Genomic DNA, 56237 nt, shown 5'->3' with positions numbered 1-56237 from the left:
CCACAAGGATCGCACTGGGAAGCACGTTTCCAGCAAAGCTGTTCTGTTTCCCTGATGGGTTGGTCAACGCCATAGTACGGATCAACGCAGGGATGGCCGCTTTCACCAACTGCTCTGCATCCGGCGTATCCTTCAGGTTTTTCATCAAAATATCCGTATCCAGAGAGGCATAGATGTAGTAGCATGCGGAGTTGTAATCGGTATCCCCGATCATGGCGGACCCTTTTTCCTCTATCACCTCCCCGGAGAGCAGATCATCCATGGCGGTGAAATAGTCGGATTCTATGTTCATCTTATTGGTAGAGATAGCATGGGCCACCTGCATGGCGGCTTCCACATCCCGGAACGCATTGGAAGTCACCATTCTCCCAAAGAGTGCCATGTCCAGTGTGACAGGGCGGCTCTCCGCTCCCTTTACCGCCTCCTGCAGATCCTTTGCCTTCAATGCCTTGACCTCTTTCAGGGATGGACAATCCTTGAGCTTTTCATAAATAGCTTCCGCCACCGCCTGGATATCTTCCGGCGCATAGAACACAATCTGTGCGGTGTAGCTGCCATCCTTATTCTCTGCGCCGTCTTTGTTGCCAAATCCACTGATTTTGGGGAATACAGTGTCAATATACTCTTGACTGACTCCCATCTCCGCCAGCTTCTCTGCCACCAGTTGGGGCAGCTTACGGGTTCGAATGCCCAGATGTTCCGCTCCGATGGTCTGAGAGAACAGCGGCGAACGCCTCCAGCTCCGCTTCAAGCACTGGCTGGACACACGGCCCCGGGTCGTTCCGCCAAACATACAGGACTTTGGAGCGCCAGACTCATCCCGGTTCAGATTGACTGGGGGATAGTTCTTGAGCATATGGATTTCGTATAACATGGATCATTCTCCTTTCAATTCTTCTTGCTGCTCTTCAGGCTTAATATAAAGGGCGCGAGCCCACTTCCGCTGCACGCTCTGTTTTTCACCGTTCCAATAGAATAGATCTTCCAATAGCCACTGACAGTCCACTGCATATCCTTTTGATCTCACAAACCGGATCAGTCTGGACAGCTTTTTGAGCATAAATCCATCCTCGTCCCACTGGATATCCAGAAGCATTTCCAATCGGTGGCCGGTGCTCTCGGACATCTCTTTATTCCGACCAAGTTGATAGAAGATCTGCTCCAAAGGCTGGCGGCGTTTCTCATCTGTATCCCAGAGACAGTACAGACAAGCTGCCGCAAATGCTCGCTCCTCCTGCCACTGCGGTATGGAGAAAGGCAGGCACTGAAAGAAAACACGCATGGCCTGTCCATCCGCCTGACTCAGCATGGTCCCAGCTTCCCGCTTCAGAGACGCACGCTCTCCTCTCGGCAAGGTATCTAGCCGCTGGAAGAAACTGCTCCAATCCACTTCCTTCATATCTTCATCCCCTTCTTGATTGCCGCGATTTCTTTTCCAAGCACTTTTTGCTGATAATCCATAACCTGGAGCATAGCTCTTCCACACAGGGTCAGCTGTTCCAAGGTCCAATCTACACATTCCGCTGCTGTCCTGCATTGCCAGCTGATGGCCGCTGTCAGATTGGCAGCATAATCAAATCCAGGCTGTGCCAACGCATCAAACTGGCTCCACAGTATCTGCTCGCAAACCGCGTAGTACCTCTGTCTGGCCTGAACACGGCTCTCCTCCGGGATCTCCTCCAGAGTCAGCGCTTTATAAAGCGCCCGGCCCAACCGCTCCGCTTGCGCGACAAACTCGGTAATAAAGCGCAACGCGTTCTCATTCCCCAGTAACTTTTTGGGAATTTGAAGGTCGTGCCTCTGTGCCCTCATATAGTTTGCCTGATTGGTCTGAACTCCGTAAATCACAAGAGACATCGGACGATCCGAGGTATCCAATTTTTCATACTGCGCTATGATCTGGGGAGCACGCTTTCCTTTCGTGTCAATCAGATCCGTTAGGTTGCGCCAGATCGCTTCATCCGCAGATGGCTTCCAGTTAAATCGTCCCTTTGCATTGTATCGGTATGTAACATGCGGGTCTGTCCAAGAATCTGTCACTTCAAAGTTCATTCCTTGGCTGAAATATACGTTTTCAACGTATTCACCAGACTCATCTGAAATTAGATGGATCCGCCTTGCTGGGAAAAACATACCAAACAGCCATGATGTCCTCGCCACTTTTTGTTTGGATACCACTTCATCCGGATTACGCCACAAGACCGGAGGCCGATCAAGGGGCAGATCAATTCGATCCACCTCGATCATACCAAACACTAAAGTCTGAAACAGGTTCTTTCCCCGGATCAGTGTAAACCATGGCGGAGCGCCGTTCATATTAGAGGGATACCCCTGCGCCCCTGCGGTACAAAAAATCTGCGCAGCCAACATCATCCGCAGCGCTTTGCCGGGCGTGTAAGTGATCTTCTCCCGCTTGTGATCGAAATGGATGTGGTTGTTCCCATTTGGGATAGAGTAATCCAATGTGGAGACCGGTTTTGGATCTCGATCCCAATCTGCACGATATCGGGTCTGTAAAAATGGCCGCTCTGAATCGAAGAGGTCAAAGCTCACCCCCTCCTGTTCACACTGGCGCACATAGCGCTGGATAGTATCCCAATCAAATTGCCCCTCATCCAATAACTCCTCCAATACTTCCTCATCCTCTGGTCGAAGCATGTCCATGAGAAACACGATCAGAAAGCGGTAAACACTGTACTCTACCATAGGAGATGGATCCTGAATTTCGCTGAGCAGGTGGGCCCTCTCCAGCGTTTCCAGCAGGCTAAGCTCTTTCATGCTTCCGTCCAGCTCTTTTACTGGGATCCACGGCTGCGTTAAAATTTGAAATGACGCCTTCACACACCTCACCCCTTCTCAAAAAATATACCCAACTCTTTGTCTGCAACGATTTGGGTTCCATCAGCTTGAGTATACCGCATATTTCCATTTTCATCTACTGTGGCAGTATAAATTTCGATCCCCTCCAGCAGTCTTCTGCCGAAGATCACGCCTTCCGTTCCGTGCCGCAGAAGTTTTGCCCGAACAGAGACACTGGCCTTCAGGATCTCACGCGCCTCTTCTCTGGTCACATCTGATAGACACAGTCGGTCTCCACAATGCTGACTTTTGCTGCGTAAAGATCCAAACCGCTCCGGCGGCAAAAGTACAATACGTACGGTCGGTTCACCCAAGCGCGTCTTGGCCGAGAGGTAGCTGCTGCTTTCCAGATCGTCAAATTGAATCCGTTCAGCTTCTTTGATCGGGGTGTATCCCTTTTCAGGGGCATTGATCAGATAACCTCCGCCGGCCGCCGCTTTAACCTGATCTTCCATTAGGTGATCTATCCAGAGATCCAATTCCTCCGGTGGAGCCGCTTCTGGGCTGTAGCCTTGCTCCACCAATGTGGGCAGATCCTCTGGAATCTGTATTTCACTGCGTTCTTCCAACAGATGAATACTCTGCTTCAGAAGACACTCTGGGTAAATATAGCCGTCCGCCTCAAATTTTCCTGTCTCATCAGGAATCAGCACATAGAACCGTGGGGCAGCAAGATGAGGCGGCCGGGGCGTATCTTCATGGCGAAACTCCCGTCCAAGGCGCTGGAGCAGAAGGTCAATTGGCGCGATCGAAGTCATCATAACGTCAAAATCCACATCCAGAGACTGCTCCACCACCTGAGTGGCCACTAGAATAGCCTTCTGCGGGCGAGCTGCCTTTTCTTTTCCAAAGAGACGGATACAGCGCTGTTCGATTTGATCCCGCTGGCCAATCGGAAAACGCGCATGGAATAAAAGCAATTCTCCATCAAATTCTTTGGTTTTGAGCGCTTGGTAGGTCTCCTGGGCTTGCTGGACGGTATTGAGCAAAATACAGAGGCATCCACCGTCTTTCACCAGTCCCATCGCCTTCTCGGCAATCTGTTCCGCATGATGCAGCACCGGGCAAAGCTCGACGGATACTGTCTGTCGTTTTTCCGTCCGGCTGACCGGCCGCACGATTACATTCCCTGACTCTGTTACAGCAGTAATCGAAGGATAGCATGGCTGGATTGGATGATCGGTATAGGCAGACAACATTTGCGCCTTTTTCTCCGGCGGAAGAGTGGCAGACAACAGGACCACAGGGATCTCCAGGGCTTTACACCATTCTAGCAGCCGATGGAGGATCTCACTCATATAGACATCGTAGGAGTGGAGCTCATCGATCACCAAAGTTTTCTCTGCCAATCCCAGCAGCCGCAAAACGCCGTATTTCACCAGCAAGACAGACATCATTGCCTGATCCACCGTGCCAACCGCATAGGAACTCAATAACCCTCGACGCACTGGAAGAAGCCAGCTCGAGGCATAGCGCTCCTCCTCTGTCTCGAATTTAGGCCAGGATTGGGTATTGTCTCCGTCAACCAGCCAGGCCATACTGTGAAGGAGACGGACTGAGTCTGGAAACTGATGCAGCTTTAATAAAGTCCGCATACGTCCAACCATCTGATTGGAGGTAGCTGCTGTAGGCAAACCAACATAGAAACCACTTTTCCCCCACTGTTTGGCCATTCGAATCCCTGCATAGATTCCGGCCTCCGTTTTTCCCTCCCCCATAGGTGCCTCCAACAGTACCACAGAAATGCGCTCCTGTGCCTGTTGAAAAAGGGCCTCAGTTTCTGATTGCAAGCCCCGCATTACATCTCTTGGAATATTGGGCCACACATCATGAAATTCATTTCCAAAGTCTGCGGCCTGCGATGTCAGTCCGCTCAGCATCAAAAATTTTTCCGCAAGACATTTTGCGTGCTCCTCCCCATCCGGCTGATTGATCCAGAGTTCTGCTTGGGCAAAATAGTTACTGGATGCAATCCAGTCCGACAGGATCACAATTCCAAGCAGCAGCGCACCTACACTTCCTCTGTTTTCTTTCCCAAGAGGGGGTAAAAATAATTCCTCAGAGCGTAAAAATCGAAGCCGCATCCAGTGCTCGAATTCTTCCTGAAGATGATTCCAAAAGAGATCTTGCCGGTCCCCTTCCGTTCCGCTTTTCCCTTGGTGATGCACTTCTAGAATATCCGCATAGAATTTAGCTGCGCTTTGATTCGAGGCTTCCTTCCAGAGGCGTTCCCGCAGACAACGCCAGGTAGTTTTCTCATGACGGATCTGGTTTAAAGCAGGAAAGTCTGGTTTTACACCCTCTTTATCCATACTTTCCTTCATAGGCAACCAGCGATATTGAAATTGCCCTTCTATCTTACCCACATCATGAAGGGATACAAGGTATCCAATCCAGTCTGTAAATTTCTCTGGAGTGCACGATAATAACGCCAACAATTTATTTCGTACGCCTGGGACAATCATCTTATGAACGATGACTTGTGCGACAATCCCAGAAATGAAGGAATGGGTCAGAATGGATTGAAAAGGTTCTGTCTTCGCCCATATCTGTTGTAAACCAATGCTCATAGGAATACCTCCTCTCACTTATATTGAAATCATTTTACATTCAAATCTGTCCAATAAATGAGACTCAGGAAAATTTTTTATTTCTGTGATTTTGAGTATAACATTATTTGAACGCTGTTTGTACAATAAAGATTACTGCCTCTAAGAAAGTTGCCCTTACACCATTGCAGCAGAGCAGAAAGCCCGCCTCACCTATGACAATATCCTGCGTCTCAGTGATGACCCGGATGTGAACAACGTGATCCGCTTCCTGCGGGAGCGGGAGATCGTCCACTTCCAGCGCTTCGGCGAGTGTCTGCGGCTGTGCAAGGAAAAGATGAACAGCAAGAATGTCTATCTCACCAACCCCGCATTCGACAAACAGATGACGCCCCAGCCCCGGAATGCCTGAGTGTCCCGGAGTCTGCTATCAAAAAGTGCAAAAAAGCCTGCGGTCTGATGGACCGCAGGCTTTTTTGTGGGTTCAGACCCGGATCAGCTCATAGGTCCGGCTGCCCAGGCCGATCTTTTCCCCATGGGCCAAGCAGCTCTCCCACTCGCACTCCGGCGTCACATTCCGGAAGTGGTCGTGGAGATCATGGAAGCCTTCCTCATGCATCCGGTCATCCAGAAGGCTGCCTGGGATGGGCTGCTGCCGCAAACAGGCATCCACGCACGCCTGGTCCAGGGCCACCGGGTCAAACGAAGCGAACATCCCCACATCAGGCAGGATGGCCATATCGTTGTCCCCATGGCAGTCGCAGTAGGGAGATACATCGATCACCAGGCTGATGTGGAACTGGGGCCGTCCATCCACCACCGCCTTGGCGTATTCGGCCATCTTCCGGTTCAGCTGCTCACAGGCACAGTCGTTGGGGTTAAAAATGGCATCAAAGTTACACACCGCGATGCACCGCCCGCAGCCCACGCACTTTTCCTGGTCAATAAATGCCTTACCCCCATCGTAGGAGATAGCGTCCTGCCCGCACTGCTTGATGCACTGGCGGCAGCCTGCGCAGCGCTTCTGCTTCACCACCGGCTTTCCGCCGGAGTGCTGCTCCATCTTGCCCCGGCGGCTCCCGCACCCCATGCCAATATTTTTCAGCGCACCGCCGAACCCGGTCTGCTCATGGCCCTTGAAGTGGCTCAGGCTGATGAACACATCTGCGTCCATGATGGCGCGGCCGATCTTAGCCTTCTCCACATACTCGCCCCCCGCCACCGGGACCTCTACGTCATCATTGCCCCGCAGGCCGTCTCCAATGATGACCTGACAGCCGGTGGAGAAGGGGGAAAACCCGTTCTCATAGGCGCTCTCAATGTGCTCCAGGGCATTTTTCCGCCTCCCCGGGTAGAGGGTGTTGCAGTCCGTCAGAAAGGGAACGCCGCCCAGCTCCTTCACCACATCCGCCACCGCCTTGGCGTAGTTAGGCCGCAGATAAGTCAGGTTCCCGGGTTCTCCGAAGTGGAGCTTGATGGCCACCAGCTTTTTTTCCATGTCGATCTCACCGATCCCAGCGCTGCGGATCAGCCGCTGAAGCTTGGTGAGCTGGCTTGTCCCCACAGGGGCCCGGAGGTCCGTAAAGTAAACTTTCGATTTGTTCATAGATCTCACATCTCCTCACATGCATCGATTGCATCGATCAAAACTCAGTTGGACGGCATCTGTTGTTTGGCGCGTCTGATCTCCAGTATCCCGGGGATGATATTGGCAAACGAGCCCGCCAGGATCAGCAGGATACCCGCCAGCATATTGCCCGGGATCTCCTCCCCGTGGACCATCCAGGCCAGTATGGGCGAGAGCGCCGGCTTGAAGAAATACACCAGCGAGACCACGCTGGCCGGCTGGTATTCCATAGCCAGGAAGTAGGCGCAGAAGCCCACGCCGGCCACGCCGGCCGAGACATAGAGCACATAGGGCAGGTTCTGGAGGGTATAGCCCTCCAGAATGGGGATCTGGGCAAAGGAGGGCAGACCGATGGACTGGAAGAATCCCGCCACGGCGGGGATATGGGTGATCAGGATAAAGCAGAAAATGATGACGCTCCCGAAGAGGAAGCTGAAGCAGGTGACCACCGCGCCCCCGTACTCCGCACACTTTCGTTTGCCCATCACCCCGTAGATGGAGAACAGCACAGTGGAGCACAGGGCCAGTCCTACGCCCACCATGTTCAGCTTGATATGCAGGGGGTTGATAATGGCCAGGGTCCCCAGGATCTCCAGACTCAGGGCTGCCAGATGGCGCCTCTTGATGGGCTCCTTCAGGATCATGAAGGCAAAAAAGGTAACAAAGACTGGGTTGCAGCTGAACAGGACCGCCACCACGGAGGACTCGGTAAAGTTGATGGACATCTGATAGATCGGCATGCAGATGGCAATGCCGATCAGGCCCAGCAGGGCGAAATAGGCCACGCTTTTCCGGTCCAGGCGCTTGCTTCGCTTCTTTAGGGTGTAGACAGCCACCGGGGCCAGAAAAACGAAGCCGATGGAAAAGCGGGCCAGCGTCAGCTGGACCGGATTGACCTCCCCCGCGATGAGTTTCAGCACCACCTCCATGGAACTGAACGCGATAGTTGCAATCAGGATAAAAAAATATCCTTTTTTCATGTTAAGTGTCTCCCCTTACAGGCTCATGTAAGTTTGTTTTTTGATTATAGCACAGCAGGCCCTGAAAAGGAACCAAAACTCAGAGCAGACACCGAAACGGCTGGACCAGGAGCGATGTGATGGGATAAAGTGCATGCTTCCAGTCTCCGTTATCCCAGGGGGTCACCCCTTCCTTCTCCACATAGGTCTCCAGTCCGGACACCAGCAGAGAATCCTCCTCCATTTCCGCTAGGTAATGTTCCAAGACCGCATTAAATTCCTCCCCATGGATCACGAACATCACTTCCGTATCCACATAGGTGCTGCGCATATCCAGATTGTAGGAGCCTACCGCCGCGAGGTCCTGGTCAATGAGCAGGGACTTTCCGTGGGAGGAGTAATCCCCGTACCACTCCCATACCTGAGCACCGGTATCCAGCACCCGAGCCTTATTGCGGTAATAGTCGGAAGAGGCCATAAAATTGTCCCCTACTCCCATGGAGTTGATCTGAACGGAGAAGGGCACCCCGCGCCCAGCCACCCGTGAAAGTCCGTCATACATCGACTGATCACATACTGCGTAGGGTGTTTGGAGGTAGACTCTCTCCTCAGCACCCTCCATCAGCTGCTGCAGCTGCCACCATACCAGAGGTTCTTTTGCCAAAATATTGATCGGGTTATGGATAAAAGTCACAGCTTTTAATGGGACCGTGGCCTCTATGTAATCTGTATTCTCTTTGCTCAAAAGCTCCGGATGAGCCTCCCTCCATGCGCTGTGCCGCATATGGAGGGCTTCTGTCTCCAGAAGTACGCTCTTTCGATAGAAAAATGGTGCGGACTCCAGCCAGGTTTTGCTGTGGCTGTCAGACCAAACCATCTGAAAGTACTGCTCCACCTGATGGAGTACGCTCTCACCGCTGTCAGCCGTCCCTGCGGCAGAATTATAGAACAGAATATCCAGGTCATGACTCTTTTCCGGGTCCGGGACATAGTCCCCTAAAAACTTATCAAAAGTGTTTCGTCCGCCTGCCAGCAGCAGCCGGTCATCTGAGAGAATATATTTGTCATGGAGCCTGCCGTTAAAGGTCCAGGGCATGAGCGGATTGGGCGTATTATAGAAACGGATCTCAATATTGGGATGTGCGCCCAGGGCATAAAACACCGGCGAGGAGGCCATGCTGACCAGGCCGTTCATCCCATCCGTGAGGACCTGGACCTGGACCCCGCGCTCCGCTGCCGCCAGGAGGGCCGCTGCCACATCCCTGCCGCTCTCACAATCCCGGATATCAAAATTGGTGAAAATCAGCCGCTTCTGCGCCTCTTCAATCATGCGGATCCGGATCTCCAGTGCGGCAACATTGTCATCTATCAGGGCTGCACGATCCACGCTTCCAGTCCCATAAAATCCACTTTTGTCAAATCCTCTCTGAAATTCTTTTGACACTCCCGGCTGGAACAGAAATGGGAGCCACATTCCCAGGAGCAGATAGACCGCATAACACAGAAAAACCACTGGCAGAATCCGCAGTATAAGGTGTACATGCCGGCCACCAGCTCCCCCTGCTTTGATAAATAAATGTTTCATCTTATCTGTAAACCTCCGGGCTTTGTTATGAGAGCAGACGCTTTCATTCTCTATTTTTCATTATTATAGAACGAAACGACTTTTTTCTCAAGGGGATATGATCGGAACCCACACAGGCTTTCGATCGCACTGTCCCTCAGAAGCGGACGGCGGACCGTCTGCCCCCTGCTGGCCTCCAATGAGCTGACAGCCGGGTATTCTCTATCAGAATACCCGGCTGCCTCTGACTTTTCACATCTTTACGCGGTGGAACACCTTTTTTCCTTTTTTGAGCATCAGGCCGTCGCCTGCCATCTGGTCGGCAGTGTAGGATGCGGCCACGTCGGTGACCTTCTCCCCGTCCACCTCCACGCCGCCCTGTTCCACCAGGCGGCGGGCCTCCTTCTTGGAGGGAGCCAGCTTGCACTTCATCATCAGGTCCAGGATGCCGATGGAGCCGCCGGCCAAGTCCTCCTGGGACAGCTGGGTGGCCGGGACATTGCTCATGTCTCCGCCGCCCACAAAGAGGGCCTTGGCGGCCTCCTGGGCCTTCTCAGCCTCCTCCTTGCCGTGGACCAGAGCGGTCAGCTCATAGGCCAGGATCTCCTTGGCGGTGTTCAGCTGGCTGCCCTCCCACTTGTCCATCTCGTCGATCTGCTCCAGGGGCAGGAACGTGAGCATGCGCAGGCACTTGAGCACGTCGCCGTCGCCTACGTTGCGCCAGTACTGATAGAACTCATAGGGGCTGGTCTTGGTGGGGTCCAGCCACACCGCGCCCTTGGCTGTCTTGCCCATCTTCTTGCCCTCGGAGTTGAGCAGCAGGGTGATGGTCATGGCGTGGGCGTCCTTGCCCAGCTTTCTCCGGATCAGCTCAGTGCCGCCCAGCATGTTGGACCACTGATCGTCGCCGCCGAACTGCATGTTGCATCCGTAGTGCTGGAACAGGTAGTAGAAGTCGTAGGACTGCATGATCATATAGTTGAACTCCAGGAAGGAGAGTCCCTTCTCCATCCGCTGCTCATAGCACTTGGCCCGAAGCATGTTGTTCACCGAGAAGCAGGCTCCCACATCCCGCAGCAGCTCGATATAGTTCAGTTTCAGCAGCCAGTCGGCGTTGTTTACCATCTGGGCCTTGCCCTCACCAAACTCGATGAACCGCTCCATCTGCTTTTTGAAGCAGTCGCAGTTGTGCTGGATGGTCTCCGGGGTCATCATGTTCCGCATGTCGGTGCGGCCGGAGGGGTCCCCAATATAGCCGGTGCCGCCGCCGATGAGTGCGATGGGCCGGTTGCCCGCCATCTGAAGGCGCTTCATCAGGCACAGGGCCATGAAGTGGCCCACATGGAGGGAGTCGGCAGTGGGGTCAAAGCCGATGTAGAACACCGCCTTCCCCTCATTCACCATCTTGGAGATCTCCTCCTCGTTGGTCACCTGGGCGATCAGTCCGCGGGCTTTCAGTTCCTCATAACAGGTCATCGTACTTTCTCCTTTTTATTCAATATTCTGCTGGCATGAAGTGTTTTCAGCAGGACTGTTGTTTCTCTCCCTGAGCAGGCACGCGCTCCTTGTGCTCCCTGCGTCCACAGATCACATTGTAGGCCACCACGCTGCCCACCACGATCACCGCGCCCACCAGCGCAGTGGGACCGATCATTTCATGGTAAAAGACGGCTACCAGGATGGGGTTGAGGACCGGCTCGATGCCGGAGACCAGACTGGCCGTCACCGGCGGAGTGGTCTTCAGGCCGATGGTGAGCAGGATATAGGCCAGTGCCACCTGGAACACCCCCAGGATCAGGACGCTGACCACCGCTGTGGCGGAGAGGTCGGTCTCCATGGCCACAAAGGGCAGTCCCACCACCGCGCTGAATACATCTCCCCAGAAGACCGAGCTGATGGCGTCCCCCTCCGGCATGTCGTTCATCATGAACACACCGGCGTAGGAGATCCCGGAGATGAGGGCCAGCACGTTCCCCACCATCCCGCCAGCGGAAAGGCTGTCCACAAAGAAGAACAGGATGCCGCCCAGCACGGCCGCGCAGGTCACCAGATCCAGCTTTCCCGGCCTGCGCCGGAAGAAGATGGCGGTGAACACCATCACGAAAATGGGGGCGGTGAACTGGAGGACGATGGCGTTGGCCGCCGTGGTCATCTTGTTGGCGATGGAGAAGAGGATGTTGGTCCCACACACCGCCAAAGCGCCCAGCAGGACCCAGCGGTTCATCCTGGGCTTGTGGCGGATGGCCCACAGGTACAGCCCGATGACCACCAGGGCCACCGCGGTCCTGGCTCCGTTGATGGACATCCCGTTCCACGGGATCACTTTGATGCAGAGCCCCCCGATGCTGTACAGCACCGCGGCGGCAAAGACGCACAGGACGCCTCTCTGCTTTGCGGACACGACACCGCCCCCTTTTCTGTCTCTCTCCACATTTCCAGACCGCCCGAACTCATTTTGCGGAGTCTCCCCCGCTGTTCCCGCCCCTGCGGCGCGGGAATACACAGAGAGGATCGGGCTCTCTGAAAAATGCCCCCTGTCCCGAAGGACAGAGGGCATGAAATGCGGTACCACCTCTGGACCGTCCTGTCCTCGCGGGCAGGACCTTATGGAGTGCTGGACTCCGGCGCGGTAACGGGCGCGGCCCGGCCTGTCCCCTACTGCGGCTTGTCCGGTTCGGGCGGCTGCTCAGAGGCGTATTCCCGGAGCGCCCCTCTCCCCCTCTCACCGTCCGGGGGTTCTCTGGGCAGCGGCGGCTCCGCTACTGGTCCTCTTCATTGCAATGTGTGCAATATAGCACACGCCGTTTTCTTTGTCAAGGGGCGGGCGGGGATTTCCGGACAGATCTGGATCCGGGCGGCTGCCCCGGCCCTTGTCACTCGGACCGGCCCATGGTACAATAGCACCGCCCCCCGGCGGGGTCCGGGGAGGCGGATCAACAGATAAGTGGTGATATCTCATGCATCAGATCCTCATCGTGGAGGACGACCCTGCCCTCAGCCAGGGCATCCGCCTGGCACTGGGCCAGGAAGGGCGCCAGTTCGTCCAGGCCGGCACCATCGGCCAGGCGGAGCTGGAGCTGGCGGAGCGGACCTTTGACCTGCTCATCCTGGACCTGAACCTGCCCGACGGGAACGGCCTGGACCTGCTCTCCCGGCTGCGGGACCGCTCCGCCCTGCCGGTGCTGATCCTGACGGCCAACGACCTGGAGATGGACCAGGTAACCGGTCTGGAGCTGGGGGCAGATGACTATGTGACCAAGCCCTTCTCCCTGGCGGTGCTGCGCGCCCGGGTGAACAGCCTGCTCCGGCGCAGCCGGCCTGCCCCCGCCGCGCTGGAGCTCCCCCCGTTCCTGTTCGACTTTGACGCCATGGTCTTTGCCAGGGACGGCGTGCCGTTGGAGCTGTCCAAGACGGAGCAGCGGCTGCTGCGCCTGCTGGTGGAGCACCGGGGACAGACCCTGTCCCGGGAGGTGCTGCTGGACCGGGTGTGGGACGGCGGCGAATTCGTGGACGAAAACGCCCTTTCCGTGGCGGTGAACCGCCTGCGCGCCAAGCTGGCGGACGCCCCCATCCGCACCGTGTACGGCCTGGGCTATCAGTGGGCGGTGGACTGAGATGGACTGGAAGCTGATCCTCTGCATGGGGCTGGCGGCGGCCGGCCTGCTCTTTGGTCTGTCCCAGTGGCTGCGCGCCCGGCGTCAGTTGGAACGCATGGACCGGATGCTGGACCGGGCCATCGATGGGAGCTTTTTGGAGAGCTCCTTCGATGAGTCCGTCCCCTCCGCCCTGGAGTCCAAGATGTCCCGGTTCCTCAACGGCTCCGCCTCCTCCGCCCGGAATCTGGCGGAGGAAAAGAGCAAGATCGCGGCTCTGATCGCCGACGTGTCCCACCAGACCAAGACCCCCATCGCCAATCTGCTGCTGTACGCCTCCCTGCTGGCGGAGAGCGAGCTGACCCCGGAACAGCGGGCCCAGGCCGAGGCCCTGAAGACCCAGGCGGAGAAACTCTCCTTCCTGGTGGACGCTTTAGTCAAGTCCTCCCGGCTGGACAACGGCATCCTCACTCTGTCCCCAGCACCTCACCCCATCCAGCCCCTGCTGGATGGGGCGGCCGCGCAGGGGCTGGCCGCCGCCGGACAGCGTGGCATTTCCCTCACTGTCCTGCCCTGGGAAGGCGCGGCCCGCTTTGACTCCAAGTGGACGGCGGAAGCCCTTTACAATGTTCTGGACAACGCCTTGAAATATACCCCGCCCGGCGGGACAGTGACCCTGTCCGTCACCGCCTACCATATGTTCTGCTGCATCCAGGTCTCAGACACCGGCCCCGGCATCCCGGAGGAGGAGCAGGCCCAGATCTTCTCCCGCTTTTACCGGGGGGCCGCCGTCCGGGAGCAGGAAGGGCTGGGGCTGGGCCTCTACCTCACCCGCCGCATCCTGACCAGCGAGGGGGGCTATATCCGGGTGTCCTCTCAGCCGGGAAAGGGCAGCACCTTCTCCCTCTATCTGCCACTGGAGTGACGGCTCCCCCGCGGCCCCGCCCCTGAAATCTTTCAGCTCTGAAAGATTTCAGAAAGAGTGTGGAAAGGATCTTTTGCTAGAATGGGCACTGTCAACAAGGGCAGCGCCCATTTTTATCCATAAGGAGCGATCAACATGACAATTTTGGAGACCAAGGATCTGAGAAAATTTTACGGCAGCGGCGACACCCAGGTGAAGGCCCTGGATGGGGTGGACCTGAGCGTGGAAAACGGGGAGTTCGTGGCCATCGTGGGCACCTCCGGCTCCGGCAAGTCCACCCTGCTCCACATGCTGGGCGGGCTGGACCGGCCCACCAGCGGCGCTGTGCTGGTGGACGGGAAGGACATCTTCTCCCTGAAGGACGAGGAGTTGACCATCTTCCGCCGACGGAAGATCGGCTTCGTGTTCCAGTCCTATAATCTGGTGCCGGTGCTGAGCGTGTATGAAAACATCGTCCTGCCCATCCAGCTGGACGGCGGCAAGGTGGACCAGTCTTATGTAAATCAGGTCATCGAGGCCCTGGGGCTGGAGCAGAAGCTCCAGAACCTGCCCAGCCAGCTCTCTGGGGGACAGCAGCAGCGCGTGGCCATCGCCCGGGCTCTGGCCACCAAGCCCGCTATCATCCTGGCCGACGAGCCCACAGGCAACCTGGACTCCAAAACCAGTCAGGACGTGCTCTCCCTGATGAAGGTCACCGGGCAGAAGTTCGCCCAGACCATGGTGATGATCACCCACAACGAGGAGATCGCCCAGATGGCCGACCGCATCGTCCGCATTGAGGACGGCAGGATCGTCAAGCGCTGAGGGGGTGGATTCCATGAACGTCTCCAACGGCAAGTGTATCCGAGATCTCTCCCGTAAGAGCCTGCGAGCCAACCGCACCCGGAACCTGATCGCGGTGCTGGCCATCGCCCTGACCACGGTGCTCTTCACCTCCCTGTTCACCATCGCCATGTCCATCAACGACGGCATCCAGCAGAACAACTTCCGCCAGGTGGGCGGCTTCTCCCACGGCGGGTTCAAGTACCTGACAGAGGAGCAGTTTCACGAATTGAAGGACGACCCCCTCATCGACCAGTGGGGTCTGCGGCGCTTTGTGGGCATGCCCAGTGAGGTGCCCTTCAACAAAAGCCATGTGGAGGTGGGCTACTCCGATGCCAACGAGGCCCACTGGATGTACTGCGACCCGGTTGAGGGGCGCCTGCCCCAGGAGGGCACCGATGAGGCCGCCACGGACACCCATGTGCTGGAGCTGATGGGGGTCACGCCGGAGATCGGCGCCAAGTTCACGCTCACCTTTGACGTGGACGGCCATGAGACCACCCAGACTTTCACCCTGTGCGGCTGGTGGGAGTACGACGAGGCCATTGTGGCCAACCACATTCTGATCCCGGAGAGCCGGGCGGACGCCATCCTGACGGAGACCGGCGTGGTGCCCGGGCAGACCACGGACGGCATGACCGGGACCTATAACATGGATGTGATGCTGAAAAATGGGGCCCGAAATATTGCAGGCGACCTGGACCAGATCCTGGAAAACCATGGCTATCAGGCCGAGAGCTCCGCTCAGCCGGGCTATATCCATACCGGCGTCAACTGGGGCTACACCGGCGCCCAGCTGTCCGGCAGCATGGACCCCGCCACCTTCATCGCCATCTGCGCGGTGCTGCTGCTCATCATCTTCACCGGCTACCTCATCATTTACAATGTGTTCCAGATCTCCGTCACCAACGACATCCGCTTCTATGGCCTGCTGAAGACCATCGGCACCACCCCCCGGCAGCTGCGGCGCATCATCCGGCATCAGGCCCTGGCCCTGTCCCTGGCGGGCATCCCCCTGGGGCTGGTGCTGGGCTGGCTCATCGGCGGACAGCTGACGCCGGTGATCGTCCGGCAGGTGAACGGGGTGTCCAATGTGGTGTCAATGGACCCGATCATTTTTGCGGCCTCCACCCTGTTTTCCCTGGTGACCGTTCTTCTCTCCTGCCGCAAGCCGGGAAAAATGGCCGCCCGGGTCTCCCCCATCGAGGCGGTGCGCTACACCGAGGGCGGAAACCTGAAACGCAAAGCCAAGCGCAGAGCCAAGGGCGTCTCCCTCTTCTCCATGGCCTGGGCCAACCTGGGCCGCAGCCGGGGCAAGACGGCGGTCACCGTCCTCTCTCTGTCCCTGGCGGTGGTGCTGCTCACCGTGACGGTCACCTTCACTCAGGGCTTTGACATGGACAAGTATGTCTCCAACTTCACTGCCAGCGACTTCATCGTGGCCGACGCGGGCCAGTTTCAGACCGGCGGCGACGCCTATAACGACGAGATGGACGTGACGGAGGACGTGATCGCCGCCATCGACGCCCAGGGCGGCATCACCGGTGGCGGCTTGGTCTACGGCGATACCTCCGCTGCGCTGGAGTTCGTCACCGAGGAGTACTACCGCTCCGTCTGGAGCCGCTGGAACACCCCCGAGCAGCTGGACAGCATGGTCCACTTCAAGGACCGCAATGAGGAGGGCCTGCTGGCCGACCGGGTGCAGCTCTACGGCATGGAGCAGTTCCCCCTGGACCACCTGACGGTGCTGGAGGGAGACCTGTCCAAGCTCAGTGAACCCGGCGGGCGGTATGTAGCCGCTGTGTACAGCGATGACGACTACGGCCGGCCCGAGTTGGGCTCCCACTGGGCCCGGCTGGGGGACACCGTCACCATCCGGTATGTGGAGGAATATGAGTACTATAATCCCGACACCGGAGAGGTGTACGGCCCATGGGAGAACGTGCCCGAGGGTGCCAACTGGGGGGACCGGGCGGTGAAGTACCGGGACGTGGAGTACGAGGTGGCCGCCCTGGTGACCGTGCCCATGGCCCTGAGCTACCGCTATTACGGCGCGGATGAGTTCATCATGAACGACCAGACCTTCATCCAGGACACGGGCACGGACAGCGTCATGTACTATGCCTTCGACACCACGGATGAGGCCAACGCCGCCATGGAGTCCTTCCTGGCGGACTACACGGAAAATGTGAATCCCCAGTTCGACTATGAGAGCAAGTCCACCTACGCCGCGGAGTTTGAGGGGATGCGATCCATGTTTCTGCTGCTGGGCGGGGCCCTCAGCGGCATCGTGGGCCTGGTAGGGGTGCTGAACTTCTTCAACGCCATCCTCACCGGCATCATCACCAGGAAACGCGAGATGGCCGTCCTCCAGTCCATCGGCATGACCGGAAAGCAGCTGAAGACCATGCTGGTCTGTGAGGGCCTGCTGTACGCCCTGAGCTCTGTGCTCCTGTCCCTGGTCCTGGCGGTGGTCCTGGGCCCCCTGGCCTTCTCCGCCCTTCAGAGCATGTTCTGGTTCTTCACCTACCGCTTCACCCTGGCCCCCATCCTGGCGGTGGCTCCGGTGTTTGCCCTGCTGGGCGCCCTGGTCCCCCTGGCGGTGTACCGCTCCATCTCCAAACACACCGTGGTGGAGCGCCTGCGGGAGTCAGACAACTGACCAAACCATACAACGGGACAGCTCCTCCGCCTGTGCGGAGGAGCTGTCCCGTTGTATATCTCTCCATAGGGCCCACCGGATGGGGAGATGACAAAAAGGAGGAGCCGGGATCGAGCGGCTCCTCCTGTCCATCAGGGCTCAGCCATAGAACTTATGGCCCCCGATGGTGGTGATATGTGTTTTGTTCCGGGAAGCCCAGCTGTTGGAAGCTGAGTCAAAGTAGAGCGCCCCGGCGGCCTCCTCCACCACGGCGCCGTCCATCGCCAGCTTGGCGGCGATGATGCTGCCCTCGTTGGGGGTGCGCTTGGCCAGGCTGCCGGACCCGTAGGTGGGGAACTGGTTCTTCTGGGCCAGCACTCCTTCGATGGTATTGGGGAAGATCGGGCTCTTGACCCGGTTCAGGACTACGTTGGCCACGGCGATCTTACCATCCAGGCTCTGGTTCCCGCTCTCCGCGTAGACCACGCGGGACAGCCAGAACAGGTCGTCCTGGTTGTAGAAGGAGTCGCCGGAGGCGATGCCGCCGCTCCCCGTGGTGATGGAGGTGGTCCCGTCTGCCGGGTCCCAGCTCAGCTTGGCATCAAAGGCCTTGACCAGCTCCTTCAGCGGGACGACTACCCGCCCGGCCTCCATGCGGACGCCCTCGGGGACATAGAGATAGCGGCCGTTGGCCACCAGATACTGCTGGCCCACCTTGGCCGTCAGGTCCAGAACGGCGCTCTGGACCGCAGCGGTGCTGGAGCCCCCATCCCAGGTGATGGTCACGCTGGGGTCCAGGGTCTGAGCCATGGCGGCCAGCGCCACATAGGTGGTCCCCTGCTCCACAGTCTTTCCCGTGTCCGCGGGGACGGGCTGGCCGTTCACCAGCAGGGTGTGGTCCAGGGCCACAGCGGGCTCGGCCGTGACCGAGGTCTGGGTCCCGTCGGAATTGATCGCCTCCAAATATATCTCGTCAGCGGAGATCTCTTCTGTATCCTGCGCTTCGATACCGGTCTGGATTCCGGTCTCAAGCACCTGCGCCGATCCGTCGGCGGAGGCGCTCTCCTCCTCGATCACAATGGCCGCGGCGGCGGAGTCCTGCTCCACACCGGCGCCCATCAGGAGGAGCAAGGCAAATGCGCACAGCAGTGTTGAAAACAGCTTGCGTTTCATTGTCTTCACTCCCTATTACAATTTGTGTCGAAACGGTGACACCAAAAGCAACGTTTTTGTTACTTTTGTTACCACATTGTAACCAATTCCTCAAACAGGCGCAAGGGCAAAATTGACTAGAGTTCTCTCTGAAATCTTGTGCATTTTTTCGGAATATTCCTAGTATAAGCCTTAGAATGACCGGTTAAGCCCTCTTTCCCCCTCCTTTGACGCATTTTTACATCCGCGCTCTTCTGCCTTTCTGCCCATTACTCGCTGTCTTCCTACCCGCCAGGCACGTCCATCTTTGGCCTTTTCCTCTGATAATTCCTTGACATCCCCTTTTTTCCGGGTACAATTGAGAAAAAAGGAGGCGTTCTTATGGCCTATTCGCTGTTCGAGACTGCGGAGCTGGGCCCGCTCATATCCAAAAACAGGACCGTGCGTTCCGCCACCAACGAGCACCTCTCCGATCCCAGTGGACAGATCACTCCCGCCTGGGTGGACTCCCTGGAGGCGCTGGCCCGGGGTGGAGTGGGCATCATCATCACGGGCCACCTGTCGGTGGACCGGGACCAGCGGGCAGATGAGGGGCAGGCGGTGCTGGATCAGGAGACGGACCCCGCCCTCCTCTCTCTGGCCGCCCAGCGGGTCCACCAGCACGGGGCCCTGCTCATTGCCCAGATCAGCCACAGCGGCGGGAAGGCGCGCCCCGGCGTCAACGGGCGGCCGCCCCTCTCCCCCGGCGATCTCACGCCCCAGCTGCTGGACAGGCTGGTGGAACAGTTCCGCCATGCGGCCCGGACGGCCCAGATGGCGGGCTTTGATGGGGTCCAGGTCCACTGTGCCCACAATTATCTGCTCTCCAGCTTCCTGAACCTCCGGTGGAACCACCGGGAGGATGCCTATGGCGGCAGCCTGGAGAATCGGTTCCGGTTGATCCGCCGGGTCCTGCTGGCTGTCCGGGATGCCTGTGGTCCCCGCTTTGCCCTCCTGGTCAAGGTGGACAACGACAGCTGTGATGACCTGCCTGCCCTGCTCCGGCTCTTCCAGTCCGCCGGCGTGGACGGCATCGAGCTCAGCGGCCTGGACATGGCCCGCCGGGACGGGCAGAAGACCCCCTTCTTCCTGGACCGCCTGCTGGCTGCCTGGGAAGGCCTCACCGTACCCATCTTCCCGGTGGGAGGCGTCTTTTCCCGCGCTGCGGCAGAAAAGGTGCTGGCCGCCGGTGCCCCCTTTGTCTCCCTCTCCAGGGCGCTGATCTGTCAGCCCGACTTCGTGGAGCGGATGGAAAAAGGCCAGACAGAGAGCCCCTGCCTGGCCTGCAACCACTGCTACAATGTGTACCGCCAGCGCCCGGTGCGCTGTGTGCTCCATACCGAAGTCATCCCCCAGCTGGAGGCGGTGTTCGGCCCCTACCCCACCTGACTTTCCCCGGGCCCGTTCCCCGGATCGGGAGCGGGCCCGCTCACACTTTTGCCCGCCGGTCCCCGCCCTTAAAAAAGAAAACAGAAAAAAATAGAAAAAAGGACTTGACTCCAGCGGAAAAGCTGGTATAATACATTTTGCTGTCACGGTCGACCGCAGACAGCGCCATGGAGAGATGGCTGAGCTGGTCGAAGGCGCACGATTGGAAATCGTGTAACGGCTAATACCCGTTCGAGGGTTCGAATCCCTCTCTCTCCGCCACGCCGGAGCAAAGTCCGCTTTGCTCCGGCGATTTTTTATCTTTCCAGGCGGGCGCTCCGCCGCCTCGCCCCACCCACTTCAGGAGGGATCTCTTATGGATCTGTGCGACATCCAGCAAATCAAGGCCTTGTTGTCCCGGCACGGCTTTCACTTCTCCAAGTCCATGGGGCAGAATTTTCTGGTGGAGGACTGGGTGCCCCGGGATATTGCGGAGGCATCCGGCGCCTCCCCTTCCTGCGGTGTGCTGGAGGTGGGCCCCGGCATCGGCCCCCTCACCCAGGAGCTCTCCCGGCGGGCCGGGCGAGTGGTCTCTGTGGAGCTGGACCGGTCCCTCCTCCCCATCCTGTCAGAGACCATGGCCGGCCGGGAAAATGTGGAGATCGTTCCAGGAGACATCCTGAAGACTGATCTGGCTGCCCTGACAGCGGAAAAGTTCCCCGGCCTTACGCCGCTGGCCTGTGCCAATCTTCCTTATAATATTACCTCCCCCGCCATCACCGCCCTGATCCAGGCGGGGGTCTTCGCCGCCATCACCGTCATGATTCAGCGAGAGGTGGCCCTGCGTATCTGCGCCCGGCCTGGGACACCGGATTACGGGGCCTTCTCCGTCTTCTGCCAGTACCACACCGCCCCGGAGCTGCTCTTCGAGGTCCCCCCCTCCTGCTTTATCCCCGCACCCAAGGTGACCTCCGCCGTCCTGCGGATGACGCCCCGGCCCGCCCCGGCCGAGGTGGATGACGAGGCCCACTTCTTTCGGGTGGTCCGGGCCGCCTTCGCCCAGCGCCGAAAGACCCTGGCCAACAGCCTCACCTCCTCCCTGTCCGGCCTGTACACGAAAGAGGACATCCAGGAGGCTATCCGGATCTGCGGCCTCGCCCCGGACGTCCGCGGGGAACGGCTTGGCATCCCGGAGTTCGCAGCCCTCTCGAAGGCCCTGCGGGCCCAGCCCCAATGAGCCCCTGCGTCCTATTTCTGAAACACAGTGTGCGCCAATAGAGACCGGGCCTTCCCAGACGGGAAGGCCCGGTCTCTATTGGGTTCACACCGCCCGCATCCGGTGGTCGGTGCCCACCGCAGCCGCGGCCGCGAGGATGGCGCCCCCCGCCCCTGCCATGATCCACCGCAGAGAGACCACATCGGCCAGGGGGCCAAAGATGGCCATGCCCAAAGGCAGGCACCCGGCGTACATGGTGCTGAGCAGTCCGAACACCCTGCCCTGCATGTCCGCCTCCGTGTGCTCCTGAAGCATGGTGGTGATTGCCGTCTGCACCACCGTCAGCGCTGTCCCGTACAGCGCCATCAGCCCCAGATAGGGGACAAAGTGCCGGGACAGCCCCATCCCTGCCGCCAGGACGCCAAAAGCCAGCAGGCCCGCCGTCAGGGTCCTCCCCCTGCGCCGGAAGCCGCCCCAGGTGCTCATCAGCACTCCTCCTGCTATCATCCCCGCAAAGCCGGCCAGCTCCACCGCTGTAAGATACCAATAGGTCTCCCCAAAGGTCCGCCGGACAAAGAGGCCCGCCAGATACCCCCCTGGCACGCAGAAAAAGGTGACCAGCCCGTATAGTACCAGCAGCCTCCCCGCCAGCCTGTGGGAGAAAGCACAGCTCACCCCGGCACGGATATCAGCCAGGAGGGGAGACCGCTCCCTAGTCCCTCTCTGTCCGGGCAGCGCCAGGCAGGACAGCAGACCCGTCCCCACGACCGCCGTCACCACATCGATCATCAGGGTGGTGCGCAGATCACTCACCGCGAATACCGCGCCTGCCGCCGCCGGGGCGGCGAAATTCACCAGCGACTGCATGGCGGCATTGAGGCCGTTGTACCGCATGAGCTGGTCCTCCGGGACCAGCTGGGGAATGGCCGCGTTCACCGCCGGGGCCTGGATGCCGGCCCCCAGGGAACGGAGGAGCGACATGACCAGCAGGCCGCCCAGCAGGGCCGGGCCCGACGGGATGTGGGGAAGCGCAGGGATCATAGCCAAGGTGGCGCAGGCAATCAGGACATCCGCTCCGATGATGAGTGCCTTTCTGTTGTACCGGTCCGCCCAAACACCGCCTAAAAAGGAGACCAGAAACTGTGGCAGATAGGAGCAGACAGAGAAGGCGGCCACCCACCCGCCGCTGGCGGTCTCCATAGCCGCGTACCAGACCAGGGCCATCTGCACCAGGGTGGAGCCGAACAGGGTGATGCACTGGCTGGTCAGAAAGAGCAGAGCCCTTTTTCGCCATCCGGAGGGCTGTCTGTTATCTGTCATCCCGCCCCTCCTCTCCCCGGGGAAGGAGCACCAGGCGCTGGGTGGGGTAGCCGAACTCCGTCAACAGCTCACGCTGGGCAAAGCCCAGTTCCAGCAGCAGGGCCCGGTGCCCCGTGTCCGCCCTGTCCCGTTCCCGGTAGGTGGTGGTGCTGATCTCCTGATCGGGCAGACAGGTCTCCGTCAGTACGTCCAGAAACAGCCGCTGGAGCCCCCGCCTCCGGTACTGGGGGTGCACCCCCAGAAACTCGATGCGTCCCGGCCCCGTGGAGAAGGCCAGAGCCCCCGCCAAGGTGTCACCCTCCCCCAGGACCAGGGCGTGTCCGGCGCGAATGCTCTCCCGCAGCTGCTCCAGATACGCCCCCTCGTCCATGGCGGGATAGCCGTCGATCACCAGACGCATCAGCTCCATCCAGGCAGGGATATCTCTCTCTTCTGCCAGCCGGATCTCCTCCTTTCTGAACGCTTCCCTGCCCCTCTCCATACGGAGGGTAAAGGGCAGCTGGAGGGGATAGAAGTTCCCAGCCGCCCGGTAGGCCGCAGGAGGCGCCTTGTACATGCTCTTAAACGCCTGGGAGAAGGACTGCTGGCTCTCGTATCCGCACTGCAGAGCGATCTGGCTGATGGGCCGTCGGGAAAAAGCCAGCAGCTTGGCCGCCTCAGTGAGCCGGCGGCGCTGCACATAGTCATGAAGCGTCATTCCCACCGTCTCTGTGAACATGCGGTGCAGGTGGTATTTGGAGTAGTGGACCGCCTCCGCCACCGTCTCCAGTTCCAGCCTGCCGCCCAGGCGGCTCTCGATATACCTGATGACGGTCTGTATCCCACGGACCGCTCTGTCTTCCATTGAAGCCCCTCCTCTCTGGATGGTATGATAACAGATTTCATGGAAAATGGCTTCCTCATTCTTGCGGTTTTAAAATTTTCCTCCAAAATGTAAGGGTGCAGCCTGACTTGTTTTGGCCCTGATGAGCTCCTGAAAAACTTGCCCTTGCCATTCTTCGGAAAATGGAGTATAATATTTTCACGAAATTTTCCAAGAAATTTTGTTGAAAATAGGAGGATTGCCCCATGGAAACTTATGGACTGGAACAGCTGGGCATTATCAGCCCCAGCGCTGTGTATCGGAACCTCTCCCCTGCCATTCTGGTGGAGAAGGCGCTGGCCCGGGGCGAGGGCAAGCTGAATTCCACGGGCGCCCTGTGCGTCAACACCGGGAAATATACCGGACGCTCTCCCAACGACAAGTTCATCGTGGACTCCGCCGGTGTCCATGACGAGATCGCCTGGGGCAAGGTCAACGTCCCCACCACCCAGGAGGTCTTTGACGCCTTGTATGAGAAAATGGTGGCCTATCTCCAGAACCGGGAGATCTTTATCTTTGACGGCTTTGCCGGTGCGGACCCCAAATACACCAAAGCTTTCCGGGTGATCAACGAGCTGGCCAGCCAGAACCTTTTCATCCACCAGCTTCTGCTGCGTCCCACGGAAGAGGCGCTTGCCAATTACAAGCCTGACTTCACCATCATCTGCGCCCCCGGCTTTAAGTGCATCCCTGAGCGGGACCATGTGAACTCGGAGGCCGCCATCATGATCGACTATGAGAAGAAGATGGTGCTCATCGCAGGCAGCCAGTACGCCGGTGAGATCAAGAAGTCGGTCTTCTCCGTCATGAACTACCTCATGCCCAAGGAGGGCGTCTTCCCCATGCACTGCTCCGCCAACATCGGTGAGGCCGGGGACTCCGCCATCTTCTTCGGCCTGTCCGGCACCGGCAAGACCACCCTGTCCGCCGATCCCAACCGCAAGCTCATTGGCGATGACGAGCACGGCTGGGCGGATGACTCTGTCTTTAATTTCGAGGGCGGCTGCTACGCCAAGTGCATTGACCTGACCGAGGAGCGGGAGCCCGAGATCTTCCGGGCCATCAAGTTCGGCGCCTTGGTGGAGAACGTCATCATGGACGAGGAGACCCGCGTCCCCGACTACTCCGACGGCAGCCTGACTGAGAACACCCGCGTGGGCTACCCCGTGGACTATATCCCCAATGCCGCCATCCCCGGCATCGGCGGCACCCCCAAAACGGTGATCTTCCTCACCGCCGACGCCTACGGCGTCATGCCCCCCATCTCCAAGCTGAACGAGAAGCAGGCCATGTACTACTTTGTCTCCGGCTTCACCAGCAAGCTGGCGGGCACCGAGCGGGGCATCACCTCCCCCGTGCCCACCTTCTCCACCTGCTTCGGCGCCCCGTTCATGCCTCTGGACCCCTCCGTCTATGCCGGGATGCTGGCTGAGAAGGTGGCCAAGTCCGGCGCCAACGTCTATCTGGTCAACACCGGCTGGTGCGGCAACAGCGGCAAGCGCATGAATCTGAAGTACACCCGCGCTATGGTCACCGCCGCCCTCAACGGCGAGCTGGAAAAAGCGGAGTTCGTCACCGACCCCTACTTCGGCGTTCAAGTGCCTACCTCCTGCCCCGGTGTGCCCGACGAGCAGATGATCCCCGCCAAGCAGTGGGGGGACGACACCGCCGGTTACGAGGCCAAGGCCAAGGAACTGGCCAAGTCCTTTGTGGAGAACTTCAAGAAGTACACCCATATGCCTGCCGATGTGGTGGCAGCCGGCCCCAAGGCCGAGTAAAGCTGGCAGAACTCTATGGGGCGCCGCATCTGCGGCGCCCTATTTCTATGAGGAGGTGGACCCATGAAGCGATATCAGATGTCAGAATCCCTGCCGGTGGGCCTCCTGCTGGCACTGGCGGGCGGGATCTTGGATTCCTATACCTATTTGAACCGGGGACAGGTATTCGCCACCGCTGAGACCGGGAACCTGGTCCTGCTGGGCATCCATTTGGCCCAGGGAGAGCTGGGCCGGGTCCTCTCCTGCCTCTTTCCCATTCTCGCCTTTGCCCTGGGCGTCCTGACCACCGAGGGGCTTCGCCGCCGCCTGAGCTCCGGCCGGGTCCACTGGAGGCAGCCCATCCTGGCGGCGGAGTGCCTGGTCATCCTGGTGGTCTCCTTCCTGCCCCAGGGAGATCTGGACGCCCTGGCCAATGTGCTCATCGCCTTTACCAGCGCCATCCAGATCGAGAGCTTCCGAAAATTTGCAGGCTGCGGATGCGCCACCACCATGTGCACCGGCAACCTGAGGAGCGGCACCGAGCACCTGTTCCGCTGGCTCCACCACCGTGAGGGGACCTCTGGCCGCAGCGCTCTGGTCTATTACGGGCTGATCCTCTCCTTCGTCACCGGCGCGGTCCTCAGCGGACTGCTCACCCCCCTCTTTGGGACGCGGACGGTCCTGGCCGCCTGCCTGCCCCTCCTGCTCTCTCTGGCGCTGATGTTCCGGCTGCCGGACCCCACATAGCCAAATGGGAAAGTGGGCCGCACCCCGCAGGGGGCGCGGCCCACTCCATTACTCTGCCGCCGGAACGCGGGACAGCACCGCGTCCCGCAGGAAGCGGGCGCAGCCGGGAACGCTTTTGTCATAATAGGCCGTAAAGCGTTCATCCTGTACATACAGCTCCGCCAGTCCTCGGTGCCTGGCCGGATCGTAGGGGCTGCTGCCAAAGGACAGCCACGCCCGGTGCAGCTCCGCCAGCGCTCTGCCGGCCTCCCCTGCCGGGTCCGCGCCGGAGCGGACGGCCTCCTCCAGCTTCCTCTGGATGGCTTCACCGGTGTCCTTCCAGCTCTGATACCGCTCAGGAGTCAGGTCCAAAATGTCCCGGTTGGCCCGCTCCGCCTCCTCGTCTCCGTACTTCTCCCGGATCTCCGCCCCGTAGCGCGCCTCGTTTTCCTCCACGGCGCGCCGCTTGAACGCCTCAAACTTTGCCTCGTCGCTCATAAACTCATTCCTTTCTTCTGACAGGATCGTCCGCTTTACAGTATGGATCAATTCCTGGATACGCCCCTCTTCCTTTTCCAAGGCGGCCAGATGGCCCCGGAGCGCGTCCAGCCGGTCAAAGGATGGATCATCCAGAATGGCTCCGATCCGGGCCAGTTCCACCCCGAGGGCCCGGTAAAACAGGATCTGCTGGAGCCGGTCTACCTCCGCCCCGCCGTAATATCGGTATCCATTCTCGCCGATGCGGCTGGGCGTGAGCAGACCGATCCGGTGGTACCAGCGCAGGGTGCGGGTGGTCACCCCGGCCAGTTCCGCCAGCTTCTGAATGGTGTATTCCATAGGCGTCCCTCCTTTGACTGAGTCCATTCTACCCGTTTACGCTGCGTCAATGTCAAGTCTGTTTTTTTATTTTTTCTGCGGTCACGCCCTGTGGTCTTTTTCCCCGGTTTTCGGCAAGGCTGCGGGCGCGAACCCTGTCCACAACTGCAGTGCCCTCTGCCTTGGCAGAGGGCACTGGTCTTTTATATCTTAGCCGCTTTACTGGTCCTGTCCTTCCTTTCTGCTCTCCTTCCGTTTTTTACGCAGTATGCTCCGCCCGATCACCACGCCGGCCGCCGCGATCACGGCCAGCACGACCAGGCCGAACACATGGTAGGAGATCCAGATCAGCATGCCCTGGAAGCCATCCACCAGCCCCTCCAGGCTGGCGGAGAAGCCGGCCGCCATTTTGGCTCCCAGCGAGGAGGTCTCTCCCGGCTCCTCCGTAACCTTCGTCACCTCCTGAAGGGTCAGGTCGATGGTGGAGAAGCTCACAAGGCTGTCATACTGATTCATGGTGGAGCTGTACTGTTCGATCTCATACTCCACGTCGCTCAGGGCGCTCTCCAGGGAGATGATGTCCTCCATCACCTCTGCTTCCGCCAGAAGGGCCTGGAGCCGCTCCTGCTTGGTGCGCAGGGTCTTCAGACGGGCCTCGGTGTCATAGTACTGGGTGCTGATGTTCTCTGTGCTCTCTGTCTTACTGGCCAGGTAGCCCAGCTCCCCTGCATTCTGCAAAAAGCCGGTGTAGGCATCCTCCGGCACACGGATGACATAGGAGCCATACCGGTTTGCGTTCACGTTCCGATAGCTCCCGCCCTCCACCGCGGCGCTCTCGAAATAGCCCCCCGCCTGATTCACCATCTCGTTCAGCTGCTGAGCCGCCTGGTCGAACTCGGTGGTCTCCACATACAGCTCCGCCCGGCGGACCAGCTTGGCGTCCGGGTCCTGGTAGACCGGGCTCTCCTGAGGGGACTGGCTTGGGCTCTCCACCTCATAGATCCCGCCAAATTCCGCGGTCTCCCCGCCGGCAGCCCCCGGCGTGCTGGAGGCAGTCTGATCCGCCGGCGCCCCATTCCCGCCGCCGCTTCCGCAGGCGGGCAGCAGCAGGACCAGGGCCAGCATCAGGGGAAAAAGCGCGCGTTTCATGGTTCGCTTCATGGTATCGCTCCTCCTTTTCATCGTTTCCGCAAGGCAAAGATCAGGTCTCTCTGTCCGATTAGACGCCTCCACCTGGAAAAAGTTCCGCACCTCCGCCCCCTTTTTTTCATAGAATGGGAAAAAATCAGGAGGTAATCGTATGCCTATCATCTATCTCTCCCCCTCCACACAGGAGTGGAACTACTACGTCAACGGCGGGACCGAGGAGGAATACATGAATCTCCTGGCGGACAAGATGGTCCCCTATCTGGACGCCTCCGGCATCCGGTATGACCGGAACACCCCCAGTATGACGGCGGCCGACTCCATCGCCGCCTCCAACGCGGGAAACTTTGACCTCCACCTGGCCCTCCACTCCAACGCCGCCCCTGAGGGACAGTACGGCACTTCCAGAGGTTCCATTGCTTTCTATTACCCCGGCAGCATCCAGGGCAAGTGGGCCGCCGACATCATCGCCAACAATCTGCGCTCCATCTACCCCCTGCCGGACAAGGTCCGGGCGGTATCCACCACAACGCTGGGCGAAGTGCGGAAGGTCCGGGCCCCTGCCGTCCTCCTGGAGCTGGCCTTCCACGACAACCCGGACGACGCCGCCTGGATCAAAAACAACCTGGATGAGATCGCCCGCAACCTGGTCCTCTCGGTCACTGAGTTCTTCGGACTGCCCTTCCTGACTCCGATCCCCGCCCGCTCCGGCATGGTGGACGTGAACTGGGGCTCCCTTAATATCCGCAGCCGCCCCTCCCTGGACGCCCCCGTTCTGGCCCAGGCCCCGGACGGTGCGCTCCTCACCATCATCAACCAATGGCAGGACTGGTATCTGGTCAACTATAACGGCACCATTGGCTACGCCAAAGACAGCTTCGTGACGCTGAACTGATGCAAGGAGGTTTCTATGGATATCCATGTTGTCAAACCGGGCGATACCCTGTACTCCATCGCCCTTTCCCACGGCGTGCCCATGTCCCGTCTGCTGGAGGACAATCAGCTTCCTGACCCCTCCCGGCTGGTGGTGGGACAGACCATCGTGATCCAGTACCCGGAGCGCACCTATGTGGTCCGCTCCGGCGATACGCTCTTCTCCATCGCTCAGGCCAACGGCCTGACTGTCAAGACCCTGCTCCGCAACAACCCCTCTCTGGCGGGGGAGGACCGCATCTTTCCAGGGCAGGAGCTGGTCCTCGCCTACCGCCAGGAGAAACAGGGGACCCTCACCGTCAACGGATACGCCTACCCCCACATCGACCGCGCCCTGCTCCAGCGCACCCTCCCCTATCTCAGCGGCCTGCTCCCCTTCTCCTACGAGGCCACCGCCCTGGGGGAGCTCACCCCGCTGGACGACGTGGCCCTGGTGGATGCGGCCAAACAGATGGGGGTGGTCCCCATCATGAACATCACCAACCTGACACCGGACGGCATGTTCTCGCCGGAACTGGCCCATATCATCCTCTCCGATCCCGCCATCCAGGAGAAACTGGCCGCCAACGTGATGGAGGTCATCCGTGCCCGCAGCTATCAGGGGCTGGACGTGGACTTTGAATCCATCTACGCCGAGGATGCCCAGTCTTATGTGTCCTTCATCTCCCGCCTGCGGGAGCTTGCCGCGCCCATGGGCATCCCGGTCCTTGTGGCTGTAGCCCCCAAGTCCTACGCCAACCAGCCGGGTCTGCTCTATGAGGGGATGGACTACGCCGGGCTGGGCCGGGCTGCCGATTTGATATTCCTCATGACCTATGAGTGGGGCTACTCCTACGGTCCCCCTATGGCCATCTCCCCCATCCGCAGCATGCGCACCGTGATCGAGTACGCCCTGAAGGAGATCCCAGCAGAGAAGCTCCTGCTGGGCATCCCGAATTATGGCTATGACTGGCAGATCCCCTACTCCCAGTCCAGAAAGGCGGTCTCCATCTCCAACCAGTACGCCGTCTCCCTGGCCGCCCGCTACTATGCTGCCATCCGGTTCGACGAGTCGGTCCAGGCCCCCTGGTTCCGGTACGTGGACGAGCGGGGGCAGGAGCACGAGGTCTGGTTCGAGGATGCCCGCAGCATCAGGGCCAAGCTGAGTCTGGTCCCGGAATACGGCCTGCGTGGGGTGGGGTACTGGAACCTGATGCGTCCCTTCCCCCAGAACTGGGTGATCCTCAACGCCCTATATCACATTCGGGAAGGGCTGTAACATTTTTCTCTCCGCCGCTGGATTTTTGTCCTCCTTTGTAGTAAAATGAGGTATCATTTGTGCAAAGGAGGACATTTTCATGTCTGTTGAAATTGGCCTGAAGGGCCGCGCGGAGGAGACGGTGACCGACGCGAATACCGCTCAGGCCGCCTGCTCTGGCGCTCTGCCCGTCTACGGTACGCCCTTTATGACCGCTCTGATGGAAAAGGCGGCCTGGACCTCCATCGCCCCCCACCTGGCGCCGGGCGAAAGCACGGTGGGCACTGCCATGAACATCACCCACATCTCCGCCTCCCCCGTAGGCATCCGGGTCTGGGCGGAGAGCGAGGTCACCCTGGTGGACGGCAAGCGCATCGAGCTGAAGGTGGCCGCCTATGACCAGGCGGGCAAGATCGGTGAGGGCACCCACCAGCGCTTTATCGTCACGGATGACCGCTTTCTGGCCAAGGCGGCCCGGAAACTGGAGGGCTGAGCGGCATGTCCATTGAAAAAGTCCGGCAATATTTCCAGCCTTTAGGCCGTGAGCAGGATATCCTGGAATTTGAGACCTCCAGCGCCACGGTGGAGCTGGCCGCCCAAGCCGCCGGCGTCATCCCAGCCCGGATCGCCAAGACCCTCTCCTTCCTGGTGGACGAGGGCTGTGTGCTGATTGTGACCGCAGGGGACGCCAAAATCGACAATTCCAAGTTCAAATCCATGTTCCACACCAAGGCAAAGATGCTCAGTCCTGAGCAGGTATATTCCTTTACTGGCCATGCGGTGGGCGGCGTCTGCCCTTTTGCCAACCCGGATGGGGTGCGTACCTACCTGGATGTGTCCCTCCAGCGCTTCGAGACTGTCTTCCCCGCGGCGGGCAGCAGCAACTCCGCGATCCAGCTCACCTGTGACGAGCTGGCGGAGTACTCCCACAGCCTGGGATGGATCGACGTGTGCAAGGGCTGGCAGGAGACCCCCTGACCCTGTTTTCCCATCAGAAAGGAGCGCTCTGTTTCCATGGAGACAAAAGACTGTATCCTGACCCGCCGCAGCGTGCGGAAATTTACAGACCGGAAGGTGGAGCACCGGCTTGTGGAGCAGATCATCTCGCTGGCCGCCTATGCCCCCTCCTGGAAGAACACCCAGATCAGCCGGTATATTGCCATTGAGGACCCCAAGGTCCTGGAGGAGATCTGCCGCACTTACGCCCCCTTCAACGCCCGGATCATCGGCAACTGCCCCCTGCTCATTGCCCAGACCTTTGTGAAAGGCCGCTCCGGCTTCGAGCGGGACGGTTCCTTCTCCACTGACCGGGAGGCGGGCTGGCAGTACTACGACTGCGGCATTGCCTGCCAGACCCTATGCCTGGCCGCCCACGACCTGGGGCTGGGCACCGTGGTCATGGGCGTCTTTGACCGGAAAGGCCTGGAGGCGTATCTCCAGATTCCGGAGGATCAGGAGCTGATGGCCCTGATCGCCCTCGGCTATCCCGATGAGTCCCCCGCCGCTCCCAGGCGCAAGGAGACCTCCCTCCTTCTCAGCTATCGATGAACAAAATGGAAAAGAGGACCTGTCTGTGAGACAGGTCCTCTCTTTCTCTGTTCAGCGGCGCGCTCAATTCCGGGACTTGCCCAAAAAGCGCAGCAGGTACAAAAACAGGTTGATGAAATCCAGGTACAACTGAAGGGCGGAGAAAATAGACGCCTTCTCCAGCATGTCGGGGTAGCCCGCATAGTAGTTGTAGTAGGCTTTGATCTTCTGGGTATCATAGGCAGTATAGCCCAGGAAGATGGCGATGCCCGCCAGGCAGAAGATCCGGTCCAGGGCGGTAAAGCCGGGGATAAACAGGCTGACCAGCGCGAATACGAACAGGAACACCAGTCCAGTGAAAAGGATGGGGCGCAGCCGGGTCAGGTCTGCCTTGGTAAAATAGCCGTAGGCAGCCAGCACCGCGAAATAAGCCGCAGTGGCCAGGAATACGAAAATCAGGCTCCCAAACTCAAAGATATACAGGTACATGGACATGGTGAAGCCGAACAGCGCGGAAAAGGCGATAAAAATCCCTCTGGCTGTCCCCACTGACATCTTTTCAATGCGGGAGACCATCGTGATGGACAGTACGATGGTGGCGATCAGTACGATCAGATGGATATAAGGCACATAGGCCAGGGCGTAGAGTGTGGCATTGGTGACCCAGCCCAGCAGAGCGATCCCGAAGGTGACTAGAAGCCCCAGCACCATCCATAAAAATGTCTTGGCCGTATATTGCCCGATGCTCTCCATCCGGCTGGACTGCCCATAGTCCCGGTCAAACTCATAGGGGTCAAAGCTCATAAAAACAGCTCCTTTCTTTCTGATCGGTCAGGTGTTGTGATCGGCAACATGAAACTGCTTCAGATTCCCGATCTTGTGACTGCGGCGGTCCAGCTCCTCCAGCACAGCTTCCAGAGGGATGTTCTGCTGGGCCATCATCACGGTGAGATGGTAGATCAGGTCTGAGATCTCCCCCACCGTCTCCTCCTGCCGCCCATTCTTGGCGGCGATGATGGTCTCTGCACATTCCTCTCCCACTTTTTTCAGAATCTTATCCAGCCCCTTGTCAAAGAGGTAGCAGGTATAAGACCCCTCCTGGGGGCTGGTCTTCCGGTCCTGGACCACCTGATACAACTGCTTCCATACGTCGTTCACAGACATTCTCCTATCCGCTCCCCAAAACGGGGAGTCAACTCCCCAGCGGAACTATGGGTATCATAACATAATCTCCTGAAAAAAGCAACTGTCTCGTCCTGTGTGACAGGTAGGGCCGTCGGGCAGGCAAAAGTAGAGCAGGGTGTCGGTATCGCAGTCGGTAAAGATCTGCTCCACATGGAGGAAGTGGCCGGAGGTCTCCCCCTTGTTCCATAGTTTGCCCCGGCTCCGGCTCCAAAACCAGGCAGTCTTTGTCTGGAGCGTCCGCTCCACTGCCTCCCGATTCGTAAAGCCCAGCATCAGCACGTCCTTGGTCCGGGCATGCTGGATGATCACTGGGATCAGCTCTGATTTTTGAAACAGCTGGTCCAAATCAAACATATCTATCCTCATTTCTCCCAGGGTGGTTTTTTTACCTGGTACTCCCACGGGTCCTTTCCAGGCTGAAAAGCGGACTTCTGCTGCCTCCGGCCGCCGTCCGGGACAGACGGCTGGCCCTCTGGCTTGCCCTGCTCCCCCTTCTTTCGGGAGAACAGCAGCTCTCCGCCCACGTCCAGCACCAGCTCCAGCAGATCGTCCAGCATGGCATCCGCTCCTCTCAGCGCACCGGGATCTTCCGCTTCCGCAGATACTCCTTCACCTGGGGCACTGTCAGCTCCCCGAAGTGGAACAGGGAGGCGGCCAGAGCCGCATCACAGTCTGTCTCTGCGAAGACCTGGGCAAAGTGCTCCAGGCTGCCGCAACCTCCGGAGGCGATGACAGGGATGGAGACCGCCTGGGTCACGGCCCGGGTCATCTCCAGATCAAAGCCCGCCTTGGTGCCGTCTGCGTCCATGGAGGTGAGCAGGATCTCCCCCGCTCCCAGCGCCTCGCCCCTCCGGGCCCACTCTACGGCGTCCAGGCCGGTGGGGGTGCGCCCTCCGGCCACCACCACCTCATAGCTGCCCTCCGGCCGCCGCCGGGCATCGATGGCCAGCACCACGCACTGGGAGCCGAATCGCTCCGCCGCCCGGGAGATCAGCCCCGGGTCCTTCACCGCGGCGGAATTCACGGAGATCTTGTCCGCACCCGCCCGGAGGAGCTGCCGGAAGTCCTCCAGGGTGCGGATGCCGCCGCCCACGGTCAGGGGGACGAACACCTGCTCCGCAGTCCGCTCCACCACGTCCGCCACTGTGGCCCGGCCGTCGCTGGTAGCGGTGATGTCCAGAAAGACGATCTCGTCCGCCCCCTGGTCCGAGTAGAACCGGGCCAGCTCCACCGGGTCCCCGGCGTCCCGGATATTCACAAAGTTGACTCCCTTGACCACACGCCCGTCCCGGACGTCCAGACAGGGGATGATGCGCTTTGCCAGCATACGATCACCTCAATCCTGACGGCCGGCGTCCCGCACTGCCTGGGCCAGATCCACCGTCCCCGCGTAGTACGCCTTTCCCACGATGGCCCCGTACAGCCCCATGCGGGCCAGACGGCGGATATCCTCATTGGACGATACGCCGCCGGACGCCACAATATTCCCGGTGTACACCTGTTTCAGGGCCTCCAGCCGGGCAAAGGAGGGACCGGAGAGGGCGCCGTCCGTCTCAATATCTGTAAAGATAATATTCTTTACGCCAACTTCCATCATAGACTTTGTAAACTCCAAGTAGTCCAATCCAGAGTCCTCCACCCAGCCCGCGGTCCTGACTCTGCCGTCCTGGGTGTCGATCCCCACCGCGACGCGCTCCCCATAGCGCTCCGCCGCAGCGCGGACAAAATCAGGGTCGCTCACCGCAGCCGAGCCAATAACGGCCCGCCCCACCCCGGCCTGGAACACCGCCTCCAAGTCCTCCATGCACCGGATGCCGCCCCCCAGCTCCACCTGGAGACCGGAGCGGGCGGTGACCTCCGCCACGATCCCGCCGTTGATTCGGGTGCCTCCCCTGGCTCCGTCCAGGTCCACCATATGGATCCAGCGGGCACCGGCCTCGGAAAAGGCACGGGCGGTCTCCAGTGGGTCCTGGGCAACCTGGTGGACCGTGTTGAAATCACCCTTGTAAAGGCGAACTACTTTTCCGTCTTTTAAGTCAATGGCGGGCAGAATATACATGGCTCTGTCGCTCCCTTTCTGTTCAGATCCTGCCGGTCCTCAGCAGTTCAGCCCTGCGAAATTGCGCAGGATGGTCAGCCCCACCTCGCCGCTCTTCTCCGGGTGGAACTGGGTCCCGTAGAAGTTCCCGCTGGACACCGCCGCTGTCACCGCCGGCCCGTAATCGGTGACAGCGATCACCTGGGCGGGATCGGTGTCTTGGGCGCTGAAGGAGTGGACGAAGTAGACATACGCCCCCTCGTCCAGCCCCCGGAACAGGGGCGAGTGGTGAAAAAACCGCAGGCTGTTCCATCCAATGTGGGGCAGCTTGCTTTGGGTGGGTATCCGGTCCACTGTGCCGCGGATCACCCCCAGACCGGGACAGGGGCGCACCTCCCGCCCCTGCTCCAGCAGCAGCTGCATCCCCAGGCAGATGCCCAGCACCGGCTTCTTCTGACCCTGGGCCAGCACATGCTGGTCCAGCCCTCCGCTCCGCAGCCGGTCCGCCGCGTCCGGGAAGGCCCCCACTCCAGGCAGGATAATGGCGTCAGCCCGTTCCAGCTCCGCCAGGTCGGCGGTGATGCAGCTGCTGCAGCCGAGATAGCTCAGGGCGTTGGCCACACTCTTCAGATTGCCCACCCCGTAGTCCACGATGGCAACTGTGCCCATCACAGCACCCCCTTGGTGGAAGTGACGCCGGTACCGGTGATTTGAACGGCCTCCTTCACCGCCGCTCCCAGGGACTTGAAGAGGGCCTCTGTGATGTGGTGGGCATTTTTTCCATAAAGGCACTTCATATGCAGAGTGAGGCCGCTGTTCACTGCAAGGGCCCGCAGAAACTCTTCGGTGAGGCAGGGATCATAAGTCCCGATCATAGGCTGAGGCATATCAGCGTCAAAGACCAGGAAGGGCCGGTTAGAAAAGTCCAGAACCGTGAAGCACAGGGCCTCGTCCATTGGGATACAGGCGGAGGCGAAGCGGCGGAGCCCCTTCCGATCCCCCAGGGCCCGGTTCAGAGCCTGGCCAAGGACGATGCCCGTGTCCTCCACCGTGTGGTGGCCGTCTACCTCCAGATCTCCCTCGGCCTCTATTTTCAGCCCCAGTCCGCCGTAAAAAGCGAAGGCTGTGAGCATGTGGTCAAAAAAGCCTATGCCGGTGGATATGCGGATCTCGCCGCCTTCCAGGCACAGGTCCACGCTGATCCGGGTCTCCTTGGTCCTGCGCTGGATGACATAGGCCCGGCAAGGGCTCTCCTCCGCCTCATATACTGGGATTTCCATTATTTTTCCTCCTCTTCCCGCCCCCCGTCGGGAGCATTGTCCTCCAAAAACGGGGTGTACATCATCATCGCGTGGTTCTCCACCACCAGCCGGTCCTCCAGCAGCTCTCCCTCCAGATCAAAGACCTGGAGATACAGCTCATTGTGGCGGCTGCATCCGCCCCACCACTCATGGCGCATCTCATGATGACGCTCCACGATCTGATACCGGAACTGGGGCGGCCGGTCGGAGCGCCACTCCCCCTCCAGGTCCGTCTCTCCCACCCGGAGGCACAGCTGGAAGGGCCGGTCCGTGGGATTATAGATCATCAGGTCTCCGTAGGGATAGAAGCAGGTGGCTCCGCTCCCAAAAGGCTGGGTCCGGTTGGAGTCGGGAAAGACGTCGTAGCCATGTCGGTGACGCTCCTTCACCTCCAGCGGGGTGTGCAGGGTCATCCAAAAGATGAGATTGGACAGCTGACACAACCCCCCGCCGCATCCGTACTGCACGGTCCCGTTTTTCAGCAGCACGCCATCCAGATACCCCTTCCGGTAGGTGGGGCGGCCGATAAGCTTCCAATAGCTCAGCGTCTCCCCCGGCTGGACCACGATCCCGTCCAGCCGGGCCACCGCCAGCTTCAAATTGGTGATCTTATTGTGCTGATACTGCATCTCCACATCCTTCAGCTTTCGGAGCAGAGGGGTGTGGTGGGCCATATGGACGCAGGGCAGCCTGTCCTTCTGCCGCTGGGAGGCGAACCGATACTTGCCGGACATCCACAGCAGGTACCGCCGCGCCGAGTAGTAGGCGGTCCCCAGGCACAGGCGCAGGGCGGAGCGGTGCTTGGACCGCAGGCCGTGGGGATCTGCCCGCTTGGACATTCTCATCCCGATCTCCTTTCCCGTTCCCCCTCCGGGGGCCGTCAGCCGTCCATCCGCACCCGGATGGAGTTGGCGTGGGCAGTCAGATGCTCGGTCTCTGCCAGTGTGATAATCTCCCCGGCAATGGGCGCCAGGGCGGCTCGGTCGAATTCCAGCACGCTCATGGTCTTCAAAAAGCTGTCCACGCTCAGGGGCGAGAAGAAGCGGGCGGTGCCGCTGGTGGGCAGCACATGGTCCGGGCCGGCCAGATAGTCCCCCAGGGGTTCCGGCGTATAGGCCCCCAGGAAGACCGCTCCGGCGTTCTTCACCAGAGGCAGCAGGGCCCTGGGCTCCTCCGTCATGATCTCAAGGTGCTCCGGGGCGATCTCGTTTGCCAGCTCCACACAGCGCTCCAGGCTGTCACAGACGATGGCGCACCCGAAGTCCCGCAGGGATTCCTCCATGATCTCCGAGCGCTCCAGATACCCGGTCTGCCGGACCACCTCCCGGTCCACCGCCTGGGCCAGCTCCCAGCTGTCGGTGAGCAGCACGGCTGAGGCCAGCCGGTCGTGCTCCGCCTGGCTGAGCAGGTCCGCGGCCACGTACTTCGGGTCCGCCGGCCTGTCGGCAATGACCAGCACCTCCGAGGGGCCGGCCACCATGTCGATGTCCAGACTGCCGTAGGCCAGGCGTTTGGCGGCGGCCACATAGGCGTTGCCAGGCCCCACCAGTTTGTCCACCCGGGGGATGAAGCCCGCCCCGTAGGTCAGAGCGGCCACCGCCTGGGCGCCGCCCACTGCAATGCACCGGTCCACGCCGGCGATGCGGGCCGCCGCCAGCACGGCGGCGTTCAGATTCTCGGTGGGCGGTGTCACCATGACGATCTCCTCCACCCCCGCCACCTTGGCGGGGACGGCGTTCATCAGCACGCTGCTGGGATAGGCGGCGGTCCCGCCTGGGACGTAGATGCCCACCCGGCTCAGCCCCCGGACGATCCGGCCCACCCGGCCTCCGTCCGGTGAGGTCCACTCCATGGTCCGGGAGAGCAGCTTCTCGTTGTAGTCCCGGATATTGGCCGCGGCGTGCTCCAGGGCGGCGATCAGCTCCGCCGGACAGCTGCGGTAGGCCTCCTCCAGCTGCGCCCTGGTGAGCTCATAGGGCTCCCTATGGTCAAACTGCCGGGAGTAGTCCCGGACAGCCGAAAGGCCATTTCCCTTTACATTCTGCATGACTGCTGAGACAGCCAGCTCGATATCTGCGTTTTTCTGTGCGGCGCGGGCGCGCATGGCCTCCAGCTGCCGCACCTCGGAAGTGCCATCCGCTTTGATGATGGAAATCATATGTCTCTCTCCAATTCCGCCTCACAGCGGTCGATAAAATCGTTGATCTGGCTCTTGTGCAGCTTCATGCTGGCGGTGTTGACGATCAGCCGTGCGGACACCGGGGCCACTGTCTCGATGGGCACCAGGCCGTTGGCCTTCAGGGTAGCCCCGGTCTCCACGATATCCACAATGGCATCCGTCAGAGAGAGGATGGGGGCCAGCTCCACGCTGCCCTCGATCTTGATGATGTCCACATCCATCCCCTTCTCCGCGAAAAAGGCCCGGGTCACCGCCGGATACTTGGAAGCCACTCGCCGGGTCTTATAGGTCCCATAGAAGTCGGTCCCCTCCTTCACTGCCAGAGCGAAGCGGCAGCGGCCGAAGCCCAGGTCCAGCACCTCATAGAAGGCGCCCCCCTTCTCCAGGATGGTATCCTTGCCCACCACCCCCAGGTCACATACCCCGTGCTCCACATAGGTGATGACGTCGGGCGCCTTGGCCAGCACAGCGTCCAGGGGATAGTTGGGGATGGCGTGGACCAGCCGCCGCCCCGGGTCCCGGACGGGGGTGCAGTCCAGCCCCATCCTCTCAAACAGCTCCACCGACTTGTCCTGGAGCCGCCCCTTGGTCAGGGCGATACGCAGACGGCCGCTCATACCTTCACCACCCTTTCTCCGGTCACATCAAAGACCAGCACAGTCTTGGCGCCCTTCTCCCTGGCCAGGCTGCAGCTGGATTCCAGCGTGCGGCAGGGGGAGAGCTCACAGGTCCCCGCCGGCCGGCTGTCCACCGCCTCCAGCGCCTTGGCCAAGTAGCCGGGGGCGTAGTGGACCACAGTGTCCAGCGCGGATGGGGCAGCCTCGGGCAGGGTGCGGGCCATAGCGTCCACATCTACGGCAAAGCCGGTGGCCTGGGCCTCCCGGCCGAATACCCCCACCAGCGAGTCGTAGCGTCCGCCAGACAGCACCGCATCCCCTGCTCCCTCCACATAGCCCCGGAAGACCACGCCAGTATAGTAGTCGATCTGGTGGACCATCCCCAGGTCAAAGCGGACCAGCGCGCCGTATCCCGCCGCGGACAGTTCCCCGTACAGGGCTCGGAGGTACTCCACCGCCTCCGTCTCCCCGGCCAGCGCCTCCGCCTCATCCAGCACCTCCGGCCCGCCGAACAGCCGGGAGAGGCGCAGCAGGGCCGCGCTGGCGGGGTTCTCCCGGAAGGGGGCGAGCATATCCCGCAGGGCGGCGAAGTTTTTGCCCTCGATCAGGGCCCGCATCCGCTCCATCTCCCCCTCCTCCAGCTCCATCCGGGCGGCCACATCCCGGAAGAAGCCGGCGTGGCCCAGCTCCACATGGAACCGTGAGGCCCCGCACACCCGCAGGGCGTCCACTGCTGTGGCCACCATCTCCAGATCCGCTTTCATCCCGGCGGCTCCGATCAGCTCCACCCCGCACTGGGGGAGCTCCCGGTTCCCGCCGCTGTGGGCCGGCCCGGCCCGGTACACGGTCTGGTCGTAGTACAGCCGCTGGGGCAGGGGCAGGGCCCGAAGCTTTGTGGCCGCCACCCGGGCGATGGGGGTGGTGGAATCCGGCCGCATGACGCAGAGCTTCCCACTTTGGTCGAACACCTGTACCATTTGTTCCTGGGGGATGGCACTGCCCGAGCGGGCAAACAGGTCGTAAAACTCCGTCTCCGGGGTGGACACCTCCCGATAGCCCCGCTGGCGGAAGAGACGGATCAGCCGCTCCTGCACCTGTCGGCGGCCCATGCACTCGGCAAACAGACGGTCGCGGGTGCCCTCCGGGGTATTGACAGTCAATTTCATGATCTGGCTCCTTGTCAACCGCGGGACAGCGCGCTGTCTCCGCTTTCATTCTTTACTACGCTAATATACTACTATAAGAAAGTGCTGTCAAGAAAAATCTTGCACCCCGGAAAAAGCGGCGCGGAGCAGGACCCGTTCCGGTCCTGCTCCGCGCAAAGCAAATTGGGGTCACAGCACGAGAGAGGGGGCGGTGTAGACCCGGGCGGCCATCTCGCTGTTGAGCATATACAGCCCCTTGGCGTCCTCGCCGTAGAGCTTCATCTTTTTGATCAGGTCCTCGGCGTTCTTCTCCTCCTCACCCTGCTCCTTGACGAACCAGTCCAGGAACTGCATCGTCCGAAAATCCTTGGCGCTGTAAGCGGCTTCATACAGCGTGTGGATCAGGCCGGTGACATACCGCTCGTGCTCCAGCCCCAGCTCCAGCACCCGCAGGCGGCTGGTCAGCTCCCTGTCGGGCTTGGCGATGGCCTCCAGCGTCACCTTTCCGCCGTTGTTCTGGAGATACTGCACCATCAGCATGGCGTGATCCCGCTCTTCCTGCGCCTGGATCTTGTACCAGTTGGCAAAGCCATCCAGGCCCTCCTCCTCATAGTAGATGGAGAAATCCAGGTACAGATAGGCGGAATAAAACTCCTTGTTGACCTGCTCGTTGAGCAGCTGCGCGACCTTTGCGTCCAGCATAAAAAACAACTCCTTTTTCTTTTTTCTGAAACTCTTTCTGAGTCAAGATCCTCCCCCTCTGTTCCCCGCTCTGGTGCGGGACAGACAGACGGATCAGGACCCCGACCTCTCCACGATCTGCCTCTATCCTAACACAGAACCGGGCATCCGGCAACCTCGATCCCATCTACTCCCTTTTACCTTTTGGGCTGATGTGTTCCAACTCCGTCGATTTCACTATGCGTTGATTAAGGCATAAAAATATGTTAAAGTAAATAAAAAGATAAATCTGAAGTTGTGGAGGTAAGAACAATGAAAAAATACGAATATAAGGTTACAACAATAGCGACAACTATACCTATAACGACAAAAGGATATGAAAAAATAATACAAGAATTTGAAACAAAATTGAACGAACTTGGAAGTGAAGGCTGGGAATTTGTTCAGCGAGTGGATAGTCTTTTTTTCTTCAAGAGAGAACTTGAGTAAATTAGAATTTGTCAACTGTTCCTGCCAAGGATTGCCCCATCGTTGAAATGACGATGGGGCAATATTTATATACTAAATCAGTCCAAAGGGTAATAGGGATCCCATCCATCTGTGCAGACCGTTCCATCGGTCACCCCAGCATGGCGAACAGGTCCAGCTGGCTGGTGGCCGGCATATCTCCGAAAGCCCCCGCCTCCGTCAGCTTGTCGATGTGGGTCTTGGAGACCTTGGGGCAGGCAGCGGAGACCTCCTCCACAGAGATGAACCTCCGTCCCTTAGCCTGCTCCGCCAGAGACAGGGCCGCCGTTTCCCCCAGCCCCGCCACCGAGATGAAGGGCGGGATCAGCGCCTTGTGTTCCTCGTCCACCCGGAAGTGGAGGGCGTCCGACAGGTACAGGTCCATCCTTCGGAAGGTGAATCCACGCAGATAGAACTCATAGCACACCTCCAGGGTGGTAAGCATGTCCTGCTCCACCGCGGAGGCGTCCTTGTCCTTGGCGATGATCTCCCTCATCTTCTTCTGGCACACATCCATCCCCTGGCACATGAACTCCTGGTCAAATGCCTTGGCCCGGATGGAGAAGTAGGCGGCGTAAAAGGCCAGAGGCCGGTGGACCTTGAACCAGGCGATGCGGAAGGCCATCATCACATAGGCCACCGCATGGGCCTTGGGGAACAGATAGGCGATCTTCTTGCAGGAGCCGATGTACCAGTCAGGCACCCCGTGCTCCTTCATCTCCTCCTCCGCCCCCTCCGGCAGGCCGCGGCCCTTCCGCACCGCCTCCATGATCTTGAAGGAGCGCTTGGGGTCCATCCCCTTGGAGATCAGGAACAGCATGATGTCGTCCCGGCAACCGATGGCCTCGCTGACCTTGGCGGTGCCCGAGGTGATCAGGTCCTTGGCGTTGCCCAGCCACACGTCGGTTCCGTGGGAGAAGCCGGACAGGCGGACCAGGATATCGAACTGGTTGGGCTGGGTGTCCTCCAGCATCCCCCGGACGAAGGAGGTGCCGAACTCCGGGATGGCAGTGCCGCCGGTGGGCCCCAGGATCTTGTCGTTCTCATAGCCCAGCACCTTGGAGGACTGGAAGATAGACATGGTCTCCGGGTCATCCAGTGGGATCTTCTGGGGGTCCACCCCAGTCAGGTCCTGAAGCATTCGGATCATAGTGGGGTCATCGTGTCCCAGCATGTCCAGCTTCAGCAGGTTGGACTCCATGGAGTGATATTCGAAGTGGGTGGTGACGATATCGGTATTGGGGTCGTCCGCCGGGTGCTGTACGGGACAGAAGTCATAGATCTCCTTGTCCTGGGGGATGACCACCATGCCGCCGGGGTGCTGGCCGGTGGTGCGCTTGACGCCGGTGCAGCCGATGGCCAGGCGGTTCTCCTCCGCCTTGGAGGCCGTCCTCCCCCGCTCCTCCAGGTACTTCTTCACATAGCCGAAAGCCGTCTTTTCCGCCACCGTACCAATGGTCCCGGCTCGGAACACGTGGGTCTGTCCAAACAGCTCAAAGGTGTACCGGTGGGCGCTGGACTGGTACTCGCCGGAGAAGTTCAGGTCGATATCGGGCACCTTGTCTCCCCCGAAGCCCAGAAAGGTCTCGAAGGGGATGTTGAAGCCGTCCTTCACATAGGGCGTGCCGCAGACGGGACAGTTCATATCGGGCATATCCGCCCCGCACCCGTAGGGGTGGGCGGGGTCCTGGGCGTAGTCAAAGTCCGAGTGCTTGCACTTGGGGCAGCGGTAGTGGGCGGGCAGGGAGTTGACCTCAGTGATGCCCGACATGAATGCCACCAGAGAGGAGCCCACCGATCCACGGGAGCCCACCAGATAGCCGTGCTCCAGGGAGTTCTGCACCAGCTTCTGGGCGGACATGTAGATCACGTCGTACTTGCAGCGGATGATATCCCCCAGCTCCACGTTGATGCGGTCCACCACGATCTGGGGCGGCTCCTCGCCGTAGAGCTCATGGGCCTTGCCCCATACCAGCCGCTTCAGCTCCCCGTCGGAGTCCTCAAGCTTGGGGGCAAACAGTCCTTTGGGCAGGGGCTCAATGGGCTCGCACCAGTCCGCGATGAGATTGGTATTCCTCACCACCACGTCGTAGGCGGTCTCCTTCCCCAGATAGGAAAATTCCTCCAGCATCTCGGTGGTGGTCTTGAAGTAGATGGGCAGGGGCTCGTCCGCGTCCTCAAAGCCCTTGGAGGCCAGAAGGATGTGGCGGTATATCTCGTCCTCCGGGTCCAGGAAGTGGACGTCGCCGGTGGCGCACACCGGCTTGCCCAGCTCCTTCCCCAGGGCCACGATGGCCCGGTTGAAGTCCCGCAGCTCCTCCTCTGTGCGGACCATCCCCTTGCGGAGCATGAACATATTGTTGCACAGGGGCTGGATCTCCAGATAATCGTACCAGGAGGCGATGCGCTTGAGCTCCTCCCAGTCCTTGCCGTCCGCCACCGCCCGGAAGAGCTCGCCCGCCTCGCAGGCGGAGCCCAGGATCAGCCCCTCCCGGTTCTCGTTGATGACGCTTTTGAGCATGATGGGGTAACGCTTGAAGTAGTCCAGATGTCCCAGGGAGATGAGCTTGTACAGGTTACGCAGACCGGTCTGGTTCCGCGCCAGCACGATTAGGTGCTTGGGCTGGCGCTTGGCCTTTCCTCCCTTGCGCAGGTGGACCATGGCCCCGTTGATCTCCCCCAGGTGGCGCAGGCCCATCTCCTCCAGCATCTTAAAGAACGGGGGCAGCATGTAGCCCACCGTGGCCGCGTCGTCGCTGGCCCGGTGGTGATTGAAGGCGGGCAGGTGCAGGTGCTCCGCCACGATGTCCAGCTTGTACTTGCCCAGGTCAGGCAGCAGGTTCTGGGCCAGGATCAGGCTGTCGATGGAGGGATTGTGGAAGGGAATGCCGTATTTCCGGCAGCCGGCGGCGATAAAGCCCATGTCGAAGTCGGCGTTGTGGGCCGCCAGGGGCCGGTCCCCGGCAAAAGCCAGGAAAGCCCGCAGGGCCTCCTCCTGGGAGGGGGCCCCCACCAGCATCTCATCGGTGATACCGGTCAGGCGGATGATCTCCGGACTCAGGATGCGGCCGGGGGAGACAAAGGTGTTGAAGCGGTCGGTGATCTCCCCGTTTTTCAGCACTACGGCGCCGATCTCGATGATGACCTCGTACTTCCGGTTCAGCCCTGTGGTCTCGATGTCGAAGCAGACGATCTCCTGGTCAAAGGGCTGTTCTGTTTCCCCGTGGACCACTACTCTGTCATCCACGTCGTTGATGTAGTACGCCTCCACGCCGTACAGGATCTTGATATTTTTGGCGGAGTGCCACGCATCCGGGAAGGACTGGGCCACCCCGTGATCGGTGATGGCGATGGCCCGGTGGCCCCAGGCCTCCGCCCGCTTGACCACGTTTTTGTCCGGCCCCAGCTTGGGACCGACCGAGGTGAGGGCGTCCATAGCGGACATGGTGGTGTGCAGGTGGAGCTCCACCCGCTTTTCCGGCGCGTCATCCATCTTCATAGGCTTGGGCACCGCCATGATGGACATGGGCTCCAGCACCATGTCGCCGTAGAACCGGTCCATGTTCAGCCGGCCCTGGATCTGGAGGTGCATCCCCTTCTTGACCCCGTCCACGATGGGCTTGCCCTCGTCTCCGGGGAAGAATTTGTTCACCCGAATGGAGCCGGTGTAGTCGGTCAGATCGAAGGCCACCACCCAGGCGCCCCGCTTTTTCAGCTCCCGGTTGTCCACGGCAAAGACATCGCCCTCGATGACCACCATGCCCATGTCCAGCTCCAGCTCCCCGATGGGGGTGGGCCGCTTCTTGATGACATGCCCGAAAATCGTCTTGCCGGAGGGCTTGCCCTCCCCTTTTCCCTTGGGTCTGGCCGCCGGCGCGCTCCCCCGGGCCTTCCGCAGCGCCTCCCGCCGAATGGCCTCCGTCCGCGCGAAGGCGTCCATCTCCGGTGCCGTGCTCTCCCCCTGCCGAGGATGGGCCGGGCGGGTCTGGGGCGCGGAGGCAGGCACAGAAGGAGCCGCCGGTGCCGGCGCTTCGGCGGGGGTCTCCGGCTCCGGGGCCGCCATCTGAAACTTCACTGAGGCGAGCCCGTAGCACCGGGCCACGGCCTCCTCTGCCTGGCGGATCAGATTGGCCCCGGCTCCCCTGGCCCCATCCAGGGTCACCAGGGCGCTCCGGCTGGCCTTGTCAATGGCCGCGGCCACAATGACCCAGCCCTCTACGGCCTCCGCCAACTCCTGCCACTGGCACAGGGCAGCAAACATTTGTAAAAATGGGATCTTCTTGGACATGATGCAGATGCTCCTTGCGCTTGATTCTCAGTCAGTGGGATGGTGGAGCGCCCCCTGTGTTACAGTTCCTCGATCAGGGCAAACAGCTCGTCCACCAGCCGGTCCTGGGGGACCTTTTTCACGATCTCCCCTTTTCGGAACAGGAGGCCTTCGCCGATGCCGCCCGCGATCCCGCAGTCGGCGGCAGACGCCTCCCCCGGCCCGTTGACGGCACAGCCCATCACCGCCACCGTGATGGGCTTGTCCACCCCCTTCAGCCGCTCCTCCACCTGGGTAGCCAGGCCGATCAGATCGATGCGGGTCCGCCCGCAGGTGGGACAGGAGACCAGCTCTGCCCCCTCCCGCCGGACCCCGGCGGCCTTCAGGATGTCCCGGGCCGCGTAGACCTCCTCCACCGGGTCGGCGGAGAGGGAGACCCGCATGGTGTCCCCGATCCCCAGGGCCAGCAGGCCCCCGATGCCCACCGCAGACTTCAGGGTGCCCATCCGGACCGTCCCGGCCTCGGTAACGCCAATATGTAAAGGATAATTGCTTTTCTCTCTCATCAGCTGATAGGCCCGCATGGTCATGGGGACGCCGGAGGACTTCAGCGACACACAGATGTCGTCAAAATCGAATTTGTTCAGCAGACGGATGTGGCCGAAGGCTGACTCCACCATGGCCTCCGGACAGACGCCGCCGTATTTGGCCAGCAGTCCCTTCTCCAGAGAGCCGCCATTGACACCGATGCGGATTGGGATGCCCCGCAGACGGCAGGCGTCTGCCACCGCCTTGACCCGGTCCTCTCCACCGATATTGCCCGGATTGATGCGGACCTTGTCCGCTCCGGCCGCGATGGCCTCCAGGGCCAGCTTATAGTCGAAGTGGATATCCACCACCACTGGGAGCGGACTGGCCTCCTTGATCTTGGCCACCGCCCGGGCGGCGGCCCGATCAGGGACCGCCACCCGCACGATCTGACATCCAGCCGCAGCCAGGGAACGGATCTGGGACAGGGTGGACTCCACATCGTCGGTGCGGGTATTGGTCATGGACTGGATGGTGACCGGCGCCCCGCCGCCGATGGGGATGCCGCCCACATGGATCTGTCTGGTCATTGAAACCTCTTCCTTTCCCATATCTGGTCCGGCTAGACGCCGAACAGCTTGCCCACGTCGCTGAAAGTCACAGCCAGAGACAGGGTCAGCAGCAGGGCCAGCCCCGCCATATGGACGTACCCCTCATACTTTGGGTCGATCTTTCTGCGGAACAGCCCGAAGAGCAGGCCGTTCAGGAACAGAAAGAAAATGCGTCCCCCATCCAGCGCGGGGAGGGGCAGCAGATTCATCACCGCCAGGTTCACTGCGATCAGCGCAGACAGGTAGAGGATGTTATACACCGCGTCCCCCACCGTCTCAGACTGGGTCCCCACCTGGGAGATGGTGGTCACGATGCCCACCGGGCCTGACAGGTCCCGCAGTCCAACCACCCCGGAGACCAGATCTCCCAGGCTGATCCAGACCGTGCGCACAAAATCCAGGCTGTTGTACCAGCTGTACAGCAGCTTGCTGCCCAGGGTGGCGGGGATGATCTCCCGCCCCACGCTGATCCCCCGCAGGTATGTGGTCTTCCCCTCCTCATCCGTGCGGGCCTGGAGGGGCATCTCAACGCCGTCCAGGCGGACCTTCTCGCCGTCCCGGAGCACCACGAAATCCAGGGTATCCCCTGCCCGACCGAGAAAGAAGGTCAGGTTATTATAATTGTAGATCCGGTGTCCGTCCAGGGAGTAGACCACGTCCCCGGGCTGGAGCCCGCTGTCCTCCACACCGTAGCCCTCCAGAAAGCCGTCTATGGTGGGCAGCACGAAACCGGTGGCCTGGGAAAAAAGGATCAGGATCAGCACAAAGCCGGTCAGAAAATTCATGAAAGCCCCGGCGCAGAGGATGACGATCTTTTTCCACCCGCTGGCCCGGCCGAAGGCCCGGGGGTTGTCGCTCTCCTCATCCTCCCCCTCCATGGCGCAGTATCCGCCGATGGGCAGGGCACGAATGCTGTAAAGTGTCTCCCCCTTCTCCTTCTTCCAGAGAGCGGGCCCCATGCCCACCGCGAACTCATTCACCTGCACCCCCAGCAGCTTGGCGGTGGCAAAATGCCCCAGCTCATGGGTGGCGATCAGCACGCCGAAGATCAGTACCGCGATGACAACATAAAAAAGAACAGAACCGAGCATAGAACCTCCAAAAGAAAATCAGTCTGGACCTTGTCTCATACGGCGCGGGCCGCCCGGTCCGCCTCCAGAATGTCCTCCAGAGTGGGCCGCTGGACCACAGGGACCTGATCCATGGCCCGGGCGACCTGTTCTGCGATGTCCAGGAACCCGATCTTCCCCTCCAGGAACCGGGCCACCGCCGCCTCATTGGCCCCATTTAAGATGGCCCCCGCCGTGCCGCCTGTCCGCGCTGCCTCCAGTGCCAGGGGAAGGCAGCGGAATGTATCCAGATCCGGCGTGCCGAAGGTGAGCGGCCCACAGTTCCACAGGTCCAGCGGTGAGGCCGGTCCTGGGATGCGCTCAGGCCAGGTCAGGGCGTATTGGATGGGCAGACGCATGTCCGGCGTCCCCAGCTGGGCGATCATGGCATTATCACAGTATTCCACAAGGGAGTGGATAATACTCTCCCGGTGGATCACAATGGAAATTTTCTCCGGAGGCATGTGGTACAGGTGCATCGCCTCGATAAATTCCAGGCCCTTATTCATTAGAGTGGCGGAATCCACAGTGATCTTGGCCCCCATGGACCAGTTTGGATGCTGTAAGGCGTCCTCCCTTGTCATTCCTTTCAGCTCTGAGGCCGTACGCCCATAAAAGGGCCCCCCGGAGCAGGTCAGGATCAGCCTCTTCACACCTCCCCGGTCCCGGCAGCCCTCCAGGCTCTGGAAGAGGGCGGAGTGCTCCGAGTCCACCGGCAGGATCTCCGCGCCGGACGCCTCCGCTGCCGACATCACCAGCTCCCCCGCACATACCAGGGTCTCCTTGTTGGCCAGGGCGATGCGCTTTCCCTCCCGGATGGCGGCCAGGGTGGGGCGCAGCCCCACCATCCCCACCACTGCGGTGAGCACAGTGTCCGCACCGGGCAGGGAGGCGGCCTCCAGCAGCCCCTCCATTCCGGCGGCCACCCGGACCCCCGTGTCCGCCAGGCGGACCTTCAGATCAGCTGCGGCGTCCTCCTCCATCAGGACGGCCAGCTCCGGCCGGAACCGGCGTGCCTGCTCCTCCAGCTCCCGGACGCTCCGGTTGGCAGTCAGCGCCGCCGCACGCATGCCACAGGCGGCAATCACATCCAATGATTGCCGCCCGATGGAACCGGTGGAGCCCAATATTGAAATACATCTGCTCATATGACAAAACTCCTCGCTGACCACCGTATCCGCCTAAAAGGCTGGAAACAGCGTCACCATCAGCCAGAGAGCCGGAGCCGCAAAGGTCATGCTGTCGAAGCGGTCCAGCATCCCGCCATGGCCAGGGATCACATTTCCATAGTCCTTGATCCCATACTGACGCTTGATGAGAGAGAAAGACAGATCCCCCAGCTCTGTAATGGCGCTTCCCACGAGCCCGTAGACCACCATCAGAGGGAAATTCACTTCTATCCCGCCGAACTGATGCAAAATGGCTCCGTAGAGCAGCATGAACAGCCCCCCGAACAGGATGCCGCCGGCATAGCCCTCCAGTGATTTGTTGGGGCTGACCCGAGTGATGCCTTTGTGCTTCCCAAAGAACACCCCCACGAAGTAGGCGCCCGCATCCGTGAGGAAAGCGGAGATCACCGGCAGCAGGACCAGATATCTGCCGCTCTCCATCCCCTTGAGCAGCACCAGCGTGGACAGGAACGCCGGGATCACGATCCCGCCGAACATACACACCAGCAGATCCTCCAGGGAGATCGCGCTGCCGCTGTCAAAGCGGCGGATGGCCCCCAGAAAAAGAGCGGCCATCAGCAGCAGGGACAGGGCAGCCAGGGACCAGTTCCCCCACCCCAGCCAGAAGGTCAGGGGGATCAGGCCGGCCGCCGCCGCCGTGTAGACATACATTCCATTGTGGTGGGCCACCTTGGTGGCCCTCAGCAGCTCAAAGGACGCCCGCGCGGTGATGCATGCCAGCAGTACCGCGAGAAAGACGGGCGGCAGAAAGAACAGGACAACAAAAAACAGCGGGGCCAATACTACAGCCGAGAGGATGCGCGTCACCATTTCTCAAATACCTCCAAATCGCCGGGCCCGGCTCTGATAGCTGGCGATGGCCCGCAGCAGCTCTGCTTTGCTGAAATCCGGCCACAGCACATCCGTAAAGTAGAACTCCGCATAGGCGGACTCCCACAGCAGGAAATTGGATAGGCGCAGCTCCCCGCTGGGGCGGATAATCAGGTCCGGGTCCGGCACCCCGCGGGAGAACAGGTAGCCGGAGAAGTTCTCCTGTGTCAGGTGGTTGGGGTCCGCCCTCCCCTCTACACAGTCCAGGGCATAGGCCCGGGCGGCCCGGAGGATCTCGTCCCGTCCGCCATAATTCAGGCAGATATTCACCTGACAGCCGTCGTACCTCTTGGAGATGCGTCGGGTCTGCTCACACAGGTCCCGGAGCTCCTGGGACAGCGGAGAGAGGTCCCCGAAAAACTCCATCTTCACCTTGTCCCGTTCCATCTGTCCGATGGCCTCCAGCAGATACTTCTTCAGCAGGCCCATGATGGCGCCCACCTCATCCTCCGGCCGCTTCCAGTTTTCCGTGGAAAAGGCATAGACCGTCAGATACTCCAGGCCGATCTCCTTGCAGTAGGTGGCGATGGTGCGGAAAGTCTCCGCCCCGGCGGCATGTCCCGCCGAACGGGGCAGCCCCCGCTTTTTGGCCCACCGGCCATTTCCATCCATGATAATGGCGATATGCCGGGGCAGGTCCTGAAAGTCAACCTGTACCTCCGGCTGAGGCTTCTTTGTAAACAGCGGCATATCTGATCTTCCTTACCCAAACAAAATGCTGAGAGCGCACGTGCAGAATGAAGAATGAACGTCTTGAGAACATTCCGCATCCTGCATTGTGCAGCCCGCATCGCTCAGACCGCCATCAGCTCCTGCTCCTTTTTCGCGGTCAGCTCATCCACCTCTTTGCACCGCTTGTCGGTCAGGTCCTGAAGCTCCTTTTCCAGCTGCTTCTGGTCATCTTCGGTGATCTCGCTCTTCTTGACCTGTTTTTTGATCTCATCCATGGCCTCGCGCCGGATGTTCCGAAGGGCCACCTTGCCCTCCTCACCGTACTTGTGCACCTGCTTGGTCAGATCCCGGCGGCGCTCCTCTGTCAGCTGGGGGAAGCCCAGGCGGATCACCCGGCCGTCGTTCTGGGGATTGATGCCCAGGTCAGAGGTCTGGATGGCCTTCTCGATCGCCTTGAGCAGGGTGCCGTCCCAGGGCTGGATCATCAGGGTGCGGGGGTCGGGGGAGGAGATGGCCGCCACCTGGTTGAGCGGGGTGGGCGTGCCGTAGTACTCCACGAAAATACGGTCCAGCACGCCGGCATTGGCCCGTCCGGCACGGACAGAGGCGAAGTTGGCCTTGACCACTTCGATGGTCTTCTGCATCTTGGCATCGTAAACTTTTGTCTCAGGGCTCATCGTCGAATCTTCCTTTCTGTTGTCAGCTGGCGCCTTGGTTCAGCCTTTTACAATGGTTCCGATCTTCTCTCCCATGACCGCCCGGATGATGTTCTGAGGGTCCTTCAGAGCGAAGAGCAGCACCGGGATCTTGTTGTCCATGGAGAGCGAGGTGGCGGTGGAGTCCATCACCTGGAGATGCTGAGCCAGCACGTCGTCGTAGGTGATGGTGTCGTATTTGACCGCCTTGGGGTCCACCTTGGGGTCGGCTGAATAAACTCCGTCGATGTTCTTGGCCAGGAGGATCACATCGGCGTCGATCTCCGCCGCCCGCAGGACCGCAGCTGTGTCCGTGGAGAAGAAGGGGTTCCCCGTGCCGCAGCCGAAGATGACCACCCGGCCCTTGTCCAGGTGCCGGATGGCTCTGGAGCGGATATAGGGCTCCGCCACCGCCCGCATCTCGATGGCAGTCTGGACCCGGACGTCCACTCCCTTCTGCTCCAGCACGTCCGCCAGGGCCAGGGCGTTGATGCTGGTGGCCAGCATCCCCATGTGGTCGGCCCGGACCCGTTCCATCCGGTCGCCGCCGTCCTTCAGCCCGCGCCAGAAGTTTCCGCCGCCTACCACGACGCCCACCTGCACGCCCAGCTGGGTGCACTCCTTGATGACCTCGCACACCTGTCCGATCACGTTGAAGTCCAGTCCCCGGGAGGCATCCCCCGCCAGGGCCTCGCCGCTGATCTTCAGCAGCACGCGTTTATACTTTGGCTGTTCCATTGGAAACACTCCTCGCATCAAGATCAATGATTCATCCCTATTCTAATATAATTCTCCTCTTTTGCATAGGGGGTACGGCAAAGTTTTTCATTTTCCCTGGAGGAGCACCGGGACACCCCCTCCCGCATAGTGTGAAGCGGGGGGAGCCGTCAGTGCGCTCCCCGCCTATCACAGCGGCGCGTGACCCGCGCCGGGAAAGGAACAGTACATTGGCACAGGCACTGTTATGGGCCGCCGGCGGAACAGGGTTCACCGCTCTGCTCACCGCCCTGGGGGCGGCCACCGTATTTTTCTTCCGGAGCCGCCCTGACCCCACGGTCCACCGGATCTTCCTGGGGTTCGCCGCCGGCGTGATGATCGCCGCCAGCATGTGGAGCCTCCTGATCCCCGCCATCGAGGAGGCGGAGGCCATGGGCATGGTGGGATGGGTCCCGGCCGCTGGGGGGTCCGTCCTGGGCATCGCCTTCCTGCTGGCCATGGACGCCCTGCTCCCCCAGCTCACCCCTGAATCCTTCCGCCATCTGGGCCGCCGGACCCCCCTTCTGGTCCTGGCCGTCACTCTCCACAACATCCCGGAGGGGATGGCGGTGGGCATCTCCTTTGCGCTGGCCTCCCAGGGGGACACCCCCGCCCAGCTCACCGCCGCCGTCGCTCTGGCCCTGGGTATCGGCATCCAGAACTTCCCCGAGGGGGCTGCCATCGCCCTGCCTCTGCGCCAGGAAGGGCTCAGCCGGGCCAAATCCTTTTGGATGGGGGCCCTGTCCGGCGTCGTGGAGCCCATTTTCGCCCTGCTCACCGTTCTGATGGTAGGCAGCCTCCAGCCGCTGATGCCCTGGCTGCTCTCCTTTGCAGCCGGCGCCATGCTGTATGTGGTCGTGGAGGAGCTGATCCCGGGCGCCCACCTGGAGGACCACTCCTCCCGGGGCGGAACTCTGGGGGTAATGGCCGGGTTCCTGCTCATGATGATCCTGGACGTAGCCCTGGGCTGAGTCTACAAATATGTAAAGCCGCCCTGAGGCGGCTGTTCACAGGTCCTTTTTGATCTGGCGCAGGGCGTTCTTCTCCAGGCGGGACACCTGGGCCTGGGAGATCCCCACCTCGGTGGACACCTCCATCTGGGTCTTTCCCTGAAAAAAACGGAGGGACAGGATGCGCTTCTCCCGGTCCGACAGCTTGGCAATGGCTTCCCGCAGTGCGATCTGCTCCAGCCAGTTCTCGTCCGTGTTTTTGCTGTCCCGCACCTGATCCATGACACAGATGGTATCCCCGCTGTCGGAGTACACCGGCTCGTAGAGGGAGACCGGGTCCACGATGGCATCCAGGGCAAAGACCACTTCCTCCCGCTTGAGCTCCAGCATCCTGGCTATCTCGTCTACGGTTGGCTCCCGCTGGTGCTCGGCCATATAGGCCTCCTTGGCCTGGAGCACCTTGTACGCCGTGTCCCGCATGGCCCGGGACACCCGCATGGTGCTGTTATCCCGGAGGTACCGCCGGATCTCCCCCACGATCATGGGCACGCCATAGGTGGAGAAGCGCACGTCCAGATCCGTGTTGAAGTTGTCGATGGCCTTGATGAGGCCGATGCACCCCACCTGGAACAGGTCGTCCGCGTTCTCCCCCCGGTTGGCAAAGCGCTGGATCACCGAGAGGACCAGCCGCAGGTTGCCCGCGATCAGTTCCTCCCGGGCCTTCATGTCCCCCTGCTTGGCCCGGAGCAGGAGGGCCTGGGTCTCATCGTTTTTCAGGACCTTCAGCTTTGACGTGTTTACCCCGCAGATCTCCACCTTGTTTTGCATCTGTTGGAACCTCCTGCCATGATACTGTGCTTTCAGTATCTCCGGGACAGAGGGTTTCATACCGCGGGGAGCGGCTTAAAAATTTTAACGCTCGACAGGGTTCGATGGAATTTCAGGAACAGCCGGAAAGCGGGACAGCAGGCAGTACGCGCTCTGCCCCGGCCCCCATCTGGGGCCGGGGCAGAGCGCAGCCGTTCAGGCCGTCACAGTTCCTTGACCGCGCCGCTGCGGGACAGGGCCTCCGCCGCGGCTACCGAGACCGCCAGGCCGAAAACGCCCTGGATCAGGTTGCCCGGGATGGCGGCCGCCGCTCCCAGGCCGAATCCAAGGACCACTCCTTCATAGGCGAAGTAGCCCGCCACCATCACCGCCTCCCCCGCCAGGGCGCCGCCGATGCGGGCGGCCAGCCCCCGCTTTTCTCCGGCTGCCGCCCGGAATACTGCCCAGGCGCAGACCGCCATGCATGCTTTGATCACAAAGGTACCAGGTGCATACAGAGGGTATCCGCTGACCAGGTCGGCCAGCATAGAGCCAAGCCCAGCCGCCGCGCCGCCGTACATTGGACCCAGCACCCACCCGGCCAGCAACACCACGCAGTCCCCCAGGTTGACATAGCCCCCCGTGGCAGGCACTGGGATCTTGACGATCATGGTCATCACACAGGTCAGCGCCGCAAACAGCGCCGCGTACACCAGCTTTCTCGTTTTTTCTCCAATCATCTCGTTCTACGCTCCTTTTGTCCTGTTCACAGGAAAAATGTCCTTGCATTTTTCCGCTGTCTGTATTTTAATCTTATCTGGTCTGATGAAAAGGTCCAGTTTCGTTCTTTTTTATCAGGCCAGATAGGAGGGCAACCATGCTCACATATGATCTGGACCGGCGGGGGACCATCCCCCGCTATGACTACCTCTGCCGCTGCATCCGGGATGACATCCTCTGCGGCCGCCTGACCGCCGGGAGCCGGCTCCCCTCTCGGCGGAGCCTTGCGGAGCACCTGAAGGTCAGTGCCGTCACGGTGGAGAGCGCCTATGCTCAGCTGGCCGCGGAGGGATACATCGTTTCCCGGGAAAAGAGCGGCTATTTCGTCTCCCAGCTGGAGCCCGCCCTGCGTCCCCCGTCCCCGCCCCCCATCCGGACCGATGCTCCGCCCCCGGGGCAGCCCTGGATGATGGATCTGCGGGGAGGCGGCGGGAGCACAGAGCTCTTTCCCTTCTCTGTCTGGGCCAAGCTGATGCGGCAGGTACTGTCCCAGCGTGGTCCAGATCTCCTGCGTCCCGTGCCCCACAGCGGGGTCCCTGAGCTGCGGGAGGCCATCGCCGGCACCCTGTACCGCCTGCGGGGCCTCTCCGTCTCCCCGGAGCAGATCGTGGTGGGCTCGGGGTCCGAATATCTGTATAACCTCATCGTACAGCTCCTGGGCCGGGAGCTGGTCTATGGCGTGGAGGACCCAGGATACCCAAAGCCCGCCAGGATCTACGCCCTCAACGGGGCCCGCTGCATCTCCCTCCCGGTGGACGGACAGGGGATCTCCCCCCAGACCCTCGCTGCCTCCCCGGCTCAGGTGGTCCACCTCTCCCCCTCCCATCAGTTTCCCACCGGGGCCGTCACCCCGGCGGGGCGGCGTCAGGCCCTGCTCCGCTGGGCCGCCCAGGGCGGGGACCGCTATCTCATCGAGGATGACTACGACAGCGAATTTCGCTTTACAGGGCTTCCCATCCCTGCCCTCCAGAGTATCGACCAGGCGGACCGGGTCATCTATTTGAACACCTTCTCCCGGGCTCTGGCCCCCTCCCTGCGCATCAGTTATCTGGTGCTGCCTCCCACCCTGCTGGACCGCTATCACCAGCGCCTGGGGTTCTACTCCTCCACCGTCCCCGCCCTGGAGCAGTACACCCTGGCCTCCTTCCTCTCAGAGGGGCGCTTCGAGCAGCACCTCAGCCGGGCCCGGAACCGCTACCGGGCCCTCCGTGACCAGGTGCTGGAGGCCCTGGAGGCCAGCGGCCTGGCCGGCCGGGCCCAGATCTCCGGTGCGGACGCGGGGCTCCACTTCCTGGTCCGGCTGGAGACGGAGTGCGGCGACCAGGAGCTGACCCAGCTGGCCCGTGCGCGGGGCATCCGCCTCTCCTTCCTGTCGGAGTTCTGCGCCTCCCCCGGCCCGGAGCACCAGCACTTTCTGGTCATCAGCTACCCGGGCATCCAGATGGAGCGCCTGCCCCAGACCCTGAGGGAGCTGGCTGCGCTACTCCACTGAGTCCGGGGCGTAAAAACTCTTTAGGAGGGGGCAAGCAAAAAATCTCACTCCGCCCAATCTCGATAAATGATAAAAAGCGCAGGAGCTGGCGCTCCTGCGCTTTTTGCAGCGTCCCTTTTCCCGCCTCATCTGTTACAGCTTCTGCTATGCCGCCTTTCCTGTAAAAGAGAAAGCTGTTGGTCCCCGTCCCCGGCAGGGGGCCGGGGCCCACAATGGGGT

The 56237-nt window shown here is 60.6% G+C and carries 53 protein-coding genes, 1 tRNA gene and 1 pseudogene (1 of these 55 running past the window's edge); 18 read left to right on the top strand and 37 right to left on the bottom strand.

What is annotated here, in order from left to right; genetic code table 11:
- The 4 genes in view from cas7e to cas3 are tightly spaced (at most 5 nt apart) and all read right to left on the bottom strand, a layout consistent with a single transcriptional unit that may run on beyond the window.
- Nucleotides 1–874: the 5' portion of a type I-E CRISPR-associated protein Cas7/Cse4/CasC gene (gene cas7e / locus NE584_RS00275; protein WP_256181232.1), read on the bottom strand. It extends 269 nt beyond the left edge of the window; only the first 874 of its 1143 coding nucleotides appear in the window; the start codon lies at nucleotides 872–874; the stop codon falls past the left edge of the window.
- Nucleotides 875–877: 3 nt separating this feature from the next.
- Nucleotides 878–1399, bottom strand: a complete 522-nt coding sequence (gene casB, locus NE584_RS00270; RefSeq protein ID WP_256181231.1) for a type I-E CRISPR-associated protein Cse2/CasB — start codon at nucleotides 1397–1399, stop codon at nucleotides 878–880.
- On the bottom strand, nucleotides 1396–2841 hold the full coding sequence (gene casA, locus NE584_RS00265; RefSeq protein WP_256181230.1) for a type I-E CRISPR-associated protein Cse1/CasA: 1446 nt from the start codon (nucleotides 2839–2841) through the stop codon (nucleotides 1396–1398). Before casA ends, casB begins: the two co-directional genes overlap by 4 nt.
- A 5-nt stretch (nucleotides 2842–2846) precedes the next feature.
- Nucleotides 2847–5429, bottom strand: a complete 2583-nt coding sequence (cas3, locus tag NE584_RS00260) for a CRISPR-associated helicase Cas3' (protein WP_256181229.1) — start codon at nucleotides 5427–5429, stop codon at nucleotides 2847–2849.
- A 163-nt stretch (nucleotides 5430–5592) separates the two neighbouring features.
- On the opposite strand from cas3, the pseudogene NE584_RS00255 reads away from it, so the two are divergent.
- Nucleotides 5593–5820 (top strand): annotated as a pseudogene (locus NE584_RS00255) (manganese catalase family protein); the annotation flags it as partial.
- Nucleotides 5821–5892: 72 nt separating this feature from the next.
- Here NE584_RS00255 and NE584_RS00250 read toward each other — a convergent pair.
- The 5 genes from NE584_RS00250 to NE584_RS00230 form a co-directional block, all read right to left on the bottom strand.
- Nucleotides 5893–7014: a DUF362 domain-containing protein gene (locus tag NE584_RS00250; protein WP_050624772.1), complete on the bottom strand. Its 1122-nt coding sequence runs from the start codon at nucleotides 7012–7014 to the stop codon at nucleotides 5893–5895.
- Between the two features lie 44 nt (nucleotides 7015–7058).
- On the bottom strand, nucleotides 7059–8015 hold the full coding sequence (locus NE584_RS00245) for a DMT family transporter (RefSeq protein ID WP_050624771.1): 957 nt from the start codon (nucleotides 8013–8015) through the stop codon (nucleotides 7059–7061).
- 79 nt (nucleotides 8016–8094) lie between these two features.
- The gene (locus tag NE584_RS00240; protein ID WP_256181228.1) at nucleotides 8095–9381 is read right to left on the bottom strand and encodes a phospholipase D-like domain-containing protein; all 1287 of its coding nucleotides are present in this window, start codon (nucleotides 9379–9381) and stop codon (nucleotides 8095–8097) included.
- Between the two features lie 429 nt (nucleotides 9382–9810).
- A complete protein-coding gene (tyrS, locus tag NE584_RS00235; RefSeq protein WP_256181227.1) occupies nucleotides 9811–11034 on the bottom strand; it encodes a tyrosine--tRNA ligase in 1224 nt (407 codons plus the stop codon).
- Nucleotides 11035–11080: 46 nt separating this feature from the next.
- Entirely contained in the window at nucleotides 11081–11959 is an 879-nt protein-coding gene (locus tag NE584_RS00230; protein WP_256181226.1) for a DMT family transporter, read from the bottom strand.
- Nucleotides 11960–12515: 556 nt separating this feature from the next.
- On the opposite strand from NE584_RS00230, the gene NE584_RS00225 reads away from it, so the two are divergent.
- The 4 genes from NE584_RS00225 (at nucleotide 12516) to NE584_RS00210 (ending at nucleotide 17560) form a co-directional block, all read left to right on the top strand.
- Nucleotides 12516–13172, top strand: coding sequence for a response regulator transcription factor (locus NE584_RS00225; RefSeq protein ID WP_256181225.1), 657 nt, complete (start codon nucleotides 12516–12518; stop codon nucleotides 13170–13172).
- 1 nt (nucleotide 13173) lies between these two features.
- A complete protein-coding gene (locus NE584_RS00220; RefSeq protein ID WP_108981249.1) occupies nucleotides 13174–14076 on the top strand; it encodes a sensor histidine kinase KdpD in 903 nt (300 codons plus the stop codon).
- A gap of 135 nt (nucleotides 14077–14211) precedes the next feature.
- Nucleotides 14212–14880: an ABC transporter ATP-binding protein gene (locus NE584_RS00215; RefSeq protein WP_108981250.1), complete on the top strand. Its 669-nt coding sequence runs from the start codon at nucleotides 14212–14214 to the stop codon at nucleotides 14878–14880.
- A 13-nt stretch (nucleotides 14881–14893) separates the two neighbouring features.
- Complete coding sequence (locus NE584_RS00210) at nucleotides 14894–17560, top strand: ABC transporter permease (RefSeq protein ID WP_256181223.1); 2667 nt, start codon at nucleotides 14894–14896, stop codon at nucleotides 17558–17560.
- 138 nt (nucleotides 17561–17698) lie between these two features.
- Here the strand turns inward: NE584_RS00210 and NE584_RS00205 are convergent, their stop codons facing one another.
- Nucleotides 17699–18712, bottom strand: a complete 1014-nt coding sequence (locus NE584_RS00205) for a cell wall hydrolase (RefSeq protein WP_108981252.1) — start codon at nucleotides 18710–18712, stop codon at nucleotides 17699–17701.
- A 360-nt stretch (nucleotides 18713–19072) separates the two neighbouring features.
- On the opposite strand from NE584_RS00205, the gene NE584_RS00200 reads away from it, so the two are divergent.
- From NE584_RS00200 to rsmA, 3 genes are all read left to right on the top strand, one after another.
- Nucleotides 19073–20119: an NADH:flavin oxidoreductase gene (locus NE584_RS00200; RefSeq protein WP_108981253.1), complete on the top strand. Its 1047-nt coding sequence runs from the start codon at nucleotides 19073–19075 to the stop codon at nucleotides 20117–20119.
- 169 nt (nucleotides 20120–20288) lie between these two features.
- Nucleotides 20289–20380: transfer RNA gene (locus tag NE584_RS00195), tRNA-Ser, on the top strand.
- Nucleotides 20381–20474: 94 nt separating this feature from the next.
- Complete coding sequence (gene rsmA, locus NE584_RS00190; protein ID WP_050624761.1) at nucleotides 20475–21335, top strand: 16S rRNA (adenine(1518)-N(6)/adenine(1519)-N(6))-dimethyltransferase RsmA; 861 nt, start codon at nucleotides 20475–20477, stop codon at nucleotides 21333–21335.
- An 84-nt stretch (nucleotides 21336–21419) separates the two neighbouring features.
- Here the strand turns inward: rsmA and NE584_RS00185 are convergent, their stop codons facing one another.
- Nucleotides 21420–22634, bottom strand: a complete 1215-nt coding sequence (locus NE584_RS00185) for an MFS transporter (RefSeq protein ID WP_108981254.1) — start codon at nucleotides 22632–22634, stop codon at nucleotides 21420–21422.
- The gene (locus NE584_RS00180) at nucleotides 22624–23478 is read right to left on the bottom strand and encodes a GNAT family N-acetyltransferase (RefSeq protein WP_108981255.1); all 855 of its coding nucleotides are present in this window, start codon (nucleotides 23476–23478) and stop codon (nucleotides 22624–22626) included. Before NE584_RS00180 ends, NE584_RS00185 begins: the two co-directional genes overlap by 11 nt.
- A gap of 224 nt (nucleotides 23479–23702) precedes the next feature.
- Here NE584_RS00180 and pckA point away from each other — a divergent pair, with 224 nt between their 5' ends.
- A complete protein-coding gene (gene pckA / locus NE584_RS00175; RefSeq protein ID WP_108981256.1) occupies nucleotides 23703–25274 on the top strand; it encodes a phosphoenolpyruvate carboxykinase (ATP) in 1572 nt (523 codons plus the stop codon).
- 63 nt (nucleotides 25275–25337) lie between these two features.
- A complete protein-coding gene (locus NE584_RS00170; RefSeq protein ID WP_256181216.1) occupies nucleotides 25338–26000 on the top strand; it encodes a YoaK family protein in 663 nt (220 codons plus the stop codon).
- Nucleotides 26001–26048: 48 nt separating this feature from the next.
- Here NE584_RS00170 and NE584_RS00165 read toward each other — a convergent pair whose 3' ends face one another.
- Both NE584_RS00165 and NE584_RS00160 read right to left on the bottom strand, forming a co-directional pair.
- Nucleotides 26049–26816, bottom strand: a complete 768-nt coding sequence (locus NE584_RS00165) for a MerR family transcriptional regulator (protein WP_256181215.1) — start codon at nucleotides 26814–26816, stop codon at nucleotides 26049–26051.
- 198 nt (nucleotides 26817–27014) lie between these two features.
- Nucleotides 27015–27956, bottom strand: coding sequence for a DUF4349 domain-containing protein (locus tag NE584_RS00160; RefSeq protein WP_256181214.1), 942 nt, complete (start codon nucleotides 27954–27956; stop codon nucleotides 27015–27017).
- Between the two features lie 139 nt (nucleotides 27957–28095).
- On the opposite strand from NE584_RS00160, the gene NE584_RS00155 reads away from it, so the two are divergent.
- From NE584_RS00155 to NE584_RS00135, 5 genes are all read left to right on the top strand, one after another.
- Nucleotides 28096–28836, top strand: coding sequence for an N-acetylmuramoyl-L-alanine amidase (locus NE584_RS00155; protein WP_108981614.1), 741 nt, complete (start codon nucleotides 28096–28098; stop codon nucleotides 28834–28836).
- A gap of 15 nt (nucleotides 28837–28851) precedes the next feature.
- Nucleotides 28852–30132, top strand: coding sequence for a LysM peptidoglycan-binding domain-containing protein (locus NE584_RS00150; RefSeq protein ID WP_108981258.1), 1281 nt, complete (start codon nucleotides 28852–28854; stop codon nucleotides 30130–30132).
- 79 nt (nucleotides 30133–30211) lie between these two features.
- The gene (locus tag NE584_RS00145) at nucleotides 30212–30604 is read left to right on the top strand and encodes a thioesterase family protein (RefSeq protein WP_050624752.1); all 393 of its coding nucleotides are present in this window, start codon (nucleotides 30212–30214) and stop codon (nucleotides 30602–30604) included.
- 5 nt (nucleotides 30605–30609) lie between these two features.
- Entirely contained in the window at nucleotides 30610–31089 is a 480-nt protein-coding gene (locus NE584_RS00140; RefSeq protein WP_256181212.1) for a YbaK/EbsC family protein, read from the top strand.
- Nucleotides 31090–31125: 36 nt separating this feature from the next.
- Nucleotides 31126–31659: a nitroreductase gene (locus tag NE584_RS00135; protein ID WP_050624750.1), complete on the top strand. Its 534-nt coding sequence runs from the start codon at nucleotides 31126–31128 to the stop codon at nucleotides 31657–31659.
- A gap of 63 nt (nucleotides 31660–31722) precedes the next feature.
- Here NE584_RS00135 and NE584_RS00130 read toward each other — a convergent pair whose 3' ends face one another.
- The 13 genes from NE584_RS00130 to NE584_RS00070 form a co-directional block, all read right to left on the bottom strand.
- Nucleotides 31723–32442 (bottom strand): Bax inhibitor-1/YccA family protein, encoded by a 720-nt coding sequence (locus NE584_RS00130; RefSeq protein ID WP_050624749.1) that lies wholly within the window; start codon nucleotides 32440–32442, stop codon nucleotides 31723–31725.
- A gap of 27 nt (nucleotides 32443–32469) precedes the next feature.
- On the bottom strand, nucleotides 32470–32802 hold the full coding sequence (gene hisE / locus NE584_RS00125; RefSeq protein ID WP_256181211.1) for a phosphoribosyl-ATP diphosphatase: 333 nt from the start codon (nucleotides 32800–32802) through the stop codon (nucleotides 32470–32472).
- Nucleotides 32803–32856: 54 nt separating this feature from the next.
- Nucleotides 32857–33177: a phosphoribosyl-AMP cyclohydrolase gene (hisI, locus tag NE584_RS00120; RefSeq protein WP_050624747.1), complete on the bottom strand. Its 321-nt coding sequence runs from the start codon at nucleotides 33175–33177 to the stop codon at nucleotides 32857–32859.
- A gap of 8 nt (nucleotides 33178–33185) precedes the next feature.
- Nucleotides 33186–33380 carry a hypothetical protein gene (locus NE584_RS00115; RefSeq protein WP_256181210.1) on the bottom strand — a complete coding sequence of 65 codons (195 nt, stop codon included), beginning with the start codon at nucleotides 33378–33380 and terminating at the stop codon, nucleotides 33186–33188.
- 14 nt (nucleotides 33381–33394) lie between these two features.
- On the bottom strand, nucleotides 33395–34150 hold the full coding sequence (gene hisF / locus NE584_RS00110; RefSeq protein WP_050624745.1) for an imidazole glycerol phosphate synthase subunit HisF: 756 nt from the start codon (nucleotides 34148–34150) through the stop codon (nucleotides 33395–33397).
- Between the two features lie 9 nt (nucleotides 34151–34159).
- On the bottom strand, nucleotides 34160–34882 hold the full coding sequence (gene hisA, locus NE584_RS00105) for a 1-(5-phosphoribosyl)-5-[(5-phosphoribosylamino)methylideneamino]imidazole-4-carboxamide isomerase (protein WP_256181208.1): 723 nt from the start codon (nucleotides 34880–34882) through the stop codon (nucleotides 34160–34162).
- Between the two features lie 39 nt (nucleotides 34883–34921).
- The gene (gene hisH / locus NE584_RS00100; protein ID WP_256181207.1) at nucleotides 34922–35530 is read right to left on the bottom strand and encodes an imidazole glycerol phosphate synthase subunit HisH; all 609 of its coding nucleotides are present in this window, start codon (nucleotides 35528–35530) and stop codon (nucleotides 34922–34924) included.
- Nucleotides 35530–36141: an imidazoleglycerol-phosphate dehydratase HisB gene (gene hisB, locus NE584_RS00095; RefSeq protein ID WP_050624742.1), complete on the bottom strand. Its 612-nt coding sequence runs from the start codon at nucleotides 36139–36141 to the stop codon at nucleotides 35530–35532. Before hisB ends, hisH begins: the two co-directional genes overlap by 1 nt.
- Nucleotides 36141–37007: a VanW family protein gene (locus NE584_RS00090; RefSeq protein ID WP_242850344.1), complete on the bottom strand. Its 867-nt coding sequence runs from the start codon at nucleotides 37005–37007 to the stop codon at nucleotides 36141–36143. The genes hisB and NE584_RS00090 overlap by 1 nt, the downstream gene beginning before the upstream one ends.
- A 35-nt stretch (nucleotides 37008–37042) precedes the next feature.
- Nucleotides 37043–38320 carry a histidinol dehydrogenase gene (gene hisD, locus NE584_RS00085; RefSeq protein ID WP_256181206.1) on the bottom strand — a complete coding sequence of 426 codons (1278 nt, stop codon included), beginning with the start codon at nucleotides 38318–38320 and terminating at the stop codon, nucleotides 37043–37045.
- Nucleotides 38317–38958 carry an ATP phosphoribosyltransferase gene (gene hisG, locus NE584_RS00080; RefSeq protein ID WP_050624739.1) on the bottom strand — a complete coding sequence of 214 codons (642 nt, stop codon included), beginning with the start codon at nucleotides 38956–38958 and terminating at the stop codon, nucleotides 38317–38319. The genes hisD and hisG overlap by 4 nt, the downstream gene beginning before the upstream one ends.
- Complete coding sequence (gene hisZ / locus NE584_RS00075; RefSeq protein WP_256181205.1) at nucleotides 38955–40124, bottom strand: ATP phosphoribosyltransferase regulatory subunit; 1170 nt, start codon at nucleotides 40122–40124, stop codon at nucleotides 38955–38957. Before hisZ ends, hisG begins: the two co-directional genes overlap by 4 nt.
- A gap of 168 nt (nucleotides 40125–40292) precedes the next feature.
- On the bottom strand, nucleotides 40293–40805 hold the full coding sequence (locus tag NE584_RS00070; RefSeq protein ID WP_050624737.1) for a ferritin: 513 nt from the start codon (nucleotides 40803–40805) through the stop codon (nucleotides 40293–40295).
- A 291-nt stretch (nucleotides 40806–41096) separates the two neighbouring features.
- Between NE584_RS00070 and NE584_RS00065 the strand changes: the two genes are divergently transcribed.
- Entirely contained in the window at nucleotides 41097–41273 is a 177-nt protein-coding gene (locus NE584_RS00065) for a DUF4177 domain-containing protein (protein ID WP_256181203.1), read from the top strand.
- A 130-nt stretch (nucleotides 41274–41403) separates the two neighbouring features.
- On the opposite strand, the gene NE584_RS00060 is transcribed toward NE584_RS00065, so the two are convergent.
- The 8 genes from NE584_RS00060 to pyrH form a co-directional block, all read right to left on the bottom strand.
- Complete coding sequence (locus NE584_RS00060; protein WP_050624736.1) at nucleotides 41404–45579, bottom strand: PolC-type DNA polymerase III; 4176 nt, start codon at nucleotides 45577–45579, stop codon at nucleotides 41404–41406.
- A gap of 59 nt (nucleotides 45580–45638) precedes the next feature.
- A complete protein-coding gene (gene ispG, locus NE584_RS00055; RefSeq protein WP_256181202.1) occupies nucleotides 45639–46676 on the bottom strand; it encodes a flavodoxin-dependent (E)-4-hydroxy-3-methylbut-2-enyl-diphosphate synthase in 1038 nt (345 codons plus the stop codon).
- Nucleotides 46677–46708: 32 nt separating this feature from the next.
- The gene (locus NE584_RS00050; RefSeq protein WP_050624734.1) at nucleotides 46709–47788 is read right to left on the bottom strand and encodes an RIP metalloprotease; all 1080 of its coding nucleotides are present in this window, start codon (nucleotides 47786–47788) and stop codon (nucleotides 46709–46711) included.
- Between the two features lie 35 nt (nucleotides 47789–47823).
- The gene (locus NE584_RS00045; RefSeq protein WP_050624733.1) at nucleotides 47824–48954 is read right to left on the bottom strand and encodes a 1-deoxy-D-xylulose-5-phosphate reductoisomerase; all 1131 of its coding nucleotides are present in this window, start codon (nucleotides 48952–48954) and stop codon (nucleotides 47824–47826) included.
- Between the two features lie 33 nt (nucleotides 48955–48987).
- Complete coding sequence (locus tag NE584_RS00040) at nucleotides 48988–49806, bottom strand: phosphatidate cytidylyltransferase (RefSeq protein WP_050624732.1); 819 nt, start codon at nucleotides 49804–49806, stop codon at nucleotides 48988–48990.
- 3 nt (nucleotides 49807–49809) lie between these two features.
- On the bottom strand, nucleotides 49810–50556 hold the full coding sequence (locus NE584_RS00035; protein ID WP_050624731.1) for an isoprenyl transferase: 747 nt from the start codon (nucleotides 50554–50556) through the stop codon (nucleotides 49810–49812).
- Nucleotides 50557–50660: 104 nt separating this feature from the next.
- The gene (gene frr, locus NE584_RS00030) at nucleotides 50661–51215 is read right to left on the bottom strand and encodes a ribosome recycling factor (protein ID WP_050624730.1); all 555 of its coding nucleotides are present in this window, start codon (nucleotides 51213–51215) and stop codon (nucleotides 50661–50663) included.
- Between the two features lie 39 nt (nucleotides 51216–51254).
- Nucleotides 51255–51971, bottom strand: coding sequence for a UMP kinase (gene pyrH, locus NE584_RS00025; protein WP_050624729.1), 717 nt, complete (start codon nucleotides 51969–51971; stop codon nucleotides 51255–51257).
- 209 nt (nucleotides 51972–52180) lie between these two features.
- Here pyrH and NE584_RS00020 point away from each other — a divergent pair, with 209 nt between their 5' ends.
- A complete protein-coding gene (locus NE584_RS00020) occupies nucleotides 52181–52960 on the top strand; it encodes a ZIP family metal transporter (RefSeq protein ID WP_050624728.1) in 780 nt (259 codons plus the stop codon).
- Nucleotides 52961–52996: 36 nt separating this feature from the next.
- On the opposite strand, the gene sigG is transcribed toward NE584_RS00020, so the two are convergent.
- Together sigG and NE584_RS00010 are read right to left on the bottom strand one after the other, a co-directional pair.
- Complete coding sequence (sigG, locus tag NE584_RS00015; protein ID WP_256181192.1) at nucleotides 52997–53767, bottom strand: RNA polymerase sporulation sigma factor SigG; 771 nt, start codon at nucleotides 53765–53767, stop codon at nucleotides 52997–52999.
- A 203-nt stretch (nucleotides 53768–53970) separates the two neighbouring features.
- Entirely contained in the window at nucleotides 53971–54486 is a 516-nt protein-coding gene (locus tag NE584_RS00010; RefSeq protein WP_050624726.1) for an ECF transporter S component, read from the bottom strand.
- 137 nt (nucleotides 54487–54623) lie between these two features.
- On the opposite strand from NE584_RS00010, the gene NE584_RS00005 reads away from it, so the two are divergent.
- On the top strand, nucleotides 54624–56018 hold the full coding sequence (locus tag NE584_RS00005; protein WP_108981267.1) for a PLP-dependent aminotransferase family protein: 1395 nt from the start codon (nucleotides 54624–54626) through the stop codon (nucleotides 56016–56018).
- Nucleotides 56019–56237: the final 219 nt, after the last annotated feature.

Origin of the sequence: Clostridium sp. DFI.5.61, from assembly GCF_024462915.1 — a bacterium.
GTDB lineage: Bacteria > Bacillota > Clostridia > Oscillospirales > Oscillospiraceae > Lawsonibacter > Lawsonibacter asaccharolyticus.
The sequence above is the reverse complement of the archived record's forward strand: the minus strand, read 5'-3'. Positions and strand labels throughout refer to the sequence as shown.

Bases quoted from the DNA above. Each gene is read 5' to 3' on its own strand.
- NE584_RS00160 (WP_256181214.1), bottom strand. From the start codon at position 27,956: ATGAAGCGAACCATGAAACGCGCGCTTTTTCCCCTGATGCTGGCCCTG.
- NE584_RS00150 (WP_108981258.1), top strand. From the start codon at position 28,852: ATGGATATCCATGTTGTCAAACCGGGCGATACCCTGTACTCCATCGCC.
- NE584_RS00245 (WP_050624771.1), bottom strand. From the start codon at position 8,015: ATGAAAAAAGGATATTTTTTTATCCTGATTGCAACTATCGCGTTCAGT.
- NE584_RS00065 (WP_256181203.1), top strand. From the start codon at position 41,097: ATGAAAAAATACGAATATAAGGTTACAACAATAGCGACAACTATACCT.
- hisB (WP_050624742.1), bottom strand. From the start codon at position 36,141: ATGGAAATCCCAGTATATGAGGCGGAGGAGAGCCCTTGCCGGGCCTAT.
- hisH (WP_256181207.1), bottom strand. From the start codon at position 35,530: ATGGGCACAGTTGCCATCGTGGACTACGGGGTGGGCAATCTGAAGAGT.
- tyrS (WP_256181227.1), bottom strand. From the start codon at position 11,034: ATGACCTGTTATGAGGAACTGAAAGCCCGCGGACTGATCGCCCAGGTG.
- hisE (WP_256181211.1), bottom strand. From the start codon at position 32,802: ATGTCTGTGAACGACGTATGGAAGCAGTTGTATCAGGTGGTCCAGGAC.
- NE584_RS00045 (WP_050624733.1), bottom strand. From the start codon at position 48,954: ATGAGCAGATGTATTTCAATATTGGGCTCCACCGGTTCCATCGGGCGG.
- ispG (WP_256181202.1), bottom strand. From the start codon at position 46,676: ATGACCAGACAGATCCATGTGGGCGGCATCCCCATCGGCGGCGGGGCG.
- hisG (WP_050624739.1), bottom strand. From the start codon at position 38,958: ATGAGCGGCCGTCTGCGTATCGCCCTGACCAAGGGGCGGCTCCAGGAC.
- NE584_RS00090 (WP_242850344.1), bottom strand. From the start codon at position 37,007: ATGAGAATGTCCAAGCGGGCAGATCCCCACGGCCTGCGGTCCAAGCAC.
- NE584_RS00130 (WP_050624749.1), bottom strand. From the start codon at position 32,442: ATGAGCTTTGACCCCTATGAGTTTGACCGGGACTATGGGCAGTCCAGC.
- NE584_RS00040 (WP_050624732.1), bottom strand. From the start codon at position 49,806: ATGGTGACGCGCATCCTCTCGGCTGTAGTATTGGCCCCGCTGTTTTTT.
- NE584_RS00225 (WP_256181225.1), top strand. From the start codon at position 12,516: ATGCATCAGATCCTCATCGTGGAGGACGACCCTGCCCTCAGCCAGGGC.
- NE584_RS00050 (WP_050624734.1), bottom strand. From the start codon at position 47,788: ATGCTCGGTTCTGTTCTTTTTTATGTTGTCATCGCGGTACTGATCTTC.
- NE584_RS00070 (WP_050624737.1), bottom strand. From the start codon at position 40,805: ATGCTGGACGCAAAGGTCGCGCAGCTGCTCAACGAGCAGGTCAACAAG.
- NE584_RS00200 (WP_108981253.1), top strand. From the start codon at position 19,073: ATGGCCTATTCGCTGTTCGAGACTGCGGAGCTGGGCCCGCTCATATCC.
- NE584_RS00220 (WP_108981249.1), top strand. From the start codon at position 13,174: ATGGACTGGAAGCTGATCCTCTGCATGGGGCTGGCGGCGGCCGGCCTG.
- NE584_RS00010 (WP_050624726.1), bottom strand. From the start codon at position 54,486: ATGATTGGAGAAAAAACGAGAAAGCTGGTGTACGCGGCGCTGTTTGCG.
- NE584_RS00170 (WP_256181216.1), top strand. From the start codon at position 25,338: ATGAAGCGATATCAGATGTCAGAATCCCTGCCGGTGGGCCTCCTGCTG.
- NE584_RS00155 (WP_108981614.1), top strand. From the start codon at position 28,096: ATGCCTATCATCTATCTCTCCCCCTCCACACAGGAGTGGAACTACTAC.
- NE584_RS00250 (WP_050624772.1), bottom strand. From the start codon at position 7,014: ATGAACAAATCGAAAGTTTACTTTACGGACCTCCGGGCCCCTGTGGGG.
- NE584_RS00145 (WP_050624752.1), top strand. From the start codon at position 30,212: ATGTCTGTTGAAATTGGCCTGAAGGGCCGCGCGGAGGAGACGGTGACC.
- NE584_RS00215 (WP_108981250.1), top strand. From the start codon at position 14,212: ATGACAATTTTGGAGACCAAGGATCTGAGAAAATTTTACGGCAGCGGC.
- NE584_RS00180 (WP_108981255.1), bottom strand. From the start codon at position 23,478: ATGGAAGACAGAGCGGTCCGTGGGATACAGACCGTCATCAGGTATATC.
- NE584_RS00035 (WP_050624731.1), bottom strand. From the start codon at position 50,556: ATGCCGCTGTTTACAAAGAAGCCTCAGCCGGAGGTACAGGTTGACTTT.
- NE584_RS00205 (WP_108981252.1), bottom strand. From the start codon at position 18,712: ATGAAACGCAAGCTGTTTTCAACACTGCTGTGCGCATTTGCCTTGCTC.
- NE584_RS00135 (WP_050624750.1), top strand. From the start codon at position 31,126: ATGGAGACAAAAGACTGTATCCTGACCCGCCGCAGCGTGCGGAAATTT.
- NE584_RS00115 (WP_256181210.1), bottom strand. From the start codon at position 33,380: ATGCTGGACGATCTGCTGGAGCTGGTGCTGGACGTGGGCGGAGAGCTG.
- cas3 (WP_256181229.1), bottom strand. From the start codon at position 5,429: ATGAGCATTGGTTTACAACAGATATGGGCGAAGACAGAACCTTTTCAA.
- hisI (WP_050624747.1), bottom strand. From the start codon at position 33,177: ATGTTTGATTTGGACCAGCTGTTTCAAAAATCAGAGCTGATCCCAGTG.
- rsmA (WP_050624761.1), top strand. From the start codon at position 20,475: ATGGATCTGTGCGACATCCAGCAAATCAAGGCCTTGTTGTCCCGGCAC.
- hisZ (WP_256181205.1), bottom strand. From the start codon at position 40,124: ATGAAATTGACTGTCAATACCCCGGAGGGCACCCGCGACCGTCTGTTT.
- pyrH (WP_050624729.1), bottom strand. From the start codon at position 51,971: ATGGAACAGCCAAAGTATAAACGCGTGCTGCTGAAGATCAGCGGCGAG.
- hisF (WP_050624745.1), bottom strand. From the start codon at position 34,150: ATGCTGGCAAAGCGCATCATCCCCTGTCTGGACGTCCGGGACGGGCGT.
- hisA (WP_256181208.1), bottom strand. From the start codon at position 34,882: ATGTATATTCTGCCCGCCATTGACTTAAAAGACGGAAAAGTAGTTCGC.
- hisD (WP_256181206.1), bottom strand. From the start codon at position 38,320: ATGATTTCCATCATCAAAGCGGATGGCACTTCCGAGGTGCGGCAGCTG.
- NE584_RS00165 (WP_256181215.1), bottom strand. From the start codon at position 26,816: ATGGAATACACCATTCAGAAGCTGGCGGAACTGGCCGGGGTGACCACC.
- NE584_RS00185 (WP_108981254.1), bottom strand. From the start codon at position 22,634: ATGACAGATAACAGACAGCCCTCCGGATGGCGAAAAAGGGCTCTGCTC.
- casB (WP_256181231.1), bottom strand. From the start codon at position 1,399: ATGAAGGAAGTGGATTGGAGCAGTTTCTTCCAGCGGCTAGATACCTTG.
- pckA (WP_108981256.1), top strand. From the start codon at position 23,703: ATGGAAACTTATGGACTGGAACAGCTGGGCATTATCAGCCCCAGCGCT.
- NE584_RS00140 (WP_256181212.1), top strand. From the start codon at position 30,610: ATGTCCATTGAAAAAGTCCGGCAATATTTCCAGCCTTTAGGCCGTGAG.
- NE584_RS00060 (WP_050624736.1), bottom strand. From the start codon at position 45,579: ATGTCCAAGAAGATCCCATTTTTACAAATGTTTGCTGCCCTGTGCCAG.
- sigG (WP_256181192.1), bottom strand. From the start codon at position 53,767: ATGCAAAACAAGGTGGAGATCTGCGGGGTAAACACGTCAAAGCTGAAG.
- frr (WP_050624730.1), bottom strand. From the start codon at position 51,215: ATGAGCCCTGAGACAAAAGTTTACGATGCCAAGATGCAGAAGACCATC.
- NE584_RS00210 (WP_256181223.1), top strand. From the start codon at position 14,894: ATGAACGTCTCCAACGGCAAGTGTATCCGAGATCTCTCCCGTAAGAGC.
- NE584_RS00005 (WP_108981267.1), top strand. From the start codon at position 54,624: ATGCTCACATATGATCTGGACCGGCGGGGGACCATCCCCCGCTATGAC.